Here is a 54,466-nt window from a genome sequence, read left to right as displayed (position 1 = left end):
GCGGGGGATCACACGCAGGAATTGGCTGACGTACCCCATCGTCGTGCGCCGCAGCCGCAGGATCTCGCGCGGCTCGGCGCGGGCGACGTCGATCCACCGCTCGCCCTCGCGCAGATCGATGGCGCCGCGGTCGCAGCGGTAATTGCCGAAGATCATCTTCAGGAGCGACGATTTCCCCGCGCCCGACGGCCCGCCGAGCACCACGCATTCCCCCGGCTCGACCGCGAAGGACACCTCCGCCACGACGGGCAGACGCGCGCCCCCGCGCAAATGGAGGGTGAAGGTCTTCGACACGTCTTCGAGGACGAGGAGGGGAGGCATCGTGGGGGGGCCTTTCAACGTCGGCGAAAGCGAAGCGGGCGGCTCTCCTTCCCCTCAGGGGAAGGTGGCCCGGCGGCGATAGCCGACGGGTCGGATGGGGTCATTCGCGCCGAAGGCGCGAAGGGGCGTGGTCCTAAAGCGCCTTACGTAAGGAGAAGCCCGACGCCCCTTCGACCCTTCGGGTCGAAAGACCCCATCCGTCTCCGGACCCTGTTCGGGTCCGGAGCCACCTTCCCCTGAGGGGAAGGAGAGAAACGCCCGGCTCTCCGTCGTCATCGCCACCTCCTCAAGCCGCCAGAACCGACGAGACCAACAGCTGCGTATAGGGCTCCGCCGGGTCGTCGAGCACCTGATCCGTGAGCCCCGCCTCCACCACGCGGCCCTGGCGCATCACCATGATGCGGTGGGAGAGGAGGCGGGCCACCGCGAGGTCGTGGGTGACGATGATCACGGCGAGCCCCAGCTCCGCGACGAGCCCGCGCACGAGATCGAGGAGGCGCGCTTGGACCGAGACGTCGAGGCCGGACGTCGGCTCGTCCATCAGCACGATCCGCGGGCGGGTGACGAGGTTGCGCGCGATCTGGAGGCGCTGGCGCATGCCGCCCGAGAAGGCGCGCGGGTTGTCGTCGATCCGTGCCGCGTCGATCTCGACGCGGGCGAGCCAATCCGCCGCCTCGCCGCGGATGCGCCCGTAATGGCGCTGCCCCGTCGCCATCAGCCGCTCCCCGACATTGGCGCCGGCCGAGACGCCCATGCGCAGGCCCGCCGTCGCGTCCTGGCGGATGAAACCCCATTCGGTGCGCATCAAGGCCCGCCGCCGCGCCTCGTCGAGCGCGAGGAGGTCGTGAACCGCGCCCTCGCTCGTGCGATAGGAGACGGCGCCCGCGCTCGCGGGCAGCTCGCAGGCGAGGAGCGACAGGAGCGTCGACTTGCCCGATCCCGATTCGCCGACGATCGCCAAGACCTCGCCGGGGAAGAGATCGAAGGACACGTCCGCGCAACCGATGCGCGATCCGTAGAGCTTGCCGAGGCCTCTCGCCTCGAGGAGGGCGCCCTCACGCATGCTCCGCCTCCGTCGGTTGGGGGCCCTTGTGCCCCGCCGCGCGCCGCTCCTCGCAATGGTCGGTGTCCGAGCACACGAACATCCGCCCGCCGCGATCGTCGAGCACCACCTCGTCGAGATAGACGCCCCTCGCGCCGCACAGCGCGCAGGGCTCGGCGAAGGTCTGCACGCGAAACGGGTGGTCCTCGAAATCGAGCGAGCGCACGCGCGTATGCGGCGGGATCGCGTAGATGCGCTGCTCGCGACCCGCGCCGAAGAGCTGGAGGGCGGGCGACAGGTCCATCTTCGGGTTGTCGAATTTCGGGGTGGGCGAGGGGTCCATCACGTAGCGCCCCGCGACCTCGACCGGATAGGCGTAGGTCGTGGCGATATGCCCGTGGCGGGCGATGTCCTCGTAGAGCTTGACGTGCATGAGCCCGTATTCGGCGAGCGCGTGCAGCGTGCGCGTCACGCTCTCGCGCGGCTCGAGGAATCGTAAGGGTTCGGGGATCGGCACCTGGTAGACGAGGATCTGGCCCTCGACGAGCGGCGTCTCGGGGATGCGGTGGCGGGTCTGGATGATGCTCGCCTCGCGCGTCCTGGTGGTGGTGGCGATGCCCGCCGTGCGGGCGAAGAACTTGCGGATCGAGACCGCGTTCGTGGTGTCGTCCGCCCCCTGGTCGATCACCTTGAGCACGTCGGCGGGCCCGACGATCGCCGCCGTCACCTGCACGCCGCCGGTGCCCCAGCCATAGGGCATCGGCATTTCGCGCGAGGCGAAGGGCACCTGATAGCCGGGGATCGCGATGCCCTTGAGGATCGCGCGACGGATCATCCGCTTCGTGCCCTCGTCGAGATAGGCGAAATTGTAGGTGGGACCGCTCATGCTCCCTCCTCCTCCGATCCGCTCTTCGCCGCCGCGTGTTCGGCGCGCAAGAGCCGCACGAGCTCGAGCTCGGCCTGGAAATCGACGTAATGGGGCAGCTTCAGGTGCTCGACGAAGCCCGTCGCCTGGACGTTGTCGCAATGGGCGAGCACGAATTCCTCGTCCTGGGCGGGGGCGACGCGCTCCTCGCCGAGCTCGCCCGCCCGCAACGAGCGGTCGACAAGACTCATCGACATCGCCTTGCGCTCGCTCTGGCCGAAGACGAGGCCGTAGCCGCGGGTGAATTGCGGCGGCGTCTCGGGCGTGCCCTTGAACTGGTTGATCATCTGGCACTCGGTGACCAGGATCTCGCCCATCGGCACGGGAAATCCGAGCTCTTCGGGCACGATCTCGACCGCGACATGCCCGATCCGCACCTCGCCGACGAAGGGATGCGTTCGGCCCCAGCCGCGCTGCGTCGAATAGGCGAGCCCGAGCAGCCAGCCCTCGTCGCCGCGCGCGAGCGCCTGCAGGCGCAGATCGCGGGAGGTCGGGAAGCCGAGCGGCGCGCGGGTGAGATCGGCGATCGGCGCGCCGGGCTCGGGCAGGCGCTCGCGCTCGACGAGATCCTCGCCCGCGAGGAGATCGGTGACGCGGGGCATGGCCACTTCTGTCATCCCGGACGCCGAAGGCGATCCGGGACCCATAGACTCCACGTCCGTACGAGCGCGCATGCCGCGCTCGCTCTTCGACATCTCCGCGGGCCGATGGGGAGAAACGCAGCCTACAGGCTGCGACCCGATCGTCGTGGGTCTGGGTCCCGGATCGCCTTCGGCGTCCGGGATGACAGCATCGTGCTCGTGCCCCTCCTCGCCCCCATCGACCTCCAACAGCCGATGCGTGTAATCGAATGTCGGACCCAGCACCTGGCCGCCCGGCAGATCCTTGTAGGTCGCCGAGACGCGCCGGATCGGGCGCATGCGGGCGGTGTCGAGGGGCTCGGCATAGCCGATGCGCGGCAGCGTGGTGCGGTAGGCGCGCAGCAGGAAGATCGCCTCGATCATGTCGCCGCGCGCTTGGGCGATGGCGAGCGCGGCGAGCTCGCGATCGTAGAGCGAGGCCTCCGCCATCACCCGGTCGACGGCGAGCGCGAGCTGCGCGTCGATCTGCTCGGTGGTGATCCGAGGGATCTCGGTGGGCCCGCGCCGACGCTCGGCGAGGAGCCGGTGGGCATTGTCGATGGCGGCCTCGCCGCCCTTCACCGCGACGTACATCGGCTCTACTCCACGATGCGCGTGGTGCGCGGAAGGCCGGCGACGGCGTCTCCGGCAACCAGCAGGAGATCGACGCCGCAGGGGAAGAGCGCGTTGTTCGCGCCGATCCGCGCACGGAAATCCGCCGGCAGCGGACCCGCGTCGAGCCGTGCGCGGCCCGCGATCCCGGGGCCCTCGAGGACGAAGCCGGAGCCCGTCTCGAGCCGCGAGACCGCGAGGACGAGCGTCGTCGAGCGGTCGGGATAAGCGGGCTCGCCGAGCGCGAAATCCGCGAAGGGACTGCAGCGCGGCGCGTCCGCGATCAGAGCGAAGGCCGCCGCCTTCGGATCGCTCACGATCGCCGCTCCGGTGTGGAAGCGCAGCCAATCGGCGACGGCCGGCGCCTGCGCGAGCGGCGCGTCGAGGTAGAGCGGCGCGTCGGCGTCCGCGAGCGTGAGCGCGATCGCCGCGAGACCCGGCGGCAGCGGCGCGGGCGGGGAAAGCCGCGTCGGCAGCCGCCGGATCGTGCCCGGCCGCGCGAGCGCCTCCATCACCGAGCGGAAGGCGGCCTGCGCATCGAGGACGGGATCGGCGAGGCCGGGGGCGAGGGCGTCGGAATGCATCAATCCTCTCCGCGCACCATGGTGAAGAAGTCGACCTTCGTGGCGGCCACCTGCGCCGCCTCCTCCGCGCGCTCCTGCGCGATGCGCCGCGCGATCGGCGCGAGCGCGGCCTCGACCGGAGCGGGGTCGCGCTGCAGCAGCGCGTCGAGGATCGCGGCGGCGCGCGCCTTCGCGGCGTCGCGGCCGAGATGGTAGGCGAAACCGCTCTCGCCGCTCTCGAGGCGCACGGCGGCGCGAGTCACGCTCGCCTCGCCGAGATTGAACGCGCCCCCGTCCCCGCCGATGCGCCCGCGCAGCATCGCGAGCCCGGTTTGGGGCGGGCGGAGGTCCGTCGCCGCGGGGGCGCCGAGGGCGGCGAGCGCGTCCGCGAGCTCGGCCGCACGGGCGCCGGCGCAGATCGCCATCGCGGCCTGCCGGCGGGCGAGAGGATCGTCTTCGCGTGTCGTCACAAGCGCCTCCCTAAAAATCCCTCCCCGGAGGGGAGGGTGGCCCCTGGAGCGGAGCGACAGGAGTCGGGTGGGGCCCGACGCCTGAAGGATGGTCTCGACCCGGGCCCCACCCGGCCGGTCTCGAAATCCCTCCCCGGAGGGGAGGGTGGCCCCTGGAGCGGAGCGACAGGGGTCGGGTGGGGCCCGACGCCTGGAGAATGGTCTCGACCCGGGCCCCACCCGGCCGGCCTCGCTTCGCTCGCCCGTCCACCCTCCCCTCCGGGGAGGGATGAGCGGGGAGAGATTTTCCGCTCGACCGAACTTGTCGAGTGTTATAGACAATTCGCCACCCGCGTCAAATGAAGCTTCCGTGACATGCGCCCGAACGCCTCCCCCATCGCTCCCGAACCCCTCTCCCGCGGAGAGGGCGTCGCCGCCTGGCGGCAGATCGTCGACGGAATCGAGGCGGACATCGCCGCGGGCGTCCTTGAACCCGGTGCGAAACTGCCGCCGGAGGTGCAGCTCGCCGAGCGCTTCGGGGTGAACCGCCACACGCTGCGGCGCGCGCTCGCGGTGCTCGCCTCGCGGGGGCTCGTGCGGGCGACGCAGGGACGCGGGACCTTCGTCGAGGCGCGTCCCCTGCCCTATCCGGTGGGACCGCGCACGCGCTTCTCGGAGATCGTGTCGGCGGCGGGACGCACGGCCTCGGGCGAGCTCGTCTCGGCGCGCGCCGTCCCGGCCGATCCGCACGTCGCGCGGCGCCTCGCCGTCGCGGAGGGCGCGGAGGTGCTCGAGATCGTCACCCGCCGCGCCGCCGACGGCACGCCGATCGCGCTCGCGACCTCCCATCTGCCGCTGCCGCGGCTCGCCGGCTTTCCGGATCTCTTCCGCGAGACGGGCTCGATCACCAGGGCCTTCGCGATGCTCGGCATCCCCGATTACCGGCGGCTCGAGAGCCGGGTCACGGCGCGCCCGGCCGCGCCCGACGAGGCGGCGGCGCTCGATCTCGTCCCCGGCCGTCTCCTCCTCGTCCTCGACACCGCGAATGTCGACCCGAACGGCGTGCCGGTGCAGGCGACGCGCGCCCTCTTCCCCGCCGACCGTGTGGAGCTCGTGATCGAGCCTTGAGATTTCCAGAATCGTTTTCAGAGGTGTCATCCCGGACGCCGAAGGCGATCCGGGACCCAGACGCCCGACGGTTCAGTCGCAGCCTATAGGCTGCGTTTATCCGACGATCGGTGCGGCAAGGGTGCGGAGCGAGCGCGGCATGCGCGCTCGAACGGTCGTCGGAGCGTATGGGTCCCGGGTCCGCTTCGCGGCCCGGGATGACAGCCCTCGAAAGATTCACGAGCCTTGAGCGGGACGCGGAACCGGGGCGCGTCGCGCGCGCTTGACGGCCCGGCATCAAACGTGGTTTTCGAGGCCATCCTGTTCGACACGAGCCGGCGCTCTCGCGCCGAAGCCGCCATCCGGTCGCGGAGGCGCTGGAGAGATCATGATCCGCACTCCTCTGATCACCGTGATGGTCGATGCCGTGATGAAGGCCGCCCGCGGCCTCAAGCGCGATTTCGGCGAGGTCGAGAACCTCCAGGTCTCCCGCAAGGGCCCGAGCGACTTCGTCTCGGCGGCCGACCGCAAGTCGGAGGAGGTGCTCTACGAGGCGCTCGCCAAGGCGCGGCCCGGCTACGGCTTCAAGATGGAGGAGCGCGGCATCGTCGAGGGCGCCGACAAGAGCCACGTCTGGCACATCGACCCGCTCGACGGCACGACGAACTTCCTCCATGGCATACCGCAATTCTCGATCTCGGTCGGCCTCGAGCGCGACCGGCAGATCGTCGCGGGCGTCGTCTACGACCCGATCAAGGACGAGCTCTACGTCGCCGAGCGCGGCCAGGGCGCGTTCCTCAACAATCGCCGGCTCCGCGTCTCGGCGCGCACCGATCTCGCCGATTGCCTGATCGCCTGCGGCGTGCCCTTCCTCGGCCACGGCAACCATCCCGAATTCCTGCGCGAGCTCGCCGCCGTGATGGCGCGCACCGCGGGCGTGCGGCGCATGGGCTCGGCCGCGCTCGACCTGTGCGCGGTCGCCGCCGGGCGCTGCGACGGCTATTGGGAGCGCAACTTGTCGAGCCACGACATCGCGGCCGGCGTCGTGATCGTGCGCGAGGCGGGCGGCTTCGTGTCCGACGCCGACGGCGGGGAGCGCATCCTCGAGAAGGGCTCGGTCATCGCCGGCAACGAGAGCGTCCAGCGCGAGCTGATCAAGATCCTCAAGGCGGCCGGCAAGGTCACGCCTGCGCCGACGCCCGCCCCCTCGGCGGAGTGAGCGGGCGGCGTTCGCCGCGGGAGGGCGCCCATGCCGGCCACGACACGCGACGCGCTCATTGCGGTCACCGAGCGCGAATACGCCAAGTTGAGCGCCGCGATCGAGCCGATTGCGGACGACGTCGCCCTCGCCAAGGACGCGGACGGCATCTCGATCAAGGATATCGTCGCCCACCGCGCCCATTGGCTCGCCCTGTTCGCGCGCTGGTACGCGGACGGGATGGCGGGCAAGACGGTCCACTTCCCCGACGAGGGATACAAGTGGAACGAGCTCCCGCGCTACAATGCGGATCTGCGGGCCCGCCAGGCCGGGCTCTCCTGGGCGCAGGCGAAGGCGCTCCTCGCCGAGCGGCACCAGGCGCTCCTCGCCTTCCTCCGCGACCGCGACGATGCCGAGCTCTACGGCGCGCCCATGCAGGGCGCGCACAACGACTGGACGCCGGGGCGATGGGCGGAGGCCGCGGGCCCGAGCCATTACCGGTCCGCCACGAAATACATCCGCGCGCGCCTGGGCGAGGCGGGTCGCAAGCGGGCGGGGTAGCGCGCGCCTCCCGGTGTCGCGTTCGGACGAAGCGCCTGCGGCGCGAGTCGCACGCTGGGTTCCCTTCCCCTGCGCCGCTTTCGCGGCTCCGGCCGGGAATGACACGGGTTGCGGCTCAGGTGTGTCATCCCCGGCTGGAGGTCGCGGAGCGACCGGAAGGGAAGGGGACCCAGCACCAGAAGATGCTTGCGAAGCAAGTGCCTATGGCGGCGACGAGCCGCCTCGCCGGCGGCAGCAGGAGCGCCTGCGGCGCATTTCATACGCTGGGTCCCCTTTCCCTCCGCCGCTTTCGCGGCTTCGGCCGGGGATGACACCTTTCGTGTCGTGCTCGCCCGCGACCCCCGCTTCCCTTGACGCCGCGCGCGCCCTCGCGCATCTGTCGACCCATGTCGCAGAACCCTTCCCCCCTCGCCCCCGTCCACGTCGTCGGCGGTGGGCTCGCCGGATCCGAGGCCGCCTGGCAGATCGCGCAGGCGGGCGTCCCCGTCATCCTCCACGAGATGCGCCCGGTGCGCATGACCGAGGCGCACAAGACGCACGGGCTCGCCGAGCTCGTCTGCTCGAACTCGTTCCGCTCGGACGACGCCGAGGCGAACGCGGTCGGATTGCTCCATCAGGAGATGCGCCGGCTCGGCTCCTTGATCATGGAAAAGGGCGACGCCCACCAGGTGCCGGCGGGCGGCGCGCTCGCGGTCGATCGCGACGGCTTCTCGGCGGCCGTGACGGCCGCGCTCGAGGCGCATCCTCTGATCACGATCGATCGCGCCGAGGTCGCCGGTCTGCCGCCGGAGGAATGGGACAGCGTCATCGTGGCGACCGGTCCCCTCACCTCGCCGGCGCTCGCGGAGGCCGTGCGCGGGCTCACGGGGGAGCGCGAGCTCGCCTTCTTCGACGCGATCGCGCCGATCGTCTATCGCGAGAGCATCGACATGTCGGTCGCCTGGTTCCAGTCGCGCTACGACAAGGCGGGACCGGGCGGCACGGGGGCGGATTACATCAACTGCCCGTTGAATCGCGAGCAATACGAGACCTTCGTCGACGCGCTGATTTCGGGCGACAAGACCTCGTTCAAGGAATGGGAGGCGAACACTCCCTATTTCGACGGCTGCCTGCCGATCGAAATCATGGCCGAGCGCGGGCGCGAGACGCTGCGCCACGGTCCGATGAAGCCGGTGGGCCTCACCAATCCGCACAAGCCCGACGAGAAGCCCTACGCGGTCGTCCAGCTGCGCCAGGACAACGCGCTCGGCACGCTCTACAACATGGTCGGCTTCCAGACGAAGCTCAAATACGGCGCGCAATCGGCTATCTTCCGCACCATTCCGGGGCTCGAGAACGCCGAGTTCGCCCGCCTCGGCGGCCTTCACCGCAACACCTATCTCAATTCGCCGAAACTCCTCGACGCGACCCTGCGCCTGAAGACGCTGCCGCGGCTGCGCTTCGCCGGGCAGATCACGGGTTGCGAGGGCTATGTCGAGAGCGCGGCGGTGGGCCTGATGGCGGGGCGCTTCGCCGCCGCCGAGCGGCTCGGACGCGCGCTCGCCTCCCCGCCGCAGGAGACCGCGATCGGCGCGCTCCTCGCCCACATCACCGGCGGCCACATCGCCGCGCCCGAGGACGAGGAGGGCGGCGAGGCGGCGGCGGCGAAGCCGCGCTCGTTCCAGCCGATGAACGTCAATTTCGGCCTCTTTCCGCCGCTCGAGCGCATGCCGAAGCACCCGGACGGCAAGCGCCTGCGCGGCACCGAGAAGGCGATCGCCAAGAAGCGCGCGCTCACCGACCGCGCCCGCGCCGCGCTCTCCGCGTGGCTCGGCGAGGAAACCGCTCAGGCGGCGGAGTGACGGGCGATCGGGAGGCGGAGCGGCCACGGTTAACGGGCCGCTAACGCAAAGGCTCGTATTCTCGCGCTCGCGCGTCAGCCCACCCGAGCCTCCATGCCATCCCGCGGCCCTTCCGATCTCGATCTCGAGCGCCTGACCAGCCTCGCCACGGCGCGCGACGACGTCGCGCCGGTGGTGTTGCGGGTGCAGGCCGACCTGTTTGCGGCCGCCCGGCGGCGCGACGATGCGGAGGCCGTGGCCTTCGCCGAACTCGCCGTCGCCTTGCTGCCGCGGGTCGACGCGGACACGGCCGCCCATGTCGCCCGGCGCGTTGCAGCCCTGCCGGAGACGCCCCTGTCCGTCGCGGCGAGCCTCGCCGCCTGCGGTGGGGAAGCCGGGCGGCTCGTCGCCGCGCTGTCCCCCCATGCCGGCGCGCTCGTACGCGACCCCGCCCTCGACAGCCCGCTCGCGACGCTCGCCCGCGCGCGCCGCGCCGACCTCTCCCCGCCCGAGATCGAGCGCCTCGCCGCGCTCGCCGATCCGGCGATCGACCGTGCCCTCGCGGACAATCCCCGCGCGATCCTGCAGGGGCGCGTCCGGGACGCCCTCGTCGCCCGCGCCCGCACCGAGGTGCGCCTCGCGGAGGCGCTCCTCGCGCGCTCCGATCTCGAGCCGGAGGACGCCGCCGCGCTCTATCCGCACGCGGAGCCGGCGCGCCGCGCCGCCATCCTCGCCAGGCTGGCCGCGACGCCGCGCCCGACCGGCGCCGCGACCGTGCTGCCGCGCCCGCCCCTGGACGTCGCCGCGGCCCTCGTCGGCGCCGCCGAGCGCTCCGATCGCGCGGCCTTCGGCTCGCAGCTCGCCCTCGCGCTCGGCCTCGACAGCGTGCCGGACTGGCGCTTCGACGAGCCCGCGCGCCACGATCTCCTCGCCTTCGCGCTCCTCGCCGCAGGCCTCTCCGAGGAGGCGGCGATCCGCATCTTCCTCACCCTCGACCCGCGCATCGCGCGCTCCGTCGAGACCGTGTTCGGGCTCGTCGCGCGGCTGCGGGCGACGCCACGCTCCGTCGCTGCGCGGCTCGTGTCCTGCGTGTACGACGTCACGCTCGCGAGCCATCGCCGCGGCGCCCGTCACGTGCCCGTCCTCGCCTCCGACGAGCGCCGCCGCGCCGCCCCGGCGAAGAGCGGCGCCCTGTCTTTCGTCGACCGCGCCGCGCGGCGCGAGCGGGGTTGAGGGAGCGTCCCCGCCCCTCCCGGCGCCCGCATTTTGGACGCGACGCGGGCGCCGCGCCGCGCTAAGTTTCGCGCGCTCGCAACCTTGACGGAGGCTGACGGATGGCGCGCGCGGTGCTCGGCGTGATCGGCGGATCGGGGGTCTACGACCTGCCCGGGATGGAGGACGTCCGCGAGGAGGCGATCGAATCGCCCTGGGGCGAGCCGTCCGACGCGATCCGGCGCGGGCGGATCGGGAACACGGAGGTGGTGTTCATGCCGCGCCACGGCCGCGGCCACCGGATGTCGCCCTCCGACATCAATTACCGCGCGAATATCGACGTGCTCAAGCGCGCCGGCGTCACCGACCTCGTCTCGCTCTCGGCCTGCGGCTCCTTCAAGGAGGAGCTGCCGCCGGGCCTGTTCGTGCTCGTCGACCAATTCGTCGACCGCACGCACAAGCGCGAGAGCTCCTTCTTCGGCAAGGGCTGCGTCGCCCACGTCTCGATGGCGCACCCGGTCGGCCCGCTCCTCCAGGGCCGCCTCCACGCGGCGGCGCAAGCGGAGGGCATCGCCGCCGTGAAGGGCGGCACCTATGTCTGCATGGAGGGCCCGCAATTCTCGAGCCTCGCCGAGAGCCTCGGCTACAAGGCGGCGGGCTACGACGTGATCGGCATGACCAACATGCCCGAGGCCAAGCTCGCGCGCGAGGCGGAGATCACCTACGCCACCGTCGCGATGGTGACCGACTACGATTGCTGGCACCCCGAGCACGGCGCCGTCGACGTCGCCGCCGTGATCGCGGTGGTGCGCGAGAACGCGGCGAACGCCGCGCGCCTCGTCGCCCGCCTCGCCCGCGACCTGCCGCCCGAGCACGAGGCCTGCCCCGTCGGCTCGGACCGCGCGCTCGAGGTCGCGATCATGACGGCGCCCGACAAGCGCGACCCCGCCCTCCTCGCCAAGCTCGACGCCGTCGCCGGCCGCGTGCTCGGCTGACCCGCTCAGACGCAATCTCCAGAGAGCCGCACGACCATGGAAGAGCTCAAGGCCGCGATCCGCACGATCCCGGATTACCCGAAGCCCGGCATCATGTTCCGGGACATCACGACGCTGCTCGGCGACGCCCGCGCCTTCCGCCGCGCGGTGGACGAGCTCGTCAACCCCTATGCGGGCACGAAGGTCGACAAGATCGCCGGCATCGAGGCGCGCGGGTTCATCCTCGGCGGGGCGATGGCGCACCAGCTCTCGGCAGGCTTCGTGCCGATCCGCAAGAAGGGCAAGCTGCCCCACCAGACGGTCAGCGTCGCCTACGCGCTCGAATACGGCTCGGACGAGATCGAGATCCACGCCGACGCCCTGGTCGCGGGCGAGCGGGTGGTGCTCTGCGACGACCTCATCGCCACCGGCGGCACCGCGACCGCGGCCGTGGAGCTCCTGCGACGCATCGGCGCGGAGGTCGTCGCCTGCTGCTTCGTCGTCGACCTCCCCGACCTCGGCGGCGCCGAGCGCCTGCGGGGGTTGGGGGTGGAGGTGCGCTCGCTGGTGGCGTTCGAGGGGCATTGATTCCACGAACGCCGCGCCTGCTCGCGCGGCATTTCGCTTGCGCCGGAACAAAAAGCGAACTAACTTATCTGTGTGCGGACGGTGGACAAGTGGCGGGGCGGGGCCCGAGGGGCTTGCGAGGGTGGCTCCGCGACCCCACAAAAGGCGCTTGTTTACGAGGCAAGGACGGAGGCTCGGGCGATGGCGGGCGTCAACAAGGTGATCCTGGTGGGCAATCTCGGGAAGGATCCCGAGGTGCGCCGCACCGCCAACGGCGACCCGGTCGTCAATCTGCGCATCGCGACCACGGAGACGTGGCGCGACAAGCAGACCGGCGAGCGGCGCGAGAAGACCGAGTGGCACTCCGTGGTGATCTTCAACGAGCCGCTCGGAAAGGTCGCCGAGCAATATCTGAAGAAGGGCTCGCAGGTCTATATCGAGGGCCAGCTGCAGACCCGCAAATGGACCGATCGCGAGGGCCAGGAGAAGTACACGACCGAGATCGTGCTCCAGCGCTATCGCGGCGAGCTGACCCTGCTCGGCGGCCGCGGCGGCGGCGGGGGTGGCGGTGGTGGCGGCGAGATGGACGACGATTACGGCGGCGGCGATTTCGGCCGCTCCTCGCCGATGGAGCGCCGCCCGGCGACCGCAGGCGGCGGCGGTGGGGGCGGCGGTGGCGGCCAGGGCGGCGGCGGGCCGCGCTACGATCTGGACGACGACATCCCGTTCTGAGGCGTGCCGCCCGTTGCGGGCGGGCGGGTCGTGGTGAGCGGGCCGGCGGGGCGGGCGCGTGGGGCCGGCGAGAAGTCGCGCGGTCGGACCGCGCGGGGGCTTTGCGCTCGCGGCGGTGCGGCGGTGCTGTGGTGCGCATGGGCGCGGCTCGCAAGACCCGCTCTCGCAAGAGCGTGGCGCGCCAGCGCGGCTCGCGCGGCCGATCTCGCGAGTGCGTCGCGCGACAGCGCGGCTCGCGCGAGCTCGAAGGAGGCGCATTCATGATCCCCGCGCGGCCGATGATCCGCAGATGGATGCGCGTCGACGAGCCCGGTCTCGAGGTGCTCGTCGTGGAGCCCGAGGGCGACGGGCTGCGGGCGTCGGGCACCGTCGTTCATGCTGGCGAGGACCCGTTCGGCCTCGCTTACGTCTGGCACCTCGACGAGGCGTGGAGGACGCGCTCGCTCGCGCTGCGTTTGTCCTCGCCGACGCCGCGGGAGATGACGATCCGGCGCCTCCCCCACGGCTGGGCGATCGACGGGCGCGAGGCGCCGAGCCTCGCGGGCTGCGCCGAGATCGACCTCTCGGCGACGCCCTTCTGCAACACGCTCGCGATCCGTGCGCTCGCAGGCACGGGCGAGCTCGATACCCTCTATGTCGACTTTCCCTCGTTGCGCGTCTCGCCCTCGAGACAGCGCTACGAGGCGCGCGCGCCCGGGCTGTGGCGCTATCTCGATCTCGGCGTCGCGAACGGCTTCGAGGCCGATCTGCGGACGGACGAGGAGGGCTTCGTCGTGGATTACGAGGGGCTGTTCCGGGCGATCGGATAGGACGGCGCCGTCCAGGCGCGTGCCGACCGCCGGAGGAAACGACGCTCGCGGTCGCGTTTTCCGAGCGCTCTTCGGGTCTCACCAGTCGCGAGGATCACGCGTCGATCGGCTTGGGGCGAATGTCGTCGATCTGCGAGGGCAAGACGGCGCTGACACGCTCGTCACCGATGACCCGCTCGATCAGGCTCGGCGCCGCCTGCAGCGTGAAGCTGCGAGCGATGCGGCTCACTCGACCGACCTGGGCGCGGCCTTCGCGAGCGCCGATCGCATCGCACGCGCCTCCAACGATGTGGCGCGCGCAATCGGCCACGGCGTCGGGGGCGACGGCCTGCGTCAGGAACACCTGCACGGAAACGGTCCCGTCAGGCGACGTCTGCGCCTGGCGACGCAGGGCGGCGATTACCGCCGGCGGATCCCAAGAGGTCGGATCGCGTCCCATGCTCGTCTCCACTGGCCCGTCTCGAAACGTTACGCCGAGACGGGCCTCTCGGCAATCCGCGAGCCCGAGCCTCCATCAGCCGGTGGCCGTTCGCGGCCCCGATCGCGGCGCCGCCGACGGGCTCGCCTGGAGCACAGCGTAGGCACGGACCGCGTCGGGCAGGCCGGCCCCGGCAGTGCCGGCGGTCATCGAGCCCACCAGGCGGCACGACGCGATGATCGCATTCTCGACGTCGTCGATCGTGGCCGAAGGGACCGCCTGCATGAGGAGGGCGGCGAGACCCGAGACGTGAGGCGCGGCCATGGAGGTGCCCGAGCTCGAGACGTATTTTCCGCCCGGCGCGCTCGATACCACCCCGACTCCGGGGGCGACGAGCTTCGGAACGCTGCCGTGGGCGAACCTCTGAGACCCCGAGAACGAGGCCACGGCGTTCTGCCTGTCGATCGCCCCGACGGAGAGCACGTTCCCGTAATTGCCCGGCGACCGGCTGGTGCCGGGTCCTTCGTTGCCGACGGCGACGACCGGCAGCACGCCTTGGGCCCGCAGAGCGTCGATCAGGATCTGGAATGCGGGCGTGAAGCCCCGCAATCCCAGCGAGAGATTGACCACGCGCACCCTCTCCTCGATCATCCACTCGAGGCCGCCGAGGATCCGCTCGACCACGTTGCCCCCCTCGATCACGTGCGCCACGACGAGGTCTGCGCCCGGAGCGACGCCGATCGCCTCGCCATTGGTCGGGCGACCGGCGATCGTTCCGGCCGTGTGCGTCCCGTGCGTTCCGGAATCGGTCGGCGGGGCACCCGGCACCGGGTTGCCCAGACGGTCGAAATATCGGTAGGCGGCCACGGCTTTCGACAAGGCCGGGTGCGTCGCGTCGATTCCGGTGTCGAGATGTCCGACCCTCACGCCCTTTCCTGTGATCTCGAGCTTCCAGAGGCGGGGGACATTCAGCCGACTGATGCCCCAGGTCGTGCGTTTCGGCTTCTGCGTGGCGCGCATCGCCACGGGCCGAACGAGACTGACCTCCTCCGCCGGCTGCACCTCGTCGATGTGCGGGCTGTGCTCCAACCCCGAAACGTGCTCCCTGTCGACGAAGCCCAGGGCGAGACCGAGACGGGGAAACACGCGCACCCGCGGATGGACCACCCTCTCCGGGTGATCAGGGTCTCCGAGGGCGAGGAGCGTGGGATTCACCTCCTCGGGAGGCTGGAACAGACCTTCGATCTGCTTTTCCATAGCCCCGGCATCTCCCGCTCTGGCGAGCGGACCGGACAACTTGCAAACGACTTGGACGTAGCCTGCAGCAGAGATGATCTCGTGAAGGCGGTCGGGCATGGCATGACTCCATTCTCGTTCGATTCCAGATTGTTTCGATGGCCGTGAACAGGAACGGTACCGCCGGCTCCGCACTCAGGTGCAGCGCCGCGCGACGCACATGGCGATCTCGGCCGCCGAACCGGCGCCGACACGCTTCGTGACGCACGCGACATAAGCTGCGGGTCCCCCGGCGAGAGCGGGGATGCACTGCACGAGCACTCTCATGATGGCGAGACCGCCGCACCGCAGCACGCAGCGCCAGTTCAGGCGCAATGCCGCGTCCGCAGCCGCGGCCGCTGCGCTGACCTGGGCGTGAGGGTCGAGTGCGACGCCGGCTCCGACCTCGAAGGTCCAGCTGTGCTGAAAGACGAGGGGCTCGCTCAACTCGAGCGTGACGACGGCCTTCCCTTTCGAATAGCCGATCGTGATCGTGAGCGCGACCGGAACGGGCCCGATCGTGCCGCGTAGCGTCACCGTCCCCTCGCCGCTCGCGTCGACCGAGGAGCGAGCGACGAGCGCGTCGCCGTCCTGCGTGACGAGAATATGCTCCTCGACGTCGGCTGCGCCGGATGCCGCGGCAGGAAGCATCGCCGCGAGCGCGTTGACCCGTCTCAGCTCGATCGCGGCGAAGGGCAGATCACCATTACCTTCGGCAGCAAGCGCGTTCGCGCTTGCATTGTGACACGTGCACTCGGACATCACCCACCTCCCCATCAAACGGTTGTTAATTCATACCACCTTGAAACGAATTCAAAAAGGGGTGCCCCTCTTTCGTCAGCGCGCTTTTTCTTTCTCAAGGGAAGGACGGTCGAGGAGCGGGGTGTTGCGCCAGCATCACACCCGCCCGAACACGATACCGTGAAGCCCCCCTTCCGGAGCCTTGCCATATTTTGGCCGGCCTGATCATGGTTCGTTAAGCGCAACCACGGCACAGTCCCTCCGAGCCGGGCAGGTGCGGCGCTCCCGCCGCGTCCCCGCCCGTCCACACACGATCAGGAAGAGAGCTTCCCCCAAGATGAGCGCCCGCGCCCTTCTCGTCACCGGCTCCCTCGCTCTCGCCGGCCTCCTCGCCGCCCCGGCGGCGCAGGCACAGATGAATTTCGCCCAGGTCCAGGCCGAGTGGGCGCAGAACTACGACGCGGCGACGACCATGCGCGTCCAGCGCGTCGACACGCCCGTCCTCTCGCGCGAGACCCTCGCGGCGACCGAGCAGACGATCGCGCGCTACGCCGACATCGTCGCCCGCGGCGGCTGGGGCACGGTGCCGAACGCGCGCCTGTCGCTCGGCGACCGCTCCCCGGCGGTGATGGACCTGCGGCGGCGCCTGATCATGTCGGGCGATCTCGACCCCACCGCCGGCTCCTCGGAGGTCTTCGACAGCTTCGTCGAGGCCGCCGTGCGCCGCTTCCAGAGCCGCCACGGCCTCACCGCGACCGGCGCGCTCAACGCCTCGACCATCACCGCGCTCAACATCCCCGCGCAGGTGCGCCTGCAGCAGCTCGAGCTGAACGTCGTCCGTCTGCGCTCCTATTCGGGCGATCTCGGCCAGCGCCACGTCATCGTCAACATCCCCGCCGCGAGCGTCGAGGCGGTGGCGGACGGCGTCGTCGCCTCGCGCCACGCCGCCGGCGTCGGCAAGATCGACCGCCAGTCGCCGATCTTCAACTCGCGCATCATCGAGGTGAACTTCAACCCGTTCTGGACGGTGCCCGCCTCGATCATCCGCCGCGACCTGATCCCGAAGATGCGCCAGGACCCGAACTACCTGACCGACATGCGCATCCGGATCTATAACGGCCGCGGCGAGGAGGTCGACCCGCGCACCGTCAACTGGAATTCGGACGAGGCGACCCGCTTCATGTTCCGCCAGGATCCCGGCGGCGAGTTCAACTCGATGGGCTTCGTGCGCATCAACATCCCGAACTCGCACGGCGTGTTCATGCACGACACGCCCGCGCGCGGCATCTTCGGCGAGGATTTCCGCTTCGTCTCGTCCGGCTGCGTGCGCGTGCAGAGCGTGCGCGACCTCATCGAGTTCCTGCTCGCCGAGACCCCCGGCTGGGATCGCACCCAGATCGACGCCACCTTCCGCTCCGGCGAGCGCATCGACGCGCGCCTGAGCCGCGCGGTGAACGTCTATTGGACCTACATCACCGCCTGGGCGACCCCCGACGGCCTCGTCCATTTCCGCGACGACATCTATCAGCGCGACGGCATCCCCGGCGTGCCGATGGCGAAGCTTCCGGGCGAGGAAGAGGTCGTCAACTGACGCCTCGTCCCCGTCGCCTGCGGCGACATCCCGATGACCTCTTGCGCGCCTTCGGCTTGACCGGGGGCGCGCGCACGTTCAGCCTCCCCTCCGCGATGCGCACGCGACGATGCGCAGGCAAGGAGGGCCGCTCATGGATCTCGGCGCGCGGATCGCCGGAAAGCACGTCGTCGTCACCGGCGCCTCCTCCGGGCTCGGCACCCATTTCGCGACTTTGTGCGCCCGCCACGGCGCGAACGTGATCCTCGCCGCCCGCCGCCTCGACCGGCTCGAGGCGCTCGCCGCGGATCTGCGCCGCGCCGGCGCCGCCTCGGCCACCGCTTACGCGCTCGACGTCACCGACGCGGACGCGATCGCGTCCTTCGTCGCGGCGCTTCCCGAGGCGCCCGACGTCCTCGTCAACAATGCCGGCATCAGCGCGGCCGCGCCCGCTCTCGACACGAGCGTCGCCGATTTCGACGCGGTGACGGCGACCAATCTGCGCGGCCCCTTCCTGCTCGCGGTCGAGACCGCGCGGCGCTGGCGCGCGGCCGGACGGGGCGGGAGCATCGTCAACATTGCCTCGATCCTGGGCCTGCGCGTCGCGGGCGGCGTCGCGTCCTATGCCGTCTCGAAGGCGGCGATCCGGCAGATGAACGCGGCGCTCGCGCTCGAATGGGCGCGCTTCGGCATCCGCGTCAACGCGCTCGCGCCGGGCTATATCGAGACGGACATCAATGCCGACTTCTTCGCCACCCCTGCCGGCGAGGCCATGGTCAAGCGCATCCCGATGCGCCGGCTGGGCCGGCCGGAGGATCTCGACGCCGCCTTCCTCCTCCTCGCGACCGATGCCGCACCCTGGATGACGGGCGTCTTCCTGCCCGTCGACGGCGGGCATCTCGTCTCCGGGCTCTGAGCCCGCCGCGCAACAGGACACGACGCCCCCATGGATTTCACGATCTCGCCCCGCATCGAGGATTACCGTCGGCGCATCGCGGCCTTCGTCGAGGAGCGGCTGATCCCGCTCGAGAGCGACCCCGCGGCCTACGACGATCACGAGAACATCCGCATCGACCTCCTCGACCGGCTGCGGGGGGAGGCCAAGGCGCATGGCCTCTGGTGCCTGCAATTGCGCCCCGAGACCGGCGGCCAGGGCCTGGGCAAGGTCGGCATGGCGGTGTGCTACGAGGCGATGAACCGCTCGATCTTCGGCCCCGCCGTGTTCAATTCGATGGCGCCCGACGACGGCAACATGATGCTGCTCGAGGCCGTCGGCACGCCCGTCCAGAAGGAGCGCTTCCTCGCCCCGATCGTGTCCGGCGCCGTGCGCTCCGCCTTCGTGATGACCGAGCCCCATCCCGGCGGCGGCTCCGATCCCGGCATGATGACGACCCGCGCCGAGCGGCACGGCGACGTCTACCGGGTCTTCGGGCGCAAATGGTTCATCACCGGCGCCGGCGAGGCGCAGCGTTTCATCCTGATCGCGCGCACCTCCGACGATCCCCGCCGCGGCCTCACCGCCTTTCTCTACGAGGCGGACCAGCCCGGCTGGGAGATCGTGCGGCGCATCCCGATCATGGGGCCCGAGGAGCATGGCGGCCATTGCGAGCTCCTCTTCGACGGGCTCGAGATCCCCGCCGAGAACGTCCTGATGAAGGAGGGGGACGGGCTCAAGGCGACGCAGATCCGGCTCGGCCCCGCGCGCCTCACCCATTGCATGCGCTGGCTCGGCCTCGCCAAGCGCTCGATCGAGATCGCGAGCGCCTACGCCGCCGAGCGCCACGGCTTCGGCATCCGCCTCGCCGATCGCGAGAGCGTGCAGATGATGCTCGGCGGGCTCGCGATGAAGATCGAGATCGGCCGCCTCCTCGTGATGAAGGCCGCGTGGGAGCTCGATCGCGGCGGGCGGGCGAAGAAGGAGATCTCGATGGCGAAGGTCGCCGTCGCGAACCTCCTCCACGAGGCCGCCGACACCGCGATCCAGATCAACGGGGCGCGCGGCTATTCGAAGGACACCGTGCTCGAGTGGATCTACCGCTACGCCCGCCAGGCGCGCCTCGTCGACGGTGCCGACGAGGTCCACCGCATGGTGCTCAACGGGTTTCTGGCGCAGGAGGGGCGGGAATTCTGGCGCTGGGAGGTGGGTGGCGATCCCTCCCCGTAGGGGAGGGTGGACTTGCGAGCGAAGCGAGAAAGGCCGGGTGGGGCCCGACCGTTGCCGCGTCATCTCCAACCCGGGCCCCACCCGACCTCCGTCGCTTCGCTCCGGAGGCCACCCACCCCAACGGGGAGGGATGTCAACCGAGGACCCCAGCCATGCCCATCCCCCGCACCCGCTTCACCGCCAACATCGCCCTCCTCTTCCCCGATCGCCCCTTCCTCGACCGCATCGACGCGGCGGCGCAGGCGGGGTTCTCGATGGTGGAGTGTCATTTCCCCTACGACGTCCCGCTCGACGCCTTGAGCGCGCGGCTCGATGCGGCGGGGGTTCGGATGACCGGGATCAACACGCGCCCCGGCGATCCGGAAGCGGGCGATTGGGGGCGCGCGGCGATGCCGGGCAAGGAGGCGCTGTTCCGGGCCGATCTCGAGGAGGCTTTGACCTACGGCGCGGCACTCGGCGTGCGGGGCATCCACGTCATGGCGGGCCATCCGGCGCCAGGCGATTTCCGTCAGGCGCACGCGACCTACGTCGCCAATCTGCGGCTCGCGGCAGAGCGCGCCGCCGCGCACGGGATCACGATCCTCGTCGAACCGCTGAATGCCGTCGACAGACCGGGCTATTTCGTACCGCGCATCGATCCGCTCGCCGAGATCGTGGCGGAGGTCGACCGGGAGAACGTCAAGCTGCTGTTCGATTTCTACCACGTGCAGATCATGGACGGGGACCTGATCCGGCGCTTCCGCCGGCACCTGCCCCTCGTCGGCCACGTGCAGATCGCCGCCGTGCCCGATCGCGGCGAGCCGGACGGGGGCGAGATCGCCTATGGCGCGATCCTCGCGGAGATCGCGGCGTCGGGTTACGACGGCCTGATCGGCCTCGAATACAAGCCGCGCGGGGACAGCACCGCGGGGCTCGCGTGGATGGATCGGCTCGGGATCGGCTGAGAGGCGCCGCCGCCTATTCGCCCGCGAGCGCGCGGGGGCGCGCCTCCTCGGCCGCCCGCTCCGCGCCGCCCCTCTCCTGCGGCTGATCCCGTCGCGGCGGCGGCTCGTCCTCCTCGTCCTCGTCGATCGTCGGGGGACCGCCGAGGAAGGTCGCGATGACGTGCCAGGAGGGCAGATGGTCGCCGATCGTCTTGACGACGACGAGGATCGGCACCGCGATGAGGACGCCCACGGGACCCCAGATCCAACCCCAGAAGGTCACGCCGATGAGGATCGCGACCGGGTTCACGTCGAGCCGCCGCCCGAGCACGAGGGGCGTGACGACGTTGCCCTCCGTCGCGGTCAACGCGATGTAGACCGCCGGCACGAGGAGCGCTGAGGGCAGCGTGTCGAAGGTGACCAGCGCGATCGCGCCGACGATGCCCGCGCCGAGGATCGCGCCGAGATAGGGCATGAAGTTGAGCACCGTCGCCATCACGCCCCAGAGGATCGGCGTCGGCATGCCGACGATCCACATGGCGGTTGCGACCGCGACGCCCAGCCCGCAATTGATCAGCGTGATCGTCAGGAGATAGCGCGAGACCGAGCGCTCGATGTCGCGCACGATGCGAAGCGCCGTCTTCTTCTCGTGGAAGCGCGGCAGGACGTGCACGATGCGCTGGTGGACGTGGTCGCCCGCGGCGAGCAGGAAGAGCGCGATCAGCGTCGCGAGGCCGAGCGTCGTGAGCACGTTCAGGGCGCCGGTCGAGGCTGCCGCGAGGAAGCCCGGCTCGCGCACGACCACTTCGGCCACGGTCGGATCGCTCGCCGCCTTCGTCGCCTCGTCGACCTGGCGCGAGGCCTCCTCGACGGCCCGGAAGCTCCAGCGCAGGCGTTCGAACTCGAGCTGGAGCTCGCGGGAGATCTCGGGGGCGCGGGCGACCCACTCGCCGAAGGGCCCGCGCAGCTGGAGCATGCCGACGCCCAAGGCGAGCGCGAGGCCGAGCACGATGACCGGGGCGCTCAGCGCCGGGGGCAGGCCGCGGCGGGCGAGCGAGCGCGTGATCGGCGAGAGGGTGAGCGCGCCGAGCACCGCGAGCACGAGCGGCAGGAACAGCGTCATCCCGAAATAGAGCGCGCCCGCGCCGAGCACGAGCGCCGCGATGTGGATCGACACGGAGACCGGGCGCGGCAGGCGCAAGGTCGGCTTCGCTTCGCCGCGCGACGCGCCGTTTCCTTGCCCGTTCGCGAGGCCGTTGCGCCCGCCCCTTCCCTCCCGCTCGCTCACGTCGATCCTCCGCTCGTCCAGCGGTTCCACGCCGCGGGAGAGCGGCAAAACGGTCGAGCCTGACGCGGGTTCCCCAGCGTCGTCGCGCCGTCGGAGCGGCGCGGACGGGTGGACGCGGGCGGACGCGTCGCCTAAGGCTTCGCCTCGCAGCGCAACCGAGCGAGAGGAGCCGCGCCGTGACGACCGTGACGCGCCTCGCCATCGGCAGCATCCTGATCGGGCTCCTGGTGCTCGGCCTGAAGCTCGCCGCCTTCTGGGTGACGGGATCGGTCGCGCTCTATTCGGACGCGCTCGAGAGCATCGTCAACGTCGCGGCGGCCGGCGCGGCGCTCGTCGCGATTCGCCTCTCGGCGATGCCGGCCGACATCAACCACCCCTATGGCCACCACAAGGCGGAATATTTCGCGGCCGTGCTCGAGGGCGTCCTGATCGTGGTCGCGGCTCTGTCGATCGCGCGTGCCGCCTATGGCGCGATCCTCGATCCGCAGGAGCCCGAGGCGCTCGCGCTCGGGCTCGCGCTCGCGGTCGTCGCCGGCGTGATCAACGCGGTCTGGGCGGGGGTGCTCGTGCGCGCGGGGACGAAGCACCGCTCGCCCGCCCTCGTCGCCGACGGGCGCCACCTCCAGGCTGACGTCGCCTCCTCTATCGCGGTGGTCGGCGGGGTGAGCCTCGCTTACGCGACCGGATGGGCGATCCTCGATCCGATCCTCGCGCTCGCCGTCGCGATCCACATCCTCTGGTCGGGCTGGGGGCTCGTCAAATCCTCGATCGGCGGCCTGATGGACGAGGCGGTCGCGCCCGAGGAGCTCGCGCGCATCCACGCGCGGATCACGGACGCCGCGACGGGGGCGCTCGAGGCGCACGATCTGCGCACGCGCCGCGCGGGCCGCGTCACCTTCATCGATTTCCACCTCGTCGTTCCGGGCGCGCTGCCGGTGTCCGACGCGCATGCGATCTGCGACCGGATCGAGGCGGGTCTGCGCGCGGAGGTCGGCGAGGCCGTGATCACGATCCATGTCGAACCCGAGGACAAGGCGAAGGGCACGGGCGTCCTCGTTCTGTGAGGGGCGGCCCTCGCCTCTTGCGCGCCCGCGCGGCGCGCCTCACTTTACCCCGGTCAACGACAATCCCGCGGGAGAGAGACGCCATGAATGCTGCCATCGTCGGCTGGGCCCATACGCCGTTCGGCAAGCACGAGGACGAGACCGTCGAGAGCCTGATCGTGCGGGTCGCGACCGAGGCGCTCGCCCATGCCGGGATCGAGGCGGGCGAGGTCGACGAGATCGTGCTCGGCCATTTCAACGCGGGCTTCTCGCCCCAGGAATTCACGGCGGGCCTCGTGCTCCAGGCCTCCGACGCGCTGCGCTTCAAGCCCGCGACGCGGGTCGAGAACGCCTGCGCGACGGGCACGGCGGCGGTGCATCAGGCGCTCAAGACCATCAAGGCCGGCCCGGCGCGGGTCGTGCTCGTCGTCGGCGTCGAGCAGATGACGAAGACGCCCGGCCCCGAGATCGGCAAGAACCTCCTCAAGGCCTCCTACCTGCCCGAGGACGGCGACACGCCGGCGGGCTTCGCGGGCGTCTTCGGCAAGATCGCGGCCGCCTATTTCCAGCGCCACGGCGACCAGTCGGATGCGCTCGCCGGCATCGCGGCCAAGAACCACGCGAACGGCGTCGCCAATCCGTTCGCGCAGATGCGCAAGGATCTCGGCTTCGATTTCTGCCGCGCCGAGAGCGAGAAGAACCCCTTCGTCGCGGGCCCCCTCAAGCGCACCGATTGCTCGCTCGTCTCGGACGGCGCGGCCGCGCTCGTGATCGCCGACGGCGAGACCGCGATGCGCTTCCCGCGCGCGGTGGCCTTCCGCGCGACCGCGCACGCGCAGGATTTCCTGCCGATGTCGAAGCGCGACATCCTCAAGTTCGAGGGCTGCGCGGTGGCCTGGCGGCGGGCGCTGGCGGAGGCCGGGCTCACGCTCGACGACCTCTCCCTCGTCGAGACGCACGATTGCTTCACGATCGCCGAGCTGATCGAATACGAGGCGATGGGCCTCGTGCCGGAGGGCCACGGCGCGCGCGCGGTCGCCGAGGGCCTGACGCTCAAGGGCGGACGGCTCCCGGTCAACCCCTCGGGCGGGCTCAAGGCCAAGGGCCACCCGATCGGCGCGACCGGCGTCTCCATGCACGCGCTCTCGGCGATGCAGCTCTGCGGCGAGGCCGGCGGCATGCAGATCGAGGACGCGACGCTCGCCGGCATCTTCAACATGGGCGGCGCCGCGGTGGCGAACTACGTCTCGATCCTCGAGCGGGTGCGGTAAGCGAAGGGCGGCGGGGGCGAGCTCCCCGCCTCATCCCACCACGATCGCCCGCAACAGCCGCGACAAAGCGAGGAAGGCCACGAGGCCGCCGACATAGAGGGCGACGAACCAAAGGATGCGCCGGGTCCCCTCGCGCATCAATGGTATCCCGTGTCCTTGATGTCCTCCGCCACCTTGCCGCGGAAGACCCAATAGGCGTAGGCCGTGTAGGCGAAGGTGACCGGCATCACGATCGAGAAGCCGACGAGGGCGAAGATCTGGCTGTCGACGGTGTTCGCCGCGTCCCAGATCGTGACGGAGGGCGGCACGATGTAGGGGAAGAGGCTCACGCCGAGCCCGAGGAAGCCGAGCAGGAACATCGCGATCGTGAGGAGGAAGGGCGAGCGCTGCCCGCCGTTTTCCAGCCCGCGCCAGATCAGAAAGGCGCAGAGCGCGGTGAGCAGCGGGATCGGGGCGAGATAGAGGAGGTTCGGCATCGCGAACCAGCGCCGTTCGATCTCGACGCCGAGAAAGGGCACCCAGGCGGAGACGACGGCCATCATCGCGATCGTGCCCAGGAGGTAGCGCTTGGCCTTGGCGCGCGCCCACATCTCGAGATCCCCCGTCGTCTTCATCACGATCCAGGTCGCGCCGAGAAGCCCGTAGCCGAGCACGAGGCCGATGCCGGTCGCCACCGAGAAGGGGGTGAGGAAATCGAGCGTGCCGCCGGCGAATTCGCGCCCGACGACGGTGAAGCCCTGAACGAAGGCGCCGAGCACCATGCCCTGCGCGAAGGTCGCCACCAGCGAGCCCCAGTGGAACGAGGCGTCCCAGAGATATTTGGAGGTGTCCGCCTTGAAGCGGAACTCGAAAGCGACGCCGCGGAAGACGAGCGCCAGCAGCATCACGAGGAGCGGCACGTAGAGCGCCGGCATCAGGAGCGCATAGGAGAGGTGGAACACGGCGAAGAGCCCGCCGCCGCCGAGGATGAGCCAGGTCTCGTTGCCGTCCCAGATCGGGGCGACCGAATACATCATCCGATCGCGCCAATTCTCGTTCGCCGCGGGGCGAAACAGGATGCCCACCCCGAGATCGAAGCCGTCCATGATCACGTACATGATCACCGCGACCGCGATCAGCCCTGCCCAGATCAAGGGCAGCCAGAGCGCGAGGCCTTCCAGATTCTCGGCATATCCGAACATGACGGCCTCCTCGTATTGGCCTGTCTACAGACCCGACGCTCTCCCCTCTCCCGGATGGGAGAGGGGTTCTCGTGCCGCCCCTCACCCGGTCGCGCCCCGGTCGGCGCCCTGCAGGCGGTCGGCGCCGGCCGAGAAGGGGCGTTTGGGCCGCTCCGCCAGAGTCTCGCCGGGCATCGGCTCGTGCTCGTCGGGGCCGCGATGGAGGAGCTTGAAGAGGTAGTAGGTGCCCGCCGTGAACACGATCGCGTAGACGATCACGAAGGCGATCAGCGAGGAGGCCACCGCCGCCGTCGTCACCGGCGAGACCGCGTCGACCGTTCGCTGCAGGCCGTAGACGACGTAGGGCTGTCGCCCGATCTCGGCGGTGAACCAGCCGGTCAGCACCGCGATGAAGCCCGACGGCAGCATGAACAGGCACGAATACAGGAAGGCCGGACTGTCGTAGAGCCGCCCGCGCCAGCGCAGCCACACGCTCCAGGAACCGACGGCGAGCATGAGGCAGCCCATCAGCACCATCACGCGGAAGGAGAAGAACACCGGCCAGATCGGCGGGCGCATCTCGGGGGGCACCTCGCGCAGGCCCGGCAGCACCCCGTCCCATTCGTGGGTGAGGATCAGCGAGCCGAGATTGGGGATGCCGAGCTCGAAGCGGTTGACCTCGTTCACCTCGTCGGGGATCGCGAAGATCAGGAAGGGCGCGCCGGCCTGCGTCTCCCAATTGCCCTCGATCGCGGCGAGCTTCGTCGGCTGATAGGCGAGGACGTTGAGGCCGTGCAGGTCGCCGAGGAAGATCTGCACGGGCGCGAACACGGCCGCGAAGGCGGTCGCCATCGACAGCGAGCGCCGCGCGCCCTCGATGCGCACGCTCTCGCCCGTCTCCCGTCCGCGCCGACGCGCACGGATGATCATGTAGGCCGCCATGCCCGCCACCGCGAAGGCGGTCGTCAGGTAGGCGGCGAGCACCATGTGCGTGAAGCGGTTGAAGAAGGAGGGGTTGAAGACGATCTCGAGCCAGCTCACCGGCACCGCGACGCCGTTCACGACCTCGAAGCCGTCGGGCGTCTGCATCCAGGAATTCGCCGACAGGATCCAGAAGGCGGAGAGCAGCGTGCCGAGCGCCACCATGCAGGTCGCGAAGAAGTGCAGCCGGTCGCCGACCTTGTTCCAGCCGAACAGCATGATGCCGAGAAAGGCCGCCTCCAGGAAGAAGGCGGTGATCACCTCGTAGGCGATGACGGGACCGATGACGTTGCCGGTGAAATCCGAGAATCCGGACCAGTTCGTGCCGAACTGGTAGGACATCACGATGCCCGAGACGACGCCGAGCCCGAAGGAGACGGCGAAGACCTTCACCCAGAACTTGTAGAGGTTCTTGAAGACGATGTTGCGCGTCATGAGCCAACGCGCTTCGAGCACCGCGAGCCAGCTCGCGAGCCCGATGGTGAAGGCGGGGAAGATGATGTGGAAGGCGATCGTGAACGCGAACTGGACGCGCGACAGGAACAGGGCGTCGAGCTCCATCGGGGGGCTCCCTCGGGCGCGAGGTGGATCGCCCGCGTCGTCGAGACCGGCGCGGCACGGCAGACGCGACGCGCCGGGGGAGCCGCGCCGCACGAGAGCACCGTCCCGCGGCGAGGGCCGGTGGAACGCTGCAGAAGATCCTGGTGCCAACGCGACGCCGAGGAGCCGGTTCCTAAGTAGATGCACCCATGGGGGGCGCCCCTCATTCATCTCGGCGCCTGGGAATCTCTCTCGAAGGCTGTCATCCCGGGCCGCGAAGCGGACCCGGGACCCATAGTCTGGAGGATCGTTCGAGCGCGCATGCCGCGCTCGTTCCGCTCCCGTCGGGCAGCCTTCGTCGGAGAAACGCAGCCTACAGGCTGCGACTGTGACCTTGGCGGTTATGGGTCCCGGATCGCCTTCGGCGTCCGGGATGACATCGCAAATATCGATTACCAAACCAGCAGCGGAAGGAAAGAGCGCCGCCCCCACCCCTCACCGCGCGAGACGCGCGCGCAGCATGCCGACGACGGCCGCTTCCTCCGGCGTGAGGCCCTCGATCTCGTGGACGAGCGCCGCTTCCGCCGCCTCGCGCATGGCCTGGGCGAGCTCGCCCGACAGGAAGGCGGAGGGGACTTCCGGGTGGACGTAGCACTTGCGGCAGATCGTCGGCGTGTTGCCGAGCCGCGCGGCGACGCGGGTGATCGCCTCCTTGAGGTGGCGCTTGGCCGCGCGCTCGCTCTCGAAGCCCTCGAGCTCCTGCAGCGCGAGCGTCGCGAGCACCGTGCCGCCCCAGGTGCGGAAATCCTTGGCGGTCACGGCGAGCCCGCCGCTCGCCTCGCGCAGATAGGCGTTCACCTCCGCCGAATCGACGCTCTGGCGCGTGCCCTCCTCGTCGCGATATTGGAACAGGCGCTGGCCGGGGAGCTCCTGCAGGGCGCGCAGAACGCGGGCGACGCGGCGGTCGCGCACCGAGACGTTCCAATCCTTGCCGCCCTTGCCGCGGAAGACGAAGCGCAGCGTCGCGCCCTCCACTTCGACGTGCCGCTCCTTCAGGGTGGTGAGGCCGTAGGAGCGGTTCTCGCGGGCGTAATCGTCGTTGCCGATGCGGATCAGCGTCGTCTCGAGGAGATGCACGATCGTCGCGACGACCCGCTCGCGCGAGAGGCCCGGGCGGCGCATGTCGGCATCGACCCGCGCGCGGATCGCCGGCAGCGCCTGCGCGAAGGCGAGCATGTGCTCGAACTTCGTCGATTCGCGCACCTCCCGGAAGCGCGGATGGTAGCGGTATTGCTTGCGGCCGCGCGCGTCCCGCCCCGTCGCCTGGACGTGCCCGTCCGGATCGGGGCAGATCCACACGTCCGTATAGGCGGGCGGGATGGCGAGCGAGCGGATGCGCGCGAGGGTGTCCGCGTCGCGGATCGTCTGCCCGTCCGGCCCCCGATAGGAGAACCCCTTTCCCGACTTGCGACGCCTGATACCCGGCTCCTCGTCGGAGACGTAGGAGAGGCCCGCGCTCTCGGCCGCGTCCTGCGGATCGACGATGCCGGCATCCTCAACGGCCCGATCGGCCGCCGCGGCGCTCATCGGGGCAGGCCCGTCTCGACGGTGGCCGCGCGGCGCGCCCGCCGGGTGTTGCGCAGCTTCATCACGAGGACGCTCGTCGCGAGCCCGAGGCTCAGCGTGTTGAACACGACGATCGGCAGGCTCGCGATGAACAGGCCGTAGACGATCCACAGGGAGAAGGCCGTCACCGTGACGACGTACATCTTCAACGAAATCGCCTCGGTGTCGCCGAGCCGCCAGGACTTCCAGACCTGCGGCACGAAGCTCGCCGTCGAGCAGATGCCCGCCGCGGTCCCGATCAGCGTGGGAAGATAGGCCTCCATCGCGCGCGTACGCCTCCTCGAGCGAGGCCCGGGGGCGGCCTCGCGGAGGAATGCAACGGCGCCGCTCGCGGCGTGTTCCCGATCAGGCCCGCAGATGCTTCTCGATCTCGGCGCGGAACGCCGCGGCGATCTCCGGGTCGGCGAGGCCGTAGGCGAGATTGGCGACGAGGAAGCCGAGCTTCGAGCCGGTGTCGTAGGTCGCGCCCTCGTAGCGCACGCCGAAGAAATCCTGCGTCTTCGCGAGCCGCTTCATCGCGTCGGTGAGCTGGATCTCGCCGCCCGCGCCCCGCTCCTGGCTCTCGAGAAGGCCGAAGATCTCGGGCTGCAGGATGTAGCGGCCCGAGATGATCAGGTTCGAGGGCGCGGTGCCCGGCGCGGGCTTCTCGACCATGCCGCCGATGGCGAAGGTCCGGCCGTAATCCTCCTCGACCGCGACGATGCCGTATTTGTGCGTCTCGTCCTCGGGCACCTCCTCCACCGCGATGAGGTTGCCGCCGTGGCGCTCGTACGCGGCGAGCATCTGCGTCATGCAGCCCTTCGAGAGCATGTCGGGCAGGATCACCGCGAAAGGTTCGTCGCCGACGATCTCGCGCGCGCACCAGACCGCGTGGCCGAGCCCGAGGGGCGCCTGCTGGCGGGTGAAGCTCGTCGCGCCCGCCTTCGGCAGGGCCGCGCGCACGGTCTCGAGCGCGGCCGTCTTGCCGCGGGCCTCGAGGGTCGTCTCGAGCTCGAAGGCGATGTCGAAATGATCCTCGATCGCGCCCTTGTTGCGGCCGGTCACGAAGACGACGTGCTCGATGCCGGCCTCGCGCGCCTCGTCGACGACGTGCTGCACGACAGGCCTGTCGACGACGGTCAACATCTCCTTCGGCACCGCCTTCGTCGCCGGCAGGAAACGGGTGCCGAGACCGGCGACGGGGATGACGGCTTTGCGGATGCGCTTCATGGATCTTCCCGAAAGAGCGCTCGCGGGGTGGCGAGCGGGTGCGGCCCGTGCTCATAACGCCACGTTAGGGCGGACGTTGCATCATCCGTCGCGGGTGGCTCATGTGAGGATGCCCCAACGGGGCGCTCGGCGTAAAGTGCCGCTCGGCCGACCGCGCCCTTCGCGCGGCGGGAATTTCGGGAGACGGGGATGGCGGTTCTGGTCACCGGCGGGGCCGGTTACATCGGCGGGCATGCGGTGCTCGCGCTCCTCGACGCGGGCGAGCGCGTCGTCGTCCTCGACGACCTCTCGACGGGCGTACGCCGGGCGATCCCCGAGGGCGTGCGCCTCGTGGAAGGCGACATCGCCGACGCGGCGCTCGTCGCGCGCACGATGCGCGAGAACGACGTCGCCGAGATCCTGCATTTCGCGGCGAAGATCGTCGTGCCGGATTCGGTCGCCGACCCGCTCGGCTATTACGAGGCGAACACCGTGAAGACCCGCGCGCTCCTCGCAGCGGCGATCGGCGCGGGGCTCGAGCGCTTCGTCTTCTCCTCGACGGCGGCCGTCTACGGCGAGCCGGAGATCGGCATTCTCGACGAGAATGCGACGCCCGCGCCGATCAACCCCTACGGCCGCTCCAAGCTGATGAGCGAGTGGATGATCCGCGACGCGGCGGCCGCCCACGGCTTCGGCTACACGATCCTGCGCTATTTCAACGTGGCGGGCGCCGATCCGAAGGGGCGCATCGGCCAGTCGACGCCGAACGCGACCCATCTCATCAAGGTCGCGGCGCAGACGGCGCTGGGCGCGCGGCCGAAATTGTCCCTGTTCGGCACCGACTACCCGACGCCGGACGGCACCTGCGTGCGCGACTACATCCAGGTGAGCGACCTCGCCGACGCGCACGTCGCCGCGCTGCGACATCTGCGCGCGGGGGGCGAGAGCCTCGTCCTCAATTGCGGCTACGGACGCGGCGCCTCCGTGCGCGAGGTGATCGAGACGGTCAAGCGCGTCTCCGGCATCGATTTTCCCGTCGAGCAGGCGCCCCGCCGCGCCGGCGACCCCGCCGCGCTCGTCGCAGACCCGACCCGCATCCGCGACCTCCTCGCCTGGACCCCCCGCCACGATGACCTCGACACGATCGTCGCCCAGGCGCTCGCGTGGGAGCGGCGGCTGACGAACGGGGGGTGAGGAAATCGTTATTGCGGCGGCGCCGCGATCGTCTGGCCGGTCCAAGCCGGCACGACGATCACGCGCCCCTCGCCGGCCGGCGTTTGCAGGGCGGAGGTGAGCGCTTCGAGGGCGTCGATGCTGATCGCGGGAGCGTTTGCCTGTTGGATTGCGAGCCGTTGCTCGAGCCATGCGAGCTCGCGGCTCAGGCCGGACATGTGCTGCACCAGCTCGCGATTGGCGACTTCGATGCGCGTCACTCCGTCCCGCAGGAACTGGTTCGACGTTCGCACCTCGGCGACGAGCGCTCTCAGCTCGGATGTGACCTCCGCCGAGCGCCGGCCGCCGTCTTCCACGGCGCGACGGATGCTCGACACGTCGTCCTTGATCCCGGACGCGACCCAAGCACCAGAACCGATCACCAGCACGGTCGCGGTCGTCAAGGCTCCCAGAAAGGCCCCAAGTCCGAGTGTCACGTTCGCCTCGCCGATGCGAAGGAGCTTCGGCTCGTCTCCACCAGGTTCCATGCGCGTCCCCGAGCCGATACGTCCCACACGCGACCGTTCGGCACGGCGCGCGAGGTAGAGAGCATAAGGCCGAAGACGACTTTTGGAAGTTGTATTTTTCGACAACGGCGCCGCCCGCGAGGGCTTCCGTCCGGTGTGGTCCCACCCCCCTTAATCCTTCCTTCACCCCGATCTGGTCGCTTCCTCTCTCATCGCGTAACCTCCCGTTCACGACGAGCGACCCGCCCATGTCCCGAGACTACACCGCCCGCCGCGTGCCGAAAGCCGCGCTCCTCACGCTGACCGCCTTGGCGCTCGGGGGCTGCGTGGGCATGGGAACGGCGGGGATCGGCTCGGCCTTCCGCGTCGATCAGACCGCCTCGACCGCGCCCGCGAGCCTCGCCCCGGCCCAGACGACCGGCCCGAGCGCGCCGGCCCCGCGGGGCTCCTTCTCCTCCTTCGTGGAGAGCCTGTGGCCGATGGCGCAGGCGCGCGGCGTCTCGCGCGCGACCTTCGACCGTGCCTTCGCCGGCGTGACGCCCAACGAGCGCGTCGTCGAGCTCACCCAGCGCCAGGCGGAGTTCACGCGGCCCATCTGGGAATACCTCGACAACGCGATCTCGGCCGAGCGGCTGCGGCTCGGCGAGGCGGCGCGCACGCGCCACGCCACGACGCTCGCCTCCGTCGAGCGCGCCTACGGCGTGCCCCGCGAGATCGTGCTCGGCGTCTGGGGCATGGAGACGAATTTCGGCTCGTTCACCGGCTCGATGGACGTGATCCGCTCGCTCGCGACGCTCGCCCATGTCGGCCATCGCGGCACCTTCTTCCGCGACGAGCTCCTCGCTGCGCTGCAGATCCTGCAGGAGGGCAAGATCGCCCGCGGCGATCTCAACGGCTCCTGGGCGGGCGCGATGGGCCACACCCAGTTCATGCCCACGAGCTATCTGCGCTTCGCGGTGGACGGGGACGGCGACGGGCGCCGCGACATCTGGAACTCGATTCCCGACGCGCTCGCCTCGACCGCCAATTACCTGCGCCAGCACGGCTGGCAGCCGGGGCTGCCCTGGGGCATGGAGGTGGTGGTGCCCGCGGGCTTCGACTTCTCCCAGCGCACGATGGCGTTCTCCGGCTTCGCGCGGGCGGGGGTGCGGCGCGCGGACGGCGCGGCGCTGCCGAATGCCGGCGAGGCGACGCTGTTCCTCCCCGCCGGCGCGCGCGGCCCCGCCTTCCTCGTCACCGCCAATTTCGACGTGATCAAGCGCTACAACGCGTCCGATTCCTACGCGCTCGCGGTCGGCCTCCTCGGCGAGCGCCTGGCCGGGCGACCCGGCGTTCGCGGCACCTGGCCGCGGGGCGAGCGGATGCTGTCGGCCGACGAGCGGCGCGAATTGCAGGAGCGCCTCTCCCGGCTCGGCCTCTACGACGGCACGATCGACGGCAAGATCGGCTCCCAGTCCCGCGAGGCGGTGCGCCGCTTCCAGCTCTCGCGCGGCCTCACGCCGGACGGCTTCGCCGACGTCGCGGTGCTCGAGGCGCTTCGGCGCTGAGATCGACGGTTCTCCGCGCCGAGCGCCGCGGGACGACTGAAGGGGGGCCTGACGCGGGCGCGTTTTGCGGCTATGTTTCCGGGGCATGAGACCACGGTCCTCGCCCCGCCGCCGGCCCACCGGCCTCGTCGTCGCCGCGCTCGTCTGCGCGGCGTGCCTCCTCGCGACGCCCGAGGCGGCCGATGCGCAGGCGCAGGCACCCGCGCAGCAAGGCGCGCCGGCCGCCAATCCGTGGCTCCAGCTGTTCGGCATCCGCCCCGCCCCGCCGCCTCAGGCGGCCGAGCCGCAGAGGCAGCGCGCCCCGCGTCCCCAGCGCCCGGTCGCCGCCCCCCGCGAGGCCGCCGCCCCGGCTCCCGAGGCGGTCGAGATCACGCGGCGGATCGTCGTCTTCGGCGATTCGCTCGCCCACAATCTCGGCGCGGGGCTCGCCGAGGTCCTCGCCGACAAGCCCCACGTCGCGGTCGTCACGCGCTCGCGCGGCTCGTCGGGGCTCGTCCGCGACGATTTCCACGATTGGCGCGCCGAGGTCGAGCCGATCCTCGCCGCAGATCCTCCCTTCGACATCGGCGTGGTGCTGGTGGGGCTCAACGATCGTCAGGAGATCGCCACGCCGCAGGGGCGGCTTCCTCCGCTCGGCGACGCCTGGAAGGAGGCCTATGCCGCGCGCGTCGACACCATCCTCGCGCGCTTCGCGGCGGATGGGCGGCCGCTCGTCTGGGTCGGCCTGCCGCCGACGAGCGCGCGACGGCTGACGACCGATCTGCAGGCGATCAACGAGGTGATCCGCGCGCGCGTGCACGCCGCCAACGGGATCTTCGTCGACATCTGGCAGGGCTTCGTCGACGACGAAGACCGCTATGCGGCCAACGGCCCGACGCTCGAGGGGCGGATCGCGCGGCTGCGCGCGAGCGACGGCATCCATTTCACACCGGCCGGCAGCCGCAAGGCCGCGCATTTCGTCGAGATCGAGCTGCGCCGCCTCCTCGCCGCGGAGACGCCGCCCCCGGTCGGGATCGCTCGGGAGACCGCGCCGCCATCGCAGGAGGCCACCGCCGAGATCGACGAGATCATGGCGCATCTCGTGAGCCCCCTCCTCGTGCCCGAGGCGGAGGCGCAGCCGGTGGTGCCGCGCGCGGCTCCGGCGATCGGGCCGGTCCTCCCGCTGACCGGCTCGGCGAGCGCGGGGGGCGCGCAGCTCCTCGTCGAGCGGCCGCGCGTCGACCGCGCCGCGCGCCTCGCGACCGAGCGCGTCCTCGCCGACGGTCTCGCGCCGGCGCCGGTGCCGGGCCGTGCCGACGATTTCAGCTGGCCGCCGCGGGCGGACGCCGCCGCGCCCGCCACCGGACCGGCCGCCGATTGAGGACGCCGCTTAACGCTTTCCTCAACGACGTCTGCGATCCTGTTCGCGCGGGGGAACGCGCGATGTCGACGACGATCGAGGGCGAGAGCGGGAGCGGGGTGGACGGCCGGGTCGCGCCGCGCCACCGGGTGCTGATCGCCGGGACGATCCGCTATGCCGGCGGCATCGGGACGGCGTCCTGCGTGGTGCGCAACCTGTCCGAGACCGGCGCCAAGCTGACGCTCTCGGAATCGCTGAATCTGCCGACGCATTTCGATCTGGCGATCGCCCAGAAGAACGCCGTCCACCGATGCGAGCTGCGCTGGCGCCGAGGCGAGGAAGCCGGGGTCGCCTTCCTGGACGCATCCGCATCCGCTCCCGCCGCCGCGCCGGCGCCGCCGATCGCGACGCCGGAGATCGACGCCCTGCGCGCGCGCATCCGAACGCTCGAGGCGGAGAACGCCCGGCTCAAGGCCCGCATCGCCGAACTCGCGGGCGGCTGAGCCGGCGGCTCAGCGCACGATCGTCACCTGCTTGTCGGTCAACTTCTCCTGCTCGGGGCAGCTGACGACGAGGCGGATGTCGTCGTAGTCGCGGTCCGTCCAGCCGAGCCCCGGCGGGCGGTCCTCCCAGCCGAAATACATCAGCATGCCCGGATGGCATTCGCCGGTCGCCACGCGCGGATCGCGATTCGTCTGACGGTTGGGGATGATGCCGCCCTGCGAGACGTTGCGACACTCCTCGTCGGTCCGGCACAGGACGGTCTCGAGGATGGGCTTGTTCGACATGTCGATCTGGTCGCGCCGCCCGTCCGCGAAGACGCGGGCGCCGCGGATCGTGTGAACGAGACGGTCCGTGCCCGGCACGAAGCTCGAATCGGTGAAGTATTCGTAGACCTCGCGGCGCGGGTCGTCCCAGGCCGCGGGATTGCTGCGGGCGCTGCGGACGTTGCGCAGCTTGTAGCTCGGCACCTCGCCGGGACCGCAGATCGGCAGACGCCAGCCCGGGACGGTTCTCTCGAAATCCGTGGGCGGCGTGCCGTTGTCGGCGAGCGGCGTGAGCTGGCTGCGCCCGCGATCCGCCTCGTGGATGCGGCTCGGGTCGAAGCAATAGATGTAGATTCGGTTGTAGTCGGCGGCCTCCGGCTCGAGCAGCATGCGCCGGGGCGGCAGGACGCGATAGGTCGGCGGGATGCGCCGGCCGATGCTCTCGACGGCTATGCTCATGTTCTGCGGCATGCCCGGCACCGCCTGGACCATGCGCATGGCGAGACGTCCCTCCACCGTCACCGCGAAATGGCGATCGTCGAGCCAGCGCCCGCTCACGCGCACGTCGGAGATGTCGTCTCCGAAATGCGCGAAGATCGCCTGCTTCGCCGAGGCGAGCGACGAGGCCGCGCGATCGACGTCCGCCGCGGCCACCGCGACGACCGTGCGATCGCCGATGACCTGCATGAACTCGCGCGCGTTGCCGGCGCGGCCGAAATCGACCGCCGCGCCGGTCGTGGCGAGCACCGGCAGGATGCTCAGCGCGAACACGATCGCGACGTTGCCTTTCCTGTCTTTCCCGAAACCGAACATGGGGAGCCTCCATCCGATTACCGGATGTTAGGCACGAACCTCGAAAAGCTCCGTTTCATCCTCGGACGCAATCGCGCTCGCGTGATTTACCTTACGTAAAGCATGGCGTTGCCTCTAAGGTGGAAGCCCCAGGCTCCGGCTCCGCATGCGCAAGAGGGAGATTTCCATGCTCGACTTCGACGGACGCATCGTCCTCGTCACCGGTTGCGGATCGCTCGCCGACGGCGGCAGGGGCGAAGGCTGGGGCAATGGGCAGGCGATCGCCACCGCCTTCGCCCGCCGCGGCGCCCACGTCGTCGGCTGCGATCGCGACCCAGCCGCGGCCGAGACGACCCGCGCGCTGATCGCCCGCGAGGGCGGCTCGTGCGAGGTCCACGTCGTCGACGCCACCATCCGCGCCGACGTCGAGGCCTTCGTCGCCGACGCGCATGCGCGGCACGGGCGCATCGACGTCCTCGTCAACGTGGTCGGCCGCTCGGAGCCCGGCGGACCGGTCGAGATGGACGAGGCGACGTTCGACGCGCAGATCGACGTCAACCTCAAGAGCGCCTATCTCTGCTGCAAGGCGGTCTTGCCGATCATGGAGGCGCAGGGGGCGGGCGCGATCGTCTCGATCGCCTCGGTCGCGGGCCTTCGCTACATCGGCAAGCCGCAGGTCGCCTATGCCGCGGGCAAGGCGGCGCTCATGCAGATGATGCGCACGACGGCGGTGCTCTACGCGAGCCGCGGCGTGCGGCTCAACACGGTGGTGCCGGGGCTGATGGGCACGCCGCTCGTGCGGCGGCTCGCGGACAAGTATGCGGGCGGCGATTACGAGGGCTTCGTCGCCACCCGCAACGCGCAGGTGCCGATGGGGCGGATGGGGGACGCCTGGGACGTCGCCAACGCCACGCTCTTCCTCGCGAGCGACGAGGCGCGCTACGTCACCGGAACCGAGCTCGTGGTGGATGGCGGGCTCGTCGCCGCGACCCGCTGAACCGCTGCGGGAGGCGTTCCACAGGGGATCGGGGACATTACGTCTTGGAAAAACCGCATTCATCCCTTATCTGGAGATCATCGAGTTTCGGCCGGACGACTTGGCCACGAAGCGCGGCACCGAAGTCCCGCGCGGCTGACGACCCTCTACCAGACATCGATATTTCGTGGGCGCCCGCTTGCGAGCGCCCGAAACCAACCGCATGCCTGGAAAGGTCTACGTCATGCGCACCGGTACCGTGAAGTGGTTCAACACGACCAAGGGCTACGGCTTCATTCAGCCCGACGAGGGTGGAGCGGACGTGTTCGTCCACATCTCCGCCGTCGAGCGCGCGGGTCTGCGCGGTCTCGACGAGGGCCAGAAGGTCTCCTTCGAGGTCGTCGCCGACCGCCGCACCGGCAAGTCCTCGGCCGACAAGCTCGCGCTCGTCTGAGCGCTGCCGCCGTCCTCAGCGCCGGCGCGCCGAGATCGGCCCCGTCTCCCTCGCGGAGGCGGGGCTTTTTCGTGGGCGGGCGCTGGAGCGTCATCCCACCGAATGGATGCCCGTCGGTGAAGACGATGCCGGAGGACGGAGACCGAGAGCCTTCGACCTGATTTCATCAGGTCGAAAAGCGCCGCTCTAGCGCGCGATCGAGGCGCCCGTCGTCGGATCGACCCGCAGCTCGACGCGCCCTCCGTCCGGGCGCACGTAATCGATCTCCCAATAGCCGTCGTCGTCCCATTCGACCTCGTCGAAATACGCGACGTCACCCGTGCCCTCGAGCGTGGCGAGCACCTCGGAGAGCGGCAGCGCGTCCGCAGGAGGGCGCGCATGGGCACCGGGCGCGGCGGTCGCGAGCGCGACGAGCATCCCGAAGGCGAGGGGCAGCGAGGTTCTCATCGTCGATCTCTCCTGATGTTGCGGCGGGACGGGCCCGTGCCCTCCTCAAGGCCGATCGCCCGGTGACGGTTCCTCCCGCGCAAGGATCGATCAGGCCGGTCGCTCGCTCTCCAGAAAGCGCGCCATGCGCGAGAGCGCCTCCTCGATCGCGGCCTCCGACGCCGCGTAGGACAGACGCAGATAACCCTCGCCGTGCAGGCCGAAATCGGGCCCGCCGATCGTCGCGACATGGGCGCGATCGAGGAGCGCCGAGGCGAGCGCCTTGGCGCGCCAGCCGGTGTCGCGGATGTTGGGGAAGGCGTAGAAGGCGCCCTTCGGCACGATGCAGGAGACGCCCGGCAGCCGGTTGAGCCCCTCCACGACGAGCCGGCGGCGCCGATCGAAGGCGGCGACCATCTCGCCGACGCAATCCTGCGGCCCCTCGAGCGCCGCGATGCCGGCATGCTGGGTCGCGGCGTTGACGCAGGAGAAGGAATTGACCGCGAGCTTGCGGGCGGCGTCGTAGAGGCGATCGGGCCAGACCGACCAGCCGAGCCGCCAGCCCGTCATCGCATAGGTCTTCGACGCGCCGTCGAGGAAGATCAGCCGGTCGCGGATCTCCTGAAAGGAGAGGAGCGACACGTGCGCCTGTCCGTCATAGGTCATCTGCCCGTAGATCTCGTCCGACAGGATCGCGACCTGCGGATGCGCGGCGAGCCCCGCGACGAGCGCCTCGATCTCCGCGCGCGGGGTGACGCCGCCGGTCGGGTTCGCGGGCGAATTGACGATGGCGAGGCGCGTGCGCGGACCCAGGAGCGAGAGCACCTCGGCGGCGGAGAAGGCGAAACCGTTCTCCTCCCGGATCGGGATCGGCACGGGCGTCGCGCCGGTGAACTCGATCATCGAGCGGTAGATGGGGAAGCCCGGGTCCGGATAGAGGATCTCGACGCCCGGCGCGCCGAGCATCAGGATCGCCATGAACATCGTCACCTTGCCGCCCGGCACCACCATCACGCGATCGGGCGAGACCTCGGCGCCGGTGCGCCGGGCGATGTCGGCGCAGATCGCCTCGCGCAGGGGGAGTATTCCGGTCGCGGGCGTGTAGCCGTGATGCCCGTCGCGCAGGGCCGCGATCGCCGCCTCCACGATGTGCGGCGGCGTCGCGAAATCGGGCTGGCCGATGCCGAGATTGACGACGTCCGCGCCACCCTGCGCGAGGGCGACGGCGCGCGCGAGGACGGCGAAGGCGTTCTCCTCGCCGATGCGGGAGAAGGCGGATACGGGCTCGATCATGGGTCACGGCTCCGAGGACGGGGCGCCGATCATGCAAAGCGCGGGCGCGATGTCAAAGCGCGGAACCCCGCTCGCGCGCCTCGCATTTGGCACGCACGAGCGACCCCGCCACCCGAGCCTCGAAGGAACCACCATGCCCCGCCTCGACCTGAAGCCGCTCCACGCCCAGACGATGGTGATCACGGGCGCGAGTTCCGGCATCGGCCTCGCGACCGCGCGCATGGCCGCCGATCGCGGCGCGCGCGTCGTGCTCGTCGCCCGCGACCGGGACGGCCTCGCGCGGATCTGCGAGGACATCCGCCGCGACGGCGGGCGCGCGGACTACATCGCCGCCGACGTCGGCCGCCGCGACGAGATGCGCCGCGTGGTCGAGACGACGATCGAGCGCTACGGCGGCTTCGACACCTTCTTCAACAATGCGGGCGTGGGCGCCTATGCGCGGCTCGAGGAGATCTCGGACGAGGACCACGAGCGCATCTTCCGCACGAATTACTGGGGCGTGGTCTACGGCTCGACCGAGGCCTTGAAGCACCTGCGCCGCCGCGGCGGGGCGCTGATCAACATGGGCTCGATCTCGTCGGAGGTGCACGCGCCGCTGCTCTCGGCCTATACCGCCTCGAAATTCGCGGTGAAGGGGTTCACGGATTCGCTTCGGCTCGAGCTCCGCCACGACGACGCCCCCGTCTCGGTGACGCTGATCCAGCCGAGCGGCATCGACACGCCCTTCGGCACGCATGCCAAGAACGACATGGACGTCGCCTCGCGGGTGCCGCCGCCGGTCTACGCGCCGGAGAGCGTCGCGCGCGCCGTCCTGCGCGCGGCCGAGCACCCGGTGCGGCATATCGTGATCGGCGGCTCGGGGCGCGCGCAGATCGCGCTCGCGCGGCTGTTCCCGTCGCTCGCCGACGTCGTCTTCGAGAAGATGTTCTACGCGACCGCGCGCGATCCGCGTCGGCCGCCGCAGGGCGGACGCGGCTTCCACCGGGCGGGCTCGAGCGGCGCCATTCACGGCGAGCCGACGGGCTACCACGCCTCGTCGAGCCTCTACACGCAGGCGGCGCTCCACCCCGTCGCCTCGCTCGCGATCGGCGCGACGGCGGCGGTCGCCGGGCTCGGCCTCGCGGCGTGGCTGATGGCGCCCGAGCGGCTGCCGGCGCAGGGCCGGCGCGGCATGCCGGTCCGCCGCGACGCGCCTGCGCGTCGGCGCCCGTTCGACGACGAGCCGCGCCGCCCCGCGCCCTACGAGCCGCGCGCCACCACCCGCCCGCCGGAGCAATACGCGCCGATCCGCTGAGCGGCGCGTTCACCACGACGAAACGCAGCGGGCGCGACGACGTCACGCGCAAGTCGCGCTCGCTTGCGGAACGGCCAAGCTCGTGCTTATCCTCGCGGCGTTTCCGCCATCGGGGCCAAACGCCATGCGCAATACGGTCTTCGCCGCCTCCCTCGTTCTCGCGGGGAGCCTTTTCGTCACGCCGGTATCCGCGGCGAGCTGGGAGTTCGACCTCGTCAACCGGTCGAACGCCAACATCCTCTCCTTCCAGACTCGCGAAGGCGGCGCCTGGAGCCACAATTGGCTCGACGAGATCGTTCTGCCCGGCGAGACCTTCATCATGGATTTCGGCACCGACCAGGGCGATTGCCGCGTGCGCACGCGCATGGACTTCTCGGACGGGACCTTCTTCGAGGGCAATATCGATTATTGCTCGATCTCGACGATCACGGTGCGCAACAACGACGTCGTCTGGGAATGAGCGGGGGCCGGCCATGAGAGCACTCGCCACGGGCCTCCTCGCGGTGGCGCTCGTCGCCGCCTCCCCCGCGCTCGCCCGCGATCTGGGCGGCGCGTACCGCGTCTCCGGCACCAATCTCGACGGCACGTCCTATTCCGGGCTCGCCACCGTGACGGTGATCAGCGACACGACCTGCGTCATCGAGTGGGAGACCGGCTCGAGCGCGCAGGGCATCTGCATGCGTCACGGCGACGTCTTCGCCGCCGCCTACGAGCTCGACGGCTATTTCGGCCTCGTCGTCTACGACATCCTCGCCGACGGCACGCTGCGCGGCACCTGGACCGTGACGGGCGAAGACGGGGCCGGCCGGGAGACGCTCACGCCGATCCGGTGAGCGGCCGTCCGCCTCACGCGAGCTGTTCCTGACCCGCCTTCTGGGCGACGCGGATCGGCTCGGGGAGGCGGTACTTGTCGGTGCAGCGCAGGACGAGCTCGACGGCGCCGTCGAGATCGGCGAGGTGGCCCGGCGAGATGAACATCGGGTTCATGCGGGTGCGGGTGCGCACCGCCATCCCGATCGTCTCGCCGTCCTCGACGAGCGGCGCCATGGCGCCCTTGTCCTCCGGCAGGAGGGCGAAGCGTCCGCACAGGCGCGTCTTGCCGCACCCGATCGTCGGGCGCTCAAGGAACAGCCCGAGATGGCAGGCGGTGCCGAAGCGGCTCGGATGGGCGATGCCGGCCCCGTCGAACAGGAAGACGTCGGGCTCGGCGTCGAGCCGCTCGAAGGCCTCGCAGAGCGCGGCCCCCTCGCGGAAGCTCGTGAAGTTCGGAAGGTTCGGCAGGATCGCCGGCCCGCGCCCGTGCGCCACCTCGACCAGCGCGAAATCGGGGAAGGTCAGCACCGCCACGGTCGCGTGCGCCTCGTCGTCCTTGATGGAGACGTCGACGCCGGCGATGAGCCCGATCGCGTCGACCGCGAGCTTTCGGCCCACATCCACCTCGCCGCGCAGGTCGGCCTCGAGGGCGAGGGCCTCGTCGGCGGTCAGTTTCCAGTCGTGTCGGCGTCGGATCTGCATGCCCCAGCGAACGCGGGACGTGGCATTTGGGTTGCGCGCATCGTCGCGCTTCCCCGCGCGCTCTCAGGATCCGCGTCTGCGCAGAGCCGCCGGCAGGGGCACGCCGTCATAGGCGATGCGGGAGCGCTTGAGGATCGCGCCGGTCTCGTCGACGATCAGGCGATAGCGCGCGCTCGCGTGGAAGAAGGTGAGGCGCCACAGGCCCTCGTCCTCGTTCTCGCCGCGCTCGACGAGGCTCGTGATCGTGCCCTCGCGCAGGTGGCGGACGACCTCGGCGGGCTCGATCCCGAACCCCTCCCCGATCGTCTTCGCGTCGACGTGGAAGCCGTCGGAATCGCGCTCGACGCGATCGCTCATCGCCGCTCGTCGCGATCGACGACCCGGAACTCGGCATCCTCGATCCCGTCGGGCGCCGGGCGGCGGGGATCGCGCGCGCCAGCGAACGGCTCGCGCGCGAACGGCTCGCGGCCGAAGGTCTCGCCGTGCGGCGCGACCGCGTTGCGGCCCGACAAAGCCTTGCCGCGCCCGAGCCAGGCGGCGACGCCGCCGGCGACGATGATGGCGGGCACCGCGACGAGCGCGATGCCGGCGGCGAGCACCAGCACCATCAGCCCGACGAGGAAGGCGGCCGCGAGCCCGAGCCCGATGGCCCAGCGCGGGATGGTCACCACCCGCGGCTGCCCGTTCTCGTATTTCACGAAGCGGATCATCGGCTCGTTCCCCTCGCATCTCGTCGTCGTGCGGCTGCCGCCCGGCCGTCCCCACGCGGGGAGCGCTGGGCAGCGCGCGCTCTACATGGTATCGGCGGACCTCGAAATCAAACCCCGGCAGGACGCGCGATGATCGAGGTCACCCAGACGATCGCCCTCGACGAAGGCGAAATCGAGATCGTGGCGATCCGCGCCTCCGGCCCCGGCGGTCAGAACGTCAACAAGGTCTCGTCGGCGGTGCAGCTGCGCTTTCCCGCGCTCGCCTCGCCCTCGTTGCCGGACGGCGTCAAGGCGCGGCTTCCCGCGATCGCCGGCAGCCGGATGACGAAGGACGGCACCATCGTCATCACCGCCCAGGTCTACCGCGACCAGGAGCGCAACCGCGCCGATGCCATCGCGCGCCTCGTGGATCTCATCCGCCGCGCCGCCTACCGCCCGCCGCCGCGGCGCCCGACGCGCCCGACGCTCGCCTCGAAGCGTCGCCGGGTCGAGGCGAAGACGCGCCGATCCGGCATCAAGAGCCTGCGCGGCAAGCCCGACGCGGAGTGATCCCCGTACGACCATCGACACGGACCCGCTCGCATTCTCCCGCGAACGCGCCCATATAGGGCCTGCGGCGCGGGGGCGTCGTCGGAGAACGAACCCGGTAGATGCCGGAGTCGCCGATTCGCCCCCTCTCCGTTCGACGCCCGTTCCGATCCGCGCAAGCGGCCCGGGGACCCGCTTCGGCCCCCGTTCGAGAGAGACCCGCGAGCTCCCCCCCGACCATGCCCCGCCTTTCGCTCCCGCCGCAGGCCCGCTCGCGTGGCGTCACCGCGGTCCTCGGCCCGACCAATACCGGCAAGACGCATCTCGCGATCGAGCGGATGCTCGCCCATTCCTCGGGCATGATCGGCCTGCCGCTGCGGCTTCTCGCGCGCGAGGTCTACGGCCGCGTCGTGGCGCGGGCGGGCGCGGATGCGGTCGCCCTCGTCACCGGCGAGGAGAAGATCAAGCCGAAGCACCCGCGCTACTGGATCTGCACGGCCGAGGCCATGCCGCGCGATCTCGACCTCGCCTTCGTCGCGATCGACGAGATCCAGCTCGCCGCCGATCTCGATCGCGGCCACGTCTTCACCGATCGCCTGCTCAATCAGCGCGGGCGCGACGAGACGCTGCTGATCGGCTCGGCGACGATGAAGCCGCTCGTCGAGGCGCTGATCCCGGGCGTGCACGTGACGACGCGCCCGCGCCTGTCGCAGCTCTCCTATGCCGGCCAGAAGAAGATCTCGCGCCTGCCCGCACGCTCGGCGATCGTCGCCTTCTCGGCCGAGGAGGTCTACGCCATCGCCGAATTGATCCGCCGCCAACGCGGCGGAGCGGCGGTGGTGCTCGGCGCGCTCTCCCCGCGCACCCGCAACGCCCAGGTGGCGCTCTACCAATCGGGCGACGTCGACTATCTGGTAGCGACCGACGCCATCGGCATGGGCCTCAATCTCGACGTCGACCACGTCGCCTTCGCCGCCGACCGCAAGTTCGACGGCTTCCGCTTCCGCAAGCTCAACCCCTCCGAGATCGGCCAGATCGCGGGCCGCGCCGGGCGCCACCTCAACGACGGCACCTTCGGCACGGCCGGGCGCTGCGATCCGTTCGAGCCGGAGCTGATCGAGGCGGTGGAGAACCACGTCTTCGAGCCGGTGCGCATCCTGCAATGGCGCAACCCCGATCTCGATTTCCGCAACCTCGAGCGCCTGCAGGCGAGCCTCGCCGAGCAGCCGCGCGAGCACGGCCTCACCCGCGCGCCGATGGCCGAGGACGTCGCCGCGCTGGAGATCGTGGCGCGCGAGCCCGAGATGCGCGACCTCGCGACCTCGCCCGGCGCCGTCGAGCGGCTCTGGGAGGTCTGCCAGGTGCCGGATTACCGCAAGGTCTCGCCCCAGACCCACGCGGACCTCGTCACCGCGCTCTACCGTTTCCTGATGCGCGACGGGCGGGTGCCGGACGAGTGGTTTTCCCGCCACGTGAAGATGCTCGACCGGGTCGACGGCGACATCGACACGCTCTCCACCCGCATCGCGCAGGTGCGGACTTGGACCTTCGTCGCCAACAGACCGGACTGGTTGCGCGATCCGGAGCATTGGCAGAGCGAGACGCGTGCGGTAGAGGACAAGCTGTCGGATGCGCTGCACGAGCGCCTGGCCAGCCGGTTCGTCGACCGGCGCACCAGCGTGCTCATGCGGCGCTTGAGAGAGAACGCGATGCTTGAAGCGGAAATTTCGCAGACCGGCGACGTCAGCGTCGAGGGTCAGCACGTCGGGCGCCTGTCCGGATTCGTCTTCGTTCCCGATCCGGACGCGACGGGCGACGAGGCCAAGACCCTCCGCAACGCGGCGGTGAAGGGGCTCGCGGGCGAGATCGAGGCGCGCGCCGAGCGCTTCGCCACGGCAGCCGATTCGAGCTTCGCGCTCGCCAACGACGGCACGATCCGCTGGATCGGCGAGCCGGTGGCGAAGCTCGAGGCCGGCGAGAAGGTGCTCGACCCGCGCGTGTGGCTGATCGCCGACGAGCACCTGACGGGCGCCGCGCTCGAGAAGGTCGAGGGCCGGATCAAGGCCTGGCTCAAGGCGCACGTCACGCGCACGCTCGGGCCGCTGATCGAGCTCGAGGAGCCCGCCGATCTGACGGGCATCGCGCGCGGCATCGCCTTCCAGATCGCCGAGGCGCTCGGCGTGCTCGAGCGCGCGCGCGTCCTCCAGGAGGTCCGCGGTCTCGACCAGCAGGCGCGCGCCGCGCTGCGCCAGAAGGGCATCCGCTTCGGCGCCTATCACCTCTATCTGCCCGCTCTGATGAAGCCCGCGCCGCGCACGCTCGCGGCGCAGCTCTGGGCGCTCAAGAACGGCGGGCTCGACCAGAAGGGCATCGACGAGATCGCCCATCTCGCGAGCTCGGGCCGCACCTCCATACCCGTCGATACCGAGGTGGCGAAGGGGCTCTACCGCTCGGCCGGCTTCCGGGTCTGCGGCGGGCGGGCGGTGCGCGTCGACATCCTCGAGCGCCTCGCCGACCTGATTCGCCCGGCCATCGCCTACGTTCCCGGCACCACGATCGGCGAGCCGCCGGCGGGCGCGGCGGAGGGCGACGCCTTCGTGGCGACGGTCGCGATGACCTCGCTCGTCGGCTGCGCGGGCGAGGATTTCGCGCAGATCCTCAAATCGCTCGGCTACGTCGCCGAGACCCGCACCGGCCCCGCCATCGTCTCGACGATCCTCCTGCCCCAGCCGACGACGCCGATCGCGCCGGCGAAGGCGGAGGCTTCGGCCGAGGCGACGTCGGAGGAGAGCGTCGCGACCGAGGCGATGCCCGAGGCCGCCGTCGACGAAACGCCGACGGAGGGGGTGCCGTCGGAGCCGATTTCGGCCAAGGCCCCCGCCGAGGACGCTCCGGAGCCGATCGCGGCCCAAGAGGGCGACGCGGGCGGCGCGGATGTCGCCGAAGTCGCGGTTCTGGACGCGCCGGTCGCCGAGGAGCAGGTCTCCGAGGAGGTCGTCTCCGAGGAGGTTGCCGCGGAGGAGGCCCCCGCCGAGACTCTCGTCGCGGAGGCGGCGCCCGCGGAGGCGCCGGCCGAGCCCGAGACGGTCGTCGTCTGGCGTCAGGGCCGGCGCGAGCCGCGTCAGCGCCACGGGCGCCCGGGTCAGCGGGGCGAAGGCCGCGGCGACCAGCGCCGTCGCGAGGGCGGGCGCGGGCCCGCCCAGCCGGGCCAGGGTCAGCCGGGTGAGCGTCAGCCGGGCGAGCGGCGCGGCGAACGCCGCGACGAGCGCGGCCCGCGCCCCGACAAGCCGCGCGAGGAGCGTTTCGGCAAGGGTCGCGGCGAAGGACGCGGAGAGGGTCGCGGCGAGGGCCGTCCCGATCGCGGCGAGGGCGGGCGCGGTCCGCGTCCGCAGCGCGAGGATCGCGGTCCGCGCACCGGTGCGCCGCCGCAGCGCGAGCGCCGCGAAAAGCAGCCCGATCCCGATTCGCCCTTCGCGAAGCTCGCGGCGCTGAAGGCTCAGCTCGAGGGCAAGAGCTGATGGGCCGCCCCTCTCCGCGCTCGGCCTGATTCCCGTGCGCGCGGATCGCCAGAGGCTCGACAAGTGGCTCTGGTACGCGCGGTTCGCGCGCACGCGCGGAATGGCGGCGCGGCTCGTGGAGGACGGCTACGTGCGCCTCAACGGCCAGCGGCAGACGAACCCCGCCAAGGGGATCGCGATCGGCGACGTCCTCGTCGTCGCGGCGCCCCACGCCACGATGGCCGTGCGCGTCCTCGATCTCGGCGAGCGCCGCGGACCCGCGAGCGAGGCGCAGACCCTCTACGAGCCGGTCGGCGAGCCGTCGGCTTGAGCGCGGCGTGTGTTGTTTGCCTGTCCCTGCGCGCCCCGGATTGACCGTCACGACAGGCCGGACGCGGTTCCGGCTCGACGCGATCACTCCCGCGGGCGGCCGAAATCGACGAGCGGGGCGTCCTGGCCTTCCGAGATGATGCCGCGGCGGATGGCGCGGGTGCGGGTGAAGAGCTTGTGCAGCGCCTCCCCGTCGTCCCAGCGGATGGCGCGGGCGAGCGCAGCCAGATCCTCGTTGAAGCGCGAGAGCATCTCGAGCACGGCTTCCTTGTTGTTGAGGAAGACGTCGCGCCACATCGTCGGGTCGGAGGCGGCGATGCGGGTGAAGTCGCGGAAGCCGCCCGCCGAGAACTTGATCACCTCCTTCTCGGTGACCCGTTCGAGATCGGCCGCGGTGCCGACGATGTTGTAGGCGATGAGATGCGGCACGTGGCTCGTGATGGCGAGCACGAGATCGTGGTGCGGCGCCGACATGAACTCGACATTCGCGCCCATGCCCTGCCAGAAGGCGCGCACGCGCTCGACCGCGTCGGAATCGGTGCCGTAGGCGGGGGTGAGGATCGACCAGCGATTGAGGAAGAGCGTCGGAAAGCCCGCGTCGGGGCCGGAATTCTCGGTGCCGGCGACGGGGTGGGCGGGGACGAAATGCACGCCTTCGGGCAGATGCGGCTCGACGGAGGCCATCACCGCGCCCTTGACCGAGCCGACATCCGAGACGATGGCTCCCGGCGCGAGCGCAGGCGCGATCGCCTTCGCCACCGCACCGCAGGCGCCGACGGGCACGCACAGGATCACGAGGTCCGCGCCCGCGACCGCCTGAGCCGGATCGGCATGGATCTCGTCGGCGAGCCCGAGCTCGGCGACGCGCGCGCGCACGCCCTCGTCCTTGTCCACGGCGACGATGCGCTCGGCCAGGTTCTGACGCCGCGCGGCGAGCGCGATCGAGGAGCCGATGAGGCCGATCCCGACGAGGACGAGCCGCCGGAAGAGCGGCGTCTCGCGCGGGGAGCCGAGCCGCTCAGGCATGCGTCGACGCTCCGCCCATGAAGTCGGACAAGGCCGCGATCACGCGCTCGTTCGCCTCCGCGGTGCCGATCGACAGGCGCAGCGCGCCCGGCAGGCCGTAACCGTCCATCCGCCGCAGGACGAGGCCGCGGGCGGTGAGGAACGCGTCCGCCTCGTGCGCGGTGCGGCCGGGCTCGGTCGGGAAATGGAGGAGGAGGAAATTGCCGACGGACGGGGTGACCCCGAGCCCGAGGGCGGACAGGGCGGTCGTCATCCGCTCGAGCCATTCCTCGTTGTGGGCGACGGAGGATGCGACATGCGCCTCGTCCTCGATCGCGGCGATGCCGGCGGCGAGCGCGGCGGAATTGACGTTGAAGGGCGGGCGGATGCGCTCGAGCGCGTCGACCACGTGCGGCGGCGCCACGAGCCAGCCGAGCCGCAGGGCCGCGAGCCCGTAGACCTTCGAGAAGGTGCGCGTCATCACCACGTTGTCGGCGGTCAGCGCCAGCTCGAGCCCCGCCGCGTAATCGTTGCGGCGGACGTATTCCGCATAGGCCGCGTCGAGCACGAGGAGCACGTGCGGCGGCAGCCCCGCATGCAGGCGCTTGACCTCCTCGAAGGGGAGATAGGTGCCCGTCGGGTTGTTGGGATTGGCGAGGAAGACCATGCGCGTGCGCGGCGTGACGCGCGCCAGGATCGCGTCGACGTCCGTCGTCAGGTCGCGCTCGGGCGCCACCACGGGCACGCCGCCGGCCGCCAGGATCGCGATGCGGTAGACGAGGAAGCCGTGGGCGGAATAGATCGCCTCGTCGCCGGGGCCGATATAGGCGGTGGCGAGGAGCGCGAGCAATTCGTCCGAGCCCGAGCCGCAGACGATGCGCTGCGGGTCGAGACCGTATTTCCGCGCGATCGCGCCGCGCAGAGCGGTGGCCGACCCGTCCGGATAGAGATGGAGCTTGGCGAGCGCCCCCTGTGCCGCCGCGACCGCCTTCGGCGAGGGGCCGAAGGGGTTCTCGTTCGAGGAGAGCTTGTGGGGCACGACGCCCGCCGGCACGGCGCTCTTGCCGGGCACGTAGGCCTCGATGGCCATCACGCCCGCGCGCGGCATCGGGCGGGTGGGGGAATTCTGCGGCTCGATCTCGCTCGTCTGCGACAGGGCGCTCGACATCGTCGTTCCGTTCTCGTCTGCGTCAGTCTCGTGAAGGCCTACACACCCGCTCGGGCGCGCGCGATAGGTAGCGCAGACGCGGGACGATTTCACGCGCTAAGATTCGGGAGATGTGCCTTTGAAGCTAAAGCAGGTGACCTAGCCGGGGAGGGCTCGACTCGTCACACTCACGGCGGCAAGTTTGACTCTAATGCTTGCACTGCAAAACGGATCGGCTAAGTTGCATCCAGAGGATAGCACGTATGGCGCGAGAGGCGTTCCCAATTACCCCGTCGGTGCTCACTTGGGCGCGGAAGCGTGCCGGGCTGAGCCTTGACGAGCTCTCCGCAAAGTTTGCGGACATCACCGATTGGGAGAGCGGAAGTGGCGGTCCGACTTACGCGCAGCTAGAGCGGCTTTCCGTCACCCTGAAGGTGCCCATTGCCACCTTCTTTTTCCCTTCGCCGCCATCGACGCCCCCAATTGAGGAGACTTTTCGCACATTGCCTGAGGCGAGCCTGGAAAGCCTGCCTCCACGTATCCGGTTCTTACTCCGTAAAGCGAAGGCTTTTCAAATTGGATTATCCGAACTCAACCAGGGGAAAAACCCGGCTCGTAGCGTCATTACGCAGAACCTTAGCTACTCATCCCAAACAAATATAAAGGCAATGGCGTCAGAAGTACGTAAATTTTTAAATATTTCTCTTGAGGAACAAATGTCCTGGAAAGATTCCGAGACCGCTCTCAGGGCTTGGCGTGATGTCCTCTATCAGAACGGCGTCTATGTGTTCAAGGACGCGTTCAAGGTAGAAGGTTTTTTCGGCTTTTGTCTTGTTGATGAACAATTTCCAATTATATATGTAAATAACACTGCTGCGAAGACGCGCCAGATCTTCACTCTGTTCCATGAGCTGGCACATTTGTTTTTTAACACGAGTGGTATCGACTCTGAGGGGCGCGTTTCGATTTCGTCTAGTTCTGCAAAGCAAGTAGAGATAGCCTGCAATCGATTCGCCGCAGAGTTCCTTGCGCCTTCGAGTGTCATCGAAAAACTGCGATCCGAAAGGAGTATCTCTCGTCAACTCGCATCAGATATAGCGTCGTCTTTAAATGTTAGCCGCGAATTGATATATAGGCGCTTTGTAGATCAAGATCTAGTCTCCGAAGGAGAGTACGTCGAGGCAGCGAAGGCGTGGACGAAGCAGAAAGTATCGTCCAAGGGGGGCGACCCTTATAATAGTAAGATATCCTACCTAGGTCGCGAATACATCAGCCTCGCTTTCAGCGCATACTACCAGAATCGAATCAGAAACAGAGCTAGCTGATTACCTTGATTGGAAGCCTCGTAATATCCCGACGCTCGAAGCTAAGTTTCTGCGGGGTGCAGCGTGAGCTACGTGTTCGACACCGGCCCTTTGTCGGGCATGTTCAAGCACTACAACCGCAAGGTCTTTGAGACTCTCTGGAACCGATTTGATCAGCTTATTGCTGGAGGCGAGATCGTTTCGTGCAAAGAAGTACATCGCGAACTCGAAGACTTCGGCCATGCCGATGAGTGGCTGAGGGGTAATCGCGCGATTTGTCACGATCCGACAGTTGCAGAGGCGCTTTTTATACGAGAAATATTTGCAGTATCCCACTTCCAACAGAGTATCGACAGAAAGAAATTGCTTAACGGTGGAAAGATTGCCGATCCGTTCGTAGTAGCGAAAGCACGCCATGAAAAGAGAACAGTAGTTACTACGGAAAAATACGAGAATAATGCAGCGAAAATCCCTAATATTTGCACGCATTTTGGAGTGTATTGCCTTTCCTTCGATGAATTTATGATTGCTCAAGGGTGGAAATTCTAGATTAAATTTTCTGCCTCCTTACTCCACGCGGCCTCCCGACGCCCCCTTTCCCAACCCCTCGCGGCCCCCTCCCCGCCTTGCCGGAAGTTCACCCCTGAACTAATCCTAGACGAAAGTCCGATCCCGCCTCGGCGGCCGGACGCGCGCGAGGCGAGCGCGCGGTACAGAAGACGCAAAAGGCGAGGAGAGCCCGAGATGACCTATCGCGCGCCCGTATCCGAGATGCTGTTCTCCATGCGCCACGTGGCGGGCCTCGACGCGATGATCGAGGGCGGCCTCTACGGGGATCTCTCCGTCGAGCTGATGGAGCAGATCCTCTCCGAGGCGGCGAAGGTGTCGCAGGACGTGCTCGCGCCCCTCGACCGGCCGGGCGATCTCGCCGGCTTGCGGCTCGAATCCGGGCGCGTGACCATGCCGAAGGGGTTCGGCGAGGCCTATCGCGCCTGGGCGGCTGGGGGCTGGAACGCGCTCACCGGCTCGCCCGATCACGGCGGCCAGGGCCTGCCGACCATGCTCAACACCGCCTGCGTCGAGATGTGGAACGCGAGCTGCCTGTCGCTCGCGCTCTGCCCGCTCCTGACCATGGGCGCGATCGAGGCGCTCGAGACCCATGCCGCGCACGCGCTCAAGGAGCGCTATCTCGACAAGCTGATCTCGGGCGAGTGGACGGCGACGATGAATCTCACCGAGCCGCAGGCGGGCTCGGACCTGTCGGCTCTGCGCACCCGCGCCGAGCGCGCCGGGGACGGCACCTACCGGATCTTCGGCCAGAAGATCTACATCACCTTCGGCGAGCACGACATGACGGACAACATCGTCCATCTCGTGCTCGCGCGCCTGCCCGACGCCCCGCACGGGACGCGCGGCATCTCGCTCTTCCTCGTGCCCAAATTCCTGCCCGACGGCAGCCGCAACGACGTCGTCTGCGCGGGGCTCGAGCACAAGCTCGGCATCCATGCGGCCCCGACCTGCACCATGATGTACGGCGAGGGCGACGGCGCCATCGGCTGGCTCGTCGGCGAGGAGAATCGCGGGCTCGCCTGCATGTTCACGATGATGAACAACGCGCGCCTCGCCGTCGGCGTCCAGGGTGTGGCGGTGGCGGAGCGTGCGACGCAGCGCGCCCTCGCCTACGCCGCCGAGCGCCGCCAGGGCCGCACGCCGGGCTATGTCGGCCACGGCATGGTGCCGATCGGCACGCATCCCGACGTGCGGCGCATGCTGATGACGATGCGCACCCTCACCCAGGCCTCGCGCGGGATCTGCTTCCTCACCGCCGCCGGGCTGGACGCGGCCGCGCGCCATCCGGACCACGCTGCGAGGAAGCGCGCCCACGAGCGCGCCTCGCTGCTCACGCCCGTGGCCAAAGCCTTCTCGACGGACATCGCGGTCGAGGTCGCCTCGCTCGGCGTGCAGGTGCACGGCGGCATGGGCTTCGTCGAGGAGACGGGGGCCGCGCAGCATTATCGCGACGCGCGCATCCTGCCGATCTACGAGGGGACGAACGGCATCCAGGCGATCGACCTCGTCATCCGCAAGCTGCCGCTCTCGGGCGGCGAGACGGTGCGCGCCGAGATCGCGGAGATCCGCAAGGTGGCGCAATCCGTGACGAAGCACGGCGACGCCCGCTTCGGTCCCCTCGCCGCCGCCCTGCGCGACGGCGCGGAGAGCCTCGACCGGGCGACGAGCTTCATGCTCGGCGCGCTCGCGGGGGAGGAACAGGATTCCGCGCTCGCGGGCGCGACGCCCTATCTGCGCCTGTTCGGCATCGTGCGCGGCGCGGCCTGCCTCGCGCAGGAGGCGCTGGCGGCGAAGGCGGCGCTCGACGCGGGCGAGACCGATCCCGCCCACAAGGGCCGCATCCTGCGCGCGCGCTTCTTCGCGGAAGCGCATCTGACGGCCGCCGCCGGCCTGGAAGCCGCCGCGACGGCCGGCGCCGAGGCTCTGGTGCCGGAGGCCGCGCTCGCCTGAGCGCGTAGGGGTGCGCCGAGGCGCCGTTATCGAAGGGTGAGCGCCCTAACGGTGTCATCCCCGGCCGGAGCACGCGTAGCGTGCGCAGGGAAAGGGGACCCAGCACAAAGACGTGTGCGCAGCACGCTATCGCGCCGCCGACCAGGCGGCTCGTCGCCGCCACAAGTGCTTGCTCCGCAAGCGATTCTCGTGCTGGGTCCCCTTTCCCTGCGCGCCTTCGGCGCTCCGGCCGGGGATGACACCGGTGGAGCACTCACCCTGTCGGCGCGACCGGCTCGATGACACCCCGCGCGCAGCGGCGCAGCGCGATCCCGACGAGGCGGCGACGTCCGGCTCTCGTGCATCGAGGTCTTCCAAGAACACGCCTCCGGCGGCGCGCGATCGGCTATCGTCCGGGGGCGCCGTGCGCGGAGGAGACCGCACCCGATGACGAGCGACACAGCCGGCCCCCTCGCCTCGATCGTCGTCCCGACCCTGAACCGACACCGTGCCCTCGCCCGCGCGCTCGCGAGCGCCATGGCGCAGGAGGGCCTGGCCGCGGGCGACTACGAGATCGTCGTCGTCGACAATTCCCCGGACGCGAACGCGCGCGCGCTCGTCGCCCCCCTCGCGGCGCACGGCCCCGTCGCCGTGCGTTACGTGAGCCGGACGCAGCCCGGCGTCGCGACCGCCCGCAATGCCGGGATCGCCGCCGCGCGGGGACGCTTCGTCGCCTTTCTCGACGACGACGAGGAGGCCTCGCCCGTCTGGCTCGCGAGCCTTCTCGGCACCGCCGAGCGGACGGGCGCCGACGCCGTCTTCGGCCCGGTCGCGGCGCGGGCGGAGGACGGCCGCGAGATCGGCGCGCTCGGCGCCTTCTTCGCGCGCCGGGTCGCGGCGGCGACGGATGCCGACGTCACCCGGCTCCACCCCTTCCTCGGCACCAACAATTCGCTCTTCTCCCGTGCGCGCTGCCTCGCCGGCGCGGCGCCCTTCGACGAGCGGCTCGACCGCACGGGCGGCGAAGACAGCCTCCTTCTCGCGCGCCTCGTGCGCGGCGGCGCGCGGTTCGCCTGGTGCGACGAGGCGCGGGTGACGGAATGGGTGCCGCCGACGCGTACCACCTGGACTTATGTCCGCCGGCGCACCTTCCTCTCCGGCCAGGTGCGCACCTTCGTCCACGCCATGTCCGATCCGCCGCGGCACGGGGCGGTGGCCCTGTGGATGGGGATCGGCGCGGCGCAATTCGCCCTGTGCGGCGCGGCCTCGCTCCTCCTGCGCCCGCTCGATGCGACCCGCGCGGCGGCGCTCGCGGCGCGGGCGCGGGGCGGGCTCGGCAAGCTCCTGTGGACGGAGCGCTTCCGCGCCGGCCTCTACGCGACGGGCTTCGTCTCCCACGCGCGGTGAGCGGCAGGCGACGCCGCTGCACGCGGCGCGACGGGCTCCTCGAAGCGCGCCTGCGCGACCTCCTCGAAGGCGCGGGCGGCGGCCGGATCGAGGAGGCCCGCATGGAGGAGGAGCCAGTCCGAGAAGCCCATCTCGCGCCGCGTCGTCGCGCAGGCATAGGAGAGGAGGCTGTCGGTCAGCGTCGTCGCCTGCCCCTTGCGCCAATAGAAATCGGTCGCGGCCTGGTCGACGACGCAGAAGCAGTCGCGAAACGCCCC

The 54,466-nt window shown here is 70.2% G+C and carries 56 protein-coding genes (2 of these 56 running past the window's edge); 31 read left to right on the top strand and 25 right to left on the bottom strand.

Translation table 11 applies throughout. The features are described from left to right. The 6 genes from phnL to phnG form a co-directional block, all read right to left on the bottom strand. Positions 1 to 321, bottom strand: partial view of a phosphonate C-P lyase system protein PhnL gene (gene phnL, locus ACK4UM_RS00810; protein ID WP_409794242.1) — the 5' portion only. Its footprint begins 384 nt before the window's first position; only the first 321 of its 705 coding nucleotides appear in the window; its start codon is at positions 319 to 321; its stop codon lies off the left edge, out of view. 286 nt (positions 322 to 607) lie between these two features. Then, the gene (gene phnK, locus ACK4UM_RS00805) at positions 608 to 1,384 is read right to left on the bottom strand and encodes a phosphonate C-P lyase system protein PhnK (RefSeq protein WP_409794239.1); all 777 of its coding nucleotides are present in this window, start codon (positions 1,382 to 1,384) and stop codon (positions 608 to 610) included. Beyond that, positions 1,377 to 2,249, bottom strand: a complete 873-nt coding sequence (locus tag ACK4UM_RS00800) for an alpha-D-ribose 1-methylphosphonate 5-phosphate C-P-lyase PhnJ (protein WP_409794236.1) — start codon at positions 2,247 to 2,249, stop codon at positions 1,377 to 1,379. Before ACK4UM_RS00800 ends, phnK begins: the two co-directional genes overlap by 8 nt. Continuing rightward, positions 2,246 to 3,502, bottom strand: a complete 1,257-nt coding sequence (locus tag ACK4UM_RS00795) for a carbon-phosphorus lyase complex subunit PhnI (protein WP_409794233.1) — start codon at positions 3,500 to 3,502, stop codon at positions 2,246 to 2,248. Before ACK4UM_RS00795 ends, ACK4UM_RS00800 begins: the two co-directional genes overlap by 4 nt. A 5-nt stretch (positions 3,503 to 3,507) precedes the next feature. Further along, on the bottom strand, positions 3,508 to 4,104 hold the full coding sequence (phnH, locus tag ACK4UM_RS00790; protein ID WP_409794230.1) for a phosphonate C-P lyase system protein PhnH: 597 nt from the start codon (positions 4,102 to 4,104) through the stop codon (positions 3,508 to 3,510). After that, the gene (gene phnG, locus ACK4UM_RS00785) at positions 4,104 to 4,553 is read right to left on the bottom strand and encodes a phosphonate C-P lyase system protein PhnG (protein WP_409794227.1); all 450 of its coding nucleotides are present in this window, start codon (positions 4,551 to 4,553) and stop codon (positions 4,104 to 4,106) included. The genes phnH and phnG overlap by 1 nt, the downstream gene beginning before the upstream one ends. 354 nt (positions 4,554 to 4,907) lie before the next feature. On the opposite strand from phnG, the gene phnF reads away from it, so the two are divergent. The 9 genes from phnF (at position 4,908) to ACK4UM_RS00740 (ending at position 13,512) form a co-directional block, all read left to right on the top strand. Further along, on the top strand, positions 4,908 to 5,660 hold the full coding sequence (gene phnF, locus ACK4UM_RS00780; protein ID WP_409794225.1) for a phosphonate metabolism transcriptional regulator PhnF: 753 nt from the start codon (positions 4,908 to 4,910) through the stop codon (positions 5,658 to 5,660). Between the two features lie 367 nt (positions 5,661 to 6,027). Next, on the top strand, positions 6,028 to 6,858 hold the full coding sequence (locus ACK4UM_RS00775; RefSeq protein WP_409794222.1) for an inositol monophosphatase family protein: 831 nt from the start codon (positions 6,028 to 6,030) through the stop codon (positions 6,856 to 6,858). 30 nt (positions 6,859 to 6,888) lie between these two features. Next, a complete protein-coding gene (locus tag ACK4UM_RS00770) occupies positions 6,889 to 7,398 on the top strand; it encodes a ClbS/DfsB family four-helix bundle protein (protein ID WP_409794219.1) in 510 nt (169 codons plus the stop codon). A 386-nt stretch (positions 7,399 to 7,784) separates the two neighbouring features. Continuing rightward, a complete protein-coding gene (trmFO, locus tag ACK4UM_RS00765; protein WP_409794216.1) occupies positions 7,785 to 9,239 on the top strand; it encodes a methylenetetrahydrofolate--tRNA-(uracil(54)-C(5))-methyltransferase (FADH(2)-oxidizing) TrmFO in 1,455 nt (484 codons plus the stop codon). A gap of 93 nt (positions 9,240 to 9,332) precedes the next feature. Further along, positions 9,333 to 10,451, top strand: a complete 1,119-nt coding sequence (locus ACK4UM_RS00760) for a hypothetical protein (protein ID WP_409794213.1) — start codon at positions 9,333 to 9,335, stop codon at positions 10,449 to 10,451. 101 nt (positions 10,452 to 10,552) lie between these two features. Further along, entirely contained in the window at positions 10,553 to 11,425 is an 873-nt protein-coding gene (locus ACK4UM_RS00755) for an S-methyl-5'-thioadenosine phosphorylase (protein WP_409794210.1), read from the top strand. A gap of 36 nt (positions 11,426 to 11,461) precedes the next feature. Further along, positions 11,462 to 11,992, top strand: a complete 531-nt coding sequence (locus tag ACK4UM_RS00750) for an adenine phosphoribosyltransferase (RefSeq protein ID WP_409794207.1) — start codon at positions 11,462 to 11,464, stop codon at positions 11,990 to 11,992. Positions 11,993 to 12,172: 180 nt separating this feature from the next. Then, a complete protein-coding gene (ssb, locus tag ACK4UM_RS00745) occupies positions 12,173 to 12,703 on the top strand; it encodes a single-stranded DNA-binding protein (protein WP_409794204.1) in 531 nt (176 codons plus the stop codon). Positions 12,704 to 12,963: 260 nt separating this feature from the next. Then, positions 12,964 to 13,512 (top strand): putative glycolipid-binding domain-containing protein, encoded by a 549-nt coding sequence (locus ACK4UM_RS00740; protein WP_409794202.1) that lies wholly within the window; start codon positions 12,964 to 12,966, stop codon positions 13,510 to 13,512. A 94-nt stretch (positions 13,513 to 13,606) separates the two neighbouring features. On the opposite strand, the gene ACK4UM_RS00735 is transcribed toward ACK4UM_RS00740, so the two are convergent. From ACK4UM_RS00735 to ACK4UM_RS00725, 3 genes are all read right to left on the bottom strand, one after another. Then, positions 13,607 to 13,951, bottom strand: coding sequence for a hypothetical protein (locus tag ACK4UM_RS00735; RefSeq protein WP_409794199.1), 345 nt, complete (start codon positions 13,949 to 13,951; stop codon positions 13,607 to 13,609). A 75-nt stretch (positions 13,952 to 14,026) separates the two neighbouring features. Next, complete coding sequence (locus tag ACK4UM_RS00730) at positions 14,027 to 15,187, bottom strand: S8 family peptidase (protein WP_409794196.1); 1,161 nt, start codon at positions 15,185 to 15,187, stop codon at positions 14,027 to 14,029. A gap of 174 nt (positions 15,188 to 15,361) precedes the next feature. After that, positions 15,362 to 15,967 (bottom strand): hypothetical protein, encoded by a 606-nt coding sequence (locus ACK4UM_RS00725; protein WP_409794193.1) that lies wholly within the window; start codon positions 15,965 to 15,967, stop codon positions 15,362 to 15,364. Between the two features lie 316 nt (positions 15,968 to 16,283). Between ACK4UM_RS00725 and ACK4UM_RS00720 the strand changes: the two genes are divergently transcribed. The 4 genes from ACK4UM_RS00720 to ACK4UM_RS00705 all read left to right on the top strand — a co-directional run bounded on the left by ACK4UM_RS00720 (position 16,284) and on the right by ACK4UM_RS00705 (position 20,624). Beyond that, a complete protein-coding gene (locus ACK4UM_RS00720) occupies positions 16,284 to 17,537 on the top strand; it encodes a murein L,D-transpeptidase (protein WP_409794190.1) in 1,254 nt (417 codons plus the stop codon). A 133-nt stretch (positions 17,538 to 17,670) separates the two neighbouring features. Then, positions 17,671 to 18,432 carry an SDR family NAD(P)-dependent oxidoreductase gene (locus ACK4UM_RS00715; protein WP_409794187.1) on the top strand — a complete coding sequence of 254 codons (762 nt, stop codon included), beginning with the start codon at positions 17,671 to 17,673 and terminating at the stop codon, positions 18,430 to 18,432. A gap of 30 nt (positions 18,433 to 18,462) precedes the next feature. Next, complete coding sequence (locus ACK4UM_RS00710; protein WP_409794184.1) at positions 18,463 to 19,680, top strand: acyl-CoA dehydrogenase family protein; 1,218 nt, start codon at positions 18,463 to 18,465, stop codon at positions 19,678 to 19,680. Between the two features lie 152 nt (positions 19,681 to 19,832). Then, positions 19,833 to 20,624 carry a hydroxypyruvate isomerase family protein gene (locus tag ACK4UM_RS00705; protein WP_409794181.1) on the top strand — a complete coding sequence of 264 codons (792 nt, stop codon included), beginning with the start codon at positions 19,833 to 19,835 and terminating at the stop codon, positions 20,622 to 20,624. Between the two features lie 13 nt (positions 20,625 to 20,637). Here the strand turns inward: ACK4UM_RS00705 and ACK4UM_RS00700 are convergent, their stop codons facing one another. After that, complete coding sequence (locus tag ACK4UM_RS00700; RefSeq protein ID WP_409794178.1) at positions 20,638 to 21,891, bottom strand: AI-2E family transporter; 1,254 nt, start codon at positions 21,889 to 21,891, stop codon at positions 20,638 to 20,640. A gap of 176 nt (positions 21,892 to 22,067) precedes the next feature. On the opposite strand from ACK4UM_RS00700, the gene ACK4UM_RS00695 reads away from it, so the two are divergent. Both ACK4UM_RS00695 and ACK4UM_RS00690 read left to right on the top strand, forming a co-directional pair. Continuing rightward, positions 22,068 to 22,955, top strand: a complete 888-nt coding sequence (locus tag ACK4UM_RS00695; RefSeq protein ID WP_409794175.1) for a cation diffusion facilitator family transporter — start codon at positions 22,068 to 22,070, stop codon at positions 22,953 to 22,955. Between the two features lie 83 nt (positions 22,956 to 23,038). Next, a complete protein-coding gene (locus tag ACK4UM_RS00690) occupies positions 23,039 to 24,205 on the top strand; it encodes an acetyl-CoA acetyltransferase (RefSeq protein ID WP_409794172.1) in 1,167 nt (388 codons plus the stop codon). Between the two features lie 137 nt (positions 24,206 to 24,342). Here the strand turns inward: ACK4UM_RS00690 and cydB are convergent, their stop codons facing one another. From cydB to galU, 5 genes are all read right to left on the bottom strand, one after another. After that, the gene (cydB, locus tag ACK4UM_RS00685) at positions 24,343 to 25,386 is read right to left on the bottom strand and encodes a cytochrome d ubiquinol oxidase subunit II (RefSeq protein WP_409794169.1); all 1,044 of its coding nucleotides are present in this window, start codon (positions 25,384 to 25,386) and stop codon (positions 24,343 to 24,345) included. Between the two features lie 81 nt (positions 25,387 to 25,467). Then, entirely contained in the window at positions 25,468 to 26,907 is a 1,440-nt protein-coding gene (locus ACK4UM_RS00680) for a cytochrome ubiquinol oxidase subunit I (protein WP_409794166.1), read from the bottom strand. 474 nt (positions 26,908 to 27,381) lie between these two features. Further along, positions 27,382 to 28,473 (bottom strand): DNA topoisomerase IB, encoded by a 1,092-nt coding sequence (locus ACK4UM_RS00675; RefSeq protein ID WP_409794163.1) that lies wholly within the window; start codon positions 28,471 to 28,473, stop codon positions 27,382 to 27,384. Further along, positions 28,470 to 28,775 (bottom strand): SemiSWEET family sugar transporter, encoded by a 306-nt coding sequence (locus ACK4UM_RS00670; RefSeq protein ID WP_409794160.1) that lies wholly within the window; start codon positions 28,773 to 28,775, stop codon positions 28,470 to 28,472. The genes ACK4UM_RS00675 and ACK4UM_RS00670 overlap by 4 nt, the downstream gene beginning before the upstream one ends. Before the next feature lie 82 nt (positions 28,776 to 28,857). Then, positions 28,858 to 29,721 carry a UTP--glucose-1-phosphate uridylyltransferase GalU gene (gene galU, locus ACK4UM_RS00665; protein WP_409794157.1) on the bottom strand — a complete coding sequence of 288 codons (864 nt, stop codon included), beginning with the start codon at positions 29,719 to 29,721 and terminating at the stop codon, positions 28,858 to 28,860. Between the two features lie 189 nt (positions 29,722 to 29,910). Between galU and galE the strand changes: the two genes are divergently transcribed. Continuing rightward, a complete protein-coding gene (gene galE / locus ACK4UM_RS00660) occupies positions 29,911 to 30,894 on the top strand; it encodes a UDP-glucose 4-epimerase GalE (protein WP_409794154.1) in 984 nt (327 codons plus the stop codon). 8 nt (positions 30,895 to 30,902) lie between these two features. On the opposite strand, the gene ACK4UM_RS00655 is transcribed toward galE, so the two are convergent. Next, positions 30,903 to 31,316 carry a hypothetical protein gene (locus ACK4UM_RS00655; protein WP_409794151.1) on the bottom strand — a complete coding sequence of 138 codons (414 nt, stop codon included), beginning with the start codon at positions 31,314 to 31,316 and terminating at the stop codon, positions 30,903 to 30,905. Positions 31,317 to 31,627: 311 nt separating this feature from the next. Between ACK4UM_RS00655 and ACK4UM_RS00650 the strand changes: the two genes are divergently transcribed. From ACK4UM_RS00650 to ACK4UM_RS00640, 3 genes are all read left to right on the top strand, one after another. Beyond that, on the top strand, positions 31,628 to 32,926 hold the full coding sequence (locus ACK4UM_RS00650; protein WP_409794148.1) for a lytic murein transglycosylase: 1,299 nt from the start codon (positions 31,628 to 31,630) through the stop codon (positions 32,924 to 32,926). A gap of 85 nt (positions 32,927 to 33,011) precedes the next feature. Then, a complete protein-coding gene (locus tag ACK4UM_RS00645; protein ID WP_409794145.1) occupies positions 33,012 to 34,286 on the top strand; it encodes a DUF459 domain-containing protein in 1,275 nt (424 codons plus the stop codon). A 62-nt stretch (positions 34,287 to 34,348) separates the two neighbouring features. After that, positions 34,349 to 34,768, top strand: coding sequence for a PilZ domain-containing protein (locus ACK4UM_RS00640; protein WP_409794143.1), 420 nt, complete (start codon positions 34,349 to 34,351; stop codon positions 34,766 to 34,768). 9 nt (positions 34,769 to 34,777) lie between these two features. On the opposite strand, the gene ACK4UM_RS00635 is transcribed toward ACK4UM_RS00640, so the two are convergent. Beyond that, positions 34,778 to 35,845 carry a TadE/TadG family type IV pilus assembly protein gene (locus ACK4UM_RS00635; protein WP_409794140.1) on the bottom strand — a complete coding sequence of 356 codons (1,068 nt, stop codon included), beginning with the start codon at positions 35,843 to 35,845 and terminating at the stop codon, positions 34,778 to 34,780. A 166-nt stretch (positions 35,846 to 36,011) separates the two neighbouring features. On the opposite strand from ACK4UM_RS00635, the gene ACK4UM_RS00630 reads away from it, so the two are divergent. Both ACK4UM_RS00630 and ACK4UM_RS00625 read left to right on the top strand, forming a co-directional pair. Continuing rightward, entirely contained in the window at positions 36,012 to 36,821 is an 810-nt protein-coding gene (locus ACK4UM_RS00630; RefSeq protein ID WP_409794136.1) for an SDR family NAD(P)-dependent oxidoreductase, read from the top strand. A gap of 223 nt (positions 36,822 to 37,044) precedes the next feature. Then, a complete protein-coding gene (locus ACK4UM_RS00625; RefSeq protein WP_409794748.1) occupies positions 37,045 to 37,254 on the top strand; it encodes a cold-shock protein in 210 nt (69 codons plus the stop codon). Between the two features lie 186 nt (positions 37,255 to 37,440). Here ACK4UM_RS00625 and ACK4UM_RS00620 read toward each other — a convergent pair whose 3' ends face one another. After that, positions 37,441 to 37,701, bottom strand: a complete 261-nt coding sequence (locus ACK4UM_RS00620; RefSeq protein WP_409794133.1) for a PepSY domain-containing protein — start codon at positions 37,699 to 37,701, stop codon at positions 37,441 to 37,443. A 90-nt stretch (positions 37,702 to 37,791) separates the two neighbouring features. After that, entirely contained in the window at positions 37,792 to 38,973 is a 1,182-nt protein-coding gene (locus tag ACK4UM_RS00615; RefSeq protein ID WP_409794130.1) for a pyridoxal phosphate-dependent aminotransferase, read from the bottom strand. A 133-nt stretch (positions 38,974 to 39,106) separates the two neighbouring features. Between ACK4UM_RS00615 and ACK4UM_RS00610 the strand changes: the two genes are divergently transcribed. The 3 genes from ACK4UM_RS00610 (at position 39,107) to ACK4UM_RS00600 (ending at position 41,100) form a co-directional block, all read left to right on the top strand. Beyond that, positions 39,107 to 40,267 carry an SDR family oxidoreductase gene (locus ACK4UM_RS00610; protein WP_409794128.1) on the top strand — a complete coding sequence of 387 codons (1,161 nt, stop codon included), beginning with the start codon at positions 39,107 to 39,109 and terminating at the stop codon, positions 40,265 to 40,267. Positions 40,268 to 40,391: 124 nt separating this feature from the next. Next, positions 40,392 to 40,727, top strand: a complete 336-nt coding sequence (locus ACK4UM_RS00605) for a hypothetical protein (RefSeq protein ID WP_409794125.1) — start codon at positions 40,392 to 40,394, stop codon at positions 40,725 to 40,727. Between the two features lie 13 nt (positions 40,728 to 40,740). Next, positions 40,741 to 41,100 carry a hypothetical protein gene (locus tag ACK4UM_RS00600; protein WP_409794122.1) on the top strand — a complete coding sequence of 120 codons (360 nt, stop codon included), beginning with the start codon at positions 40,741 to 40,743 and terminating at the stop codon, positions 41,098 to 41,100. 13 nt (positions 41,101 to 41,113) lie between these two features. Here ACK4UM_RS00600 and ACK4UM_RS00595 read toward each other — a convergent pair whose 3' ends face one another. The 3 genes from ACK4UM_RS00595 to ACK4UM_RS00585 all read right to left on the bottom strand — a co-directional run bounded on the left by ACK4UM_RS00595 (position 41,114) and on the right by ACK4UM_RS00585 (position 42,492). After that, positions 41,114 to 41,782 carry an endonuclease V gene (locus tag ACK4UM_RS00595; protein ID WP_409794119.1) on the bottom strand — a complete coding sequence of 223 codons (669 nt, stop codon included), beginning with the start codon at positions 41,780 to 41,782 and terminating at the stop codon, positions 41,114 to 41,116. 63 nt (positions 41,783 to 41,845) lie between these two features. Continuing rightward, the gene (locus ACK4UM_RS00590) at positions 41,846 to 42,139 is read right to left on the bottom strand and encodes a DUF6522 family protein (RefSeq protein ID WP_409794117.1); all 294 of its coding nucleotides are present in this window, start codon (positions 42,137 to 42,139) and stop codon (positions 41,846 to 41,848) included. Beyond that, the gene (locus ACK4UM_RS00585) at positions 42,136 to 42,492 is read right to left on the bottom strand and encodes a hypothetical protein (protein ID WP_409794114.1); all 357 of its coding nucleotides are present in this window, start codon (positions 42,490 to 42,492) and stop codon (positions 42,136 to 42,138) included. The genes ACK4UM_RS00590 and ACK4UM_RS00585 overlap by 4 nt, the downstream gene beginning before the upstream one ends. 129 nt (positions 42,493 to 42,621) lie before the next feature. On the opposite strand from ACK4UM_RS00585, the gene arfB reads away from it, so the two are divergent. The 3 genes from arfB (at position 42,622) to ACK4UM_RS00570 (ending at position 46,848) form a co-directional block, all read left to right on the top strand. Then, a complete protein-coding gene (gene arfB / locus ACK4UM_RS00580; RefSeq protein ID WP_409794111.1) occupies positions 42,622 to 43,041 on the top strand; it encodes an alternative ribosome rescue aminoacyl-tRNA hydrolase ArfB in 420 nt (139 codons plus the stop codon). 218 nt (positions 43,042 to 43,259) lie between these two features. Next, positions 43,260 to 46,538 (top strand): helicase-related protein, encoded by a 3,279-nt coding sequence (locus tag ACK4UM_RS00575; RefSeq protein ID WP_409794109.1) that lies wholly within the window; start codon positions 43,260 to 43,262, stop codon positions 46,536 to 46,538. Positions 46,539 to 46,572: 34 nt separating this feature from the next. Further along, a complete protein-coding gene (locus ACK4UM_RS00570; RefSeq protein WP_409794107.1) occupies positions 46,573 to 46,848 on the top strand; it encodes an RNA-binding S4 domain-containing protein in 276 nt (91 codons plus the stop codon). Between the two features lie 83 nt (positions 46,849 to 46,931). Here ACK4UM_RS00570 and ACK4UM_RS00565 read toward each other — a convergent pair whose 3' ends face one another. Both ACK4UM_RS00565 and hisC read right to left on the bottom strand, forming a co-directional pair. Beyond that, entirely contained in the window at positions 46,932 to 47,873 is a 942-nt protein-coding gene (locus tag ACK4UM_RS00565) for a prephenate/arogenate dehydrogenase family protein (protein ID WP_409794105.1), read from the bottom strand. After that, the gene (gene hisC, locus ACK4UM_RS00560) at positions 47,866 to 49,020 is read right to left on the bottom strand and encodes a histidinol-phosphate transaminase (RefSeq protein WP_409794103.1); all 1,155 of its coding nucleotides are present in this window, start codon (positions 49,018 to 49,020) and stop codon (positions 47,866 to 47,868) included. The genes ACK4UM_RS00565 and hisC overlap by 8 nt, the downstream gene beginning before the upstream one ends. A 242-nt stretch (positions 49,021 to 49,262) precedes the next feature. Between hisC and ACK4UM_RS00555 the strand changes: the two genes are divergently transcribed. The 4 genes from ACK4UM_RS00555 to ACK4UM_RS00540 all read left to right on the top strand — a co-directional run bounded on the left by ACK4UM_RS00555 (position 49,263) and on the right by ACK4UM_RS00540 (position 54,209). Continuing rightward, a complete protein-coding gene (locus tag ACK4UM_RS00555; protein ID WP_409794100.1) occupies positions 49,263 to 50,324 on the top strand; it encodes an ImmA/IrrE family metallo-endopeptidase in 1,062 nt (353 codons plus the stop codon). A gap of 63 nt (positions 50,325 to 50,387) precedes the next feature. Further along, the gene (locus ACK4UM_RS00550) at positions 50,388 to 50,852 is read left to right on the top strand and encodes a PIN domain-containing protein (protein ID WP_409794097.1); all 465 of its coding nucleotides are present in this window, start codon (positions 50,388 to 50,390) and stop codon (positions 50,850 to 50,852) included. A 195-nt stretch (positions 50,853 to 51,047) separates the two neighbouring features. Next, positions 51,048 to 52,823, top strand: a complete 1,776-nt coding sequence (locus ACK4UM_RS00545; protein ID WP_409794096.1) for an acyl-CoA dehydrogenase — start codon at positions 51,048 to 51,050, stop codon at positions 52,821 to 52,823. A gap of 426 nt (positions 52,824 to 53,249) precedes the next feature. Further along, complete coding sequence (locus tag ACK4UM_RS00540; protein ID WP_409794093.1) at positions 53,250 to 54,209, top strand: glycosyltransferase family 2 protein; 960 nt, start codon at positions 53,250 to 53,252, stop codon at positions 54,207 to 54,209. Here the strand turns inward: ACK4UM_RS00540 and ACK4UM_RS00535 are convergent. Continuing rightward, on the bottom strand, positions 54,176 to 54,466 hold the 3' end of the coding sequence (locus tag ACK4UM_RS00535; protein ID WP_409794091.1) for a WavE lipopolysaccharide synthesis family protein. The gene runs 819 nt beyond the window's last position; 291 of the gene's 1,110 nt are visible here — the last part of the coding sequence; its start codon lies off the right edge, out of view — the gene reads right to left on this strand; its stop codon occupies positions 54,176 to 54,178. The genes ACK4UM_RS00540 and ACK4UM_RS00535 overlap by 34 nt on opposite strands.

It is taken from the genome of Salinarimonas sp., assembly GCF_046292825.1.
Classification (GTDB): domain Bacteria; phylum Pseudomonadota; class Alphaproteobacteria; order Rhizobiales; family Beijerinckiaceae; genus Salinarimonas.
Note: the sequence above shows the minus strand (reverse complement) of the source record. Positions and strands in the feature narration are given on the sequence as shown.

Bases quoted from the DNA above. Each gene is read 5' to 3' on its own strand.
- phnK (WP_409794239.1), bottom strand. From the start codon at position 1,384: ATGCGTGAGGGCGCCCTCCTCGAGGCGAGAGGCCTCGGCAAGCTCTAC.
- ACK4UM_RS00800 (WP_409794236.1), bottom strand. From the start codon at position 2,249: ATGAGCGGTCCCACCTACAATTTCGCCTATCTCGACGAGGGCACGAAG.
- ACK4UM_RS00795 (WP_409794233.1), bottom strand. From the start codon at position 3,502: ATGTACGTCGCGGTGAAGGGCGGCGAGGCCGCCATCGACAATGCCCAC.
- phnH (WP_409794230.1), bottom strand. From the start codon at position 4,104: ATGCATTCCGACGCCCTCGCCCCCGGCCTCGCCGATCCCGTCCTCGAT.
- phnF (WP_409794225.1), top strand. From the start codon at position 4,908: ATGCGCCCGAACGCCTCCCCCATCGCTCCCGAACCCCTCTCCCGCGGA.
- ACK4UM_RS00775 (WP_409794222.1), top strand. From the start codon at position 6,028: ATGATCCGCACTCCTCTGATCACCGTGATGGTCGATGCCGTGATGAAG.
- ACK4UM_RS00770 (WP_409794219.1), top strand. From the start codon at position 6,889: ATGCCGGCCACGACACGCGACGCGCTCATTGCGGTCACCGAGCGCGAA.
- trmFO (WP_409794216.1), top strand. From the start codon at position 7,785: ATGTCGCAGAACCCTTCCCCCCTCGCCCCCGTCCACGTCGTCGGCGGT.
- ACK4UM_RS00760 (WP_409794213.1), top strand. From the start codon at position 9,333: ATGCCATCCCGCGGCCCTTCCGATCTCGATCTCGAGCGCCTGACCAGC.
- ACK4UM_RS00755 (WP_409794210.1), top strand. From the start codon at position 10,553: ATGGCGCGCGCGGTGCTCGGCGTGATCGGCGGATCGGGGGTCTACGAC.
- ACK4UM_RS00750 (WP_409794207.1), top strand. From the start codon at position 11,462: ATGGAAGAGCTCAAGGCCGCGATCCGCACGATCCCGGATTACCCGAAG.
- ssb (WP_409794204.1), top strand. From the start codon at position 12,173: ATGGCGGGCGTCAACAAGGTGATCCTGGTGGGCAATCTCGGGAAGGAT.
- ACK4UM_RS00740 (WP_409794202.1), top strand. From the start codon at position 12,964: ATGATCCCCGCGCGGCCGATGATCCGCAGATGGATGCGCGTCGACGAG.
- ACK4UM_RS00735 (WP_409794199.1), bottom strand. From the start codon at position 13,951: ATGGGACGCGATCCGACCTCTTGGGATCCGCCGGCGGTAATCGCCGCC.
- ACK4UM_RS00730 (WP_409794196.1), bottom strand. From the start codon at position 15,187: ATGGAAAAGCAGATCGAAGGTCTGTTCCAGCCTCCCGAGGAGGTGAAT.
- ACK4UM_RS00725 (WP_409794193.1), bottom strand. From the start codon at position 15,967: ATGTCCGAGTGCACGTGTCACAATGCAAGCGCGAACGCGCTTGCTGCC.
- ACK4UM_RS00720 (WP_409794190.1), top strand. From the start codon at position 16,284: ATGAGCGCCCGCGCCCTTCTCGTCACCGGCTCCCTCGCTCTCGCCGGC.
- ACK4UM_RS00715 (WP_409794187.1), top strand. From the start codon at position 17,671: ATGGATCTCGGCGCGCGGATCGCCGGAAAGCACGTCGTCGTCACCGGC.
- ACK4UM_RS00710 (WP_409794184.1), top strand. From the start codon at position 18,463: ATGGATTTCACGATCTCGCCCCGCATCGAGGATTACCGTCGGCGCATC.
- ACK4UM_RS00705 (WP_409794181.1), top strand. From the start codon at position 19,833: ATGCCCATCCCCCGCACCCGCTTCACCGCCAACATCGCCCTCCTCTTC.
- ACK4UM_RS00690 (WP_409794172.1), top strand. From the start codon at position 23,039: ATGAATGCTGCCATCGTCGGCTGGGCCCATACGCCGTTCGGCAAGCAC.
- cydB (WP_409794169.1), bottom strand. From the start codon at position 25,386: ATGTTCGGATATGCCGAGAATCTGGAAGGCCTCGCGCTCTGGCTGCCC.
- ACK4UM_RS00680 (WP_409794166.1), bottom strand. From the start codon at position 26,907: ATGGAGCTCGACGCCCTGTTCCTGTCGCGCGTCCAGTTCGCGTTCACG.
- ACK4UM_RS00675 (WP_409794163.1), bottom strand. From the start codon at position 28,473: ATGAGCGCCGCGGCGGCCGATCGGGCCGTTGAGGATGCCGGCATCGTC.
- ACK4UM_RS00670 (WP_409794160.1), bottom strand. From the start codon at position 28,775: ATGGAGGCCTATCTTCCCACGCTGATCGGGACCGCGGCGGGCATCTGC.
- galU (WP_409794157.1), bottom strand. From the start codon at position 29,721: ATGAAGCGCATCCGCAAAGCCGTCATCCCCGTCGCCGGTCTCGGCACC.
- galE (WP_409794154.1), top strand. From the start codon at position 29,911: ATGGCGGTTCTGGTCACCGGCGGGGCCGGTTACATCGGCGGGCATGCG.
- ACK4UM_RS00650 (WP_409794148.1), top strand. From the start codon at position 31,628: ATGTCCCGAGACTACACCGCCCGCCGCGTGCCGAAAGCCGCGCTCCTC.
- ACK4UM_RS00645 (WP_409794145.1), top strand. From the start codon at position 33,012: ATGAGACCACGGTCCTCGCCCCGCCGCCGGCCCACCGGCCTCGTCGTC.
- ACK4UM_RS00640 (WP_409794143.1), top strand. From the start codon at position 34,349: ATGTCGACGACGATCGAGGGCGAGAGCGGGAGCGGGGTGGACGGCCGG.
- ACK4UM_RS00635 (WP_409794140.1), bottom strand. From the start codon at position 35,845: ATGTTCGGTTTCGGGAAAGACAGGAAAGGCAACGTCGCGATCGTGTTC.
- ACK4UM_RS00630 (WP_409794136.1), top strand. From the start codon at position 36,012: ATGCTCGACTTCGACGGACGCATCGTCCTCGTCACCGGTTGCGGATCG.
- ACK4UM_RS00625 (WP_409794748.1), top strand. From the start codon at position 37,045: ATGCGCACCGGTACCGTGAAGTGGTTCAACACGACCAAGGGCTACGGC.
- ACK4UM_RS00620 (WP_409794133.1), bottom strand. From the start codon at position 37,701: ATGAGAACCTCGCTGCCCCTCGCCTTCGGGATGCTCGTCGCGCTCGCG.
- ACK4UM_RS00615 (WP_409794130.1), bottom strand. From the start codon at position 38,973: ATGATCGAGCCCGTATCCGCCTTCTCCCGCATCGGCGAGGAGAACGCC.
- ACK4UM_RS00610 (WP_409794128.1), top strand. From the start codon at position 39,107: ATGCCCCGCCTCGACCTGAAGCCGCTCCACGCCCAGACGATGGTGATC.
- ACK4UM_RS00605 (WP_409794125.1), top strand. From the start codon at position 40,392: ATGCGCAATACGGTCTTCGCCGCCTCCCTCGTTCTCGCGGGGAGCCTT.
- ACK4UM_RS00600 (WP_409794122.1), top strand. From the start codon at position 40,741: ATGAGAGCACTCGCCACGGGCCTCCTCGCGGTGGCGCTCGTCGCCGCC.
- ACK4UM_RS00595 (WP_409794119.1), bottom strand. From the start codon at position 41,782: ATGCAGATCCGACGCCGACACGACTGGAAACTGACCGCCGACGAGGCC.
- ACK4UM_RS00590 (WP_409794117.1), bottom strand. From the start codon at position 42,139: ATGAGCGATCGCGTCGAGCGCGATTCCGACGGCTTCCACGTCGACGCG.
- ACK4UM_RS00585 (WP_409794114.1), bottom strand. From the start codon at position 42,492: ATGATCCGCTTCGTGAAATACGAGAACGGGCAGCCGCGGGTGGTGACC.
- arfB (WP_409794111.1), top strand. From the start codon at position 42,622: ATGATCGAGGTCACCCAGACGATCGCCCTCGACGAAGGCGAAATCGAG.
- ACK4UM_RS00575 (WP_409794109.1), top strand. From the start codon at position 43,260: ATGCCCCGCCTTTCGCTCCCGCCGCAGGCCCGCTCGCGTGGCGTCACC.
- ACK4UM_RS00565 (WP_409794105.1), bottom strand. From the start codon at position 47,873: ATGCCTGAGCGGCTCGGCTCCCCGCGCGAGACGCCGCTCTTCCGGCGG.
- hisC (WP_409794103.1), bottom strand. From the start codon at position 49,020: ATGTCGAGCGCCCTGTCGCAGACGAGCGAGATCGAGCCGCAGAATTCC.
- ACK4UM_RS00555 (WP_409794100.1), top strand. From the start codon at position 49,263: ATGGCGCGAGAGGCGTTCCCAATTACCCCGTCGGTGCTCACTTGGGCG.
- ACK4UM_RS00545 (WP_409794096.1), top strand. From the start codon at position 51,048: ATGACCTATCGCGCGCCCGTATCCGAGATGCTGTTCTCCATGCGCCAC.
- ACK4UM_RS00540 (WP_409794093.1), top strand. From the start codon at position 53,250: ATGACGAGCGACACAGCCGGCCCCCTCGCCTCGATCGTCGTCCCGACC.